This is a genomic window from Glaciimonas sp. GG7 (assembly GCF_052976905.1).
On sequence record NZ_JBRIIQ010000004.1, the window covers coordinates 1 to 57671 of the forward strand.

The window sequence follows — 57671 nt, forward strand, 5'->3', positions numbered from 1 at the left end:
AAATCGATGATGCACATCGTCACCGAAGTTGATCCGCACAGCGGTGCGATCTTTGCCCAGAACGCCTACAACACGGACTTTCCCCAACGCACAGCCTTCTTCGATGTCGATGATCCTAATCGCAACATGACTTGCGACCGTACCGAGTTTCTCGGTCGCAACGGGTCGCTGCAACAACCGCGGGCACTGGAGCGTACCCATTTATCGGGAAAAACCGGAGCGGGGCTGGACCCTTGCGCCGCACTACAAGTACCGATTAGCCTTGCCGATGGCGAAGGAAGACAAATTGTTTTCATGCTCGGCATGTCCAAAAACGGCAGCGCCGAGGCCAGTACTTTAGTACGCACACTACGCGGCACGGCAGCCGCCCAAAGCGCGCTCGACGCGGTGCATCGGTATTGGTTTCAGACTCTGGGCACCGTCCAGATCGATACGCCAGACCCTGCACTCAACGTCCTCACCAACGGCTGGCTGATGTATCAAACGATTGCTTGCCGACTATGGGCACGCAGCGGCTACTACCAATCCGGCGGCGCGTTCGGGTTCCGCGATCAGCTACAAGACGGTATGGCGCTAATCCACACCCAATCGCACTTATTACGCGCCCATTTGTTACTCTGCGCGGCGCATCAATTTATCGAGGGCGACGTGCAGCATTGGTGGCATCCTCCGTCAGAGCGCGGTGTGCGCACCAAATGCTCAGACGATTTTTTATGGCTGCCGCTGGCGACCTGCCGTTATGTCATCGCCACCGGCGACACCAGCGTACTCAATGAAAACGTCCATTTTATCGAAGGCCGTCCGGTCGGTGACGAAGAGGATTCATATTACGATCTGCCCACCCGTTCCACCAATGTAGCGAGTCTGTATCAGCATTGCACGCGCGCGATCACACACGGCTTGCGCTTCGGTAGCCACGGCCTGCCCTTGATCGGTTCATGCGACTGGAATGATGGCATGGACAAAGTCGGTGAGCATGGGCGCGGTGAAAGCATCTGGCTAGGCTGGTTTCTCTACGACGTATTAATAAACTTTGCCGAAATCGCGCTGCACCATAGCGACACTGCATTTGCCGAACTGTGTAAGATCGAAGCCGAAAAACTGCGCATCAATATTGAAGCCCATGGTTGGGATGGCGCATGGTATCGGCGCGCCTATTTCGATGACGGTACGCCGCTCGGGTCGGCTGACAACGCCGAATGTCAGATCGATGCAATCTCACAAAGCTGGGCCGTCATCTCCGGTGCCGGCAATCCCCAACGCGCAAAGACGGCAATGGATGCGGTCGATCAACGCTTGGTCCGGCGCGACGCTGCGCTGATCCAATTACTTGATCCACCATTCGAGAAATCGGCGCTGAACCCCGGCTACATTCGCGGCTACCCTCCCGGCGTGCGCGAAAATGGGGGGCAATACACCCACTCCGCCATCTGGACCATCATGGCCTTTGCCCGCCAGGACGACCAACAACGCGCATGGGAGCTACTAGACCTGATTAACCCCATCCACCACGGCCAGAACGCCGCCACCGTCGCCACTTACAAAGTAGAGCCCTACGTCATTGCCGCCGATGTCTATGGCGTCGCCCCGCATATCGGGCGCGGGGGCTGGACCTGGTACACCGGCTCTGCAGGATGGATGTACCGGCTCATTACCGAGTCGTTGCTCGGCATGGCATTAGAGCGTGAGCAGCTATCGTTCAATCCCTGCCTGCCAGCAAAATGGCCGCGTATTTCAATTCACTACCGCTACCGTAGCAGCGTCTACCACATCGGCGTGACGCAATATAAGGACGGAAAAAATACTGTCACCGTGGACGGCGTGTTGCATGCTGGCGCAGTGCTGACGTTGATTGACGATCAGAAAGAGCATGCAGTGGAGATAAGGATCGTCACTCCCGCCAGCATCCAAACCAATGGGAGCCGGTAATAGACAAAAAGGGTAATGCGTATCGGCATTACCCTTTTTTGGCCTTTTATAACGATGGCAAACATGACAACATGCGGCCCACTTATAAATTAGTTAGTAATCCGCTCAAGAGCTATATCGCTGACTAATGCACCGCACGCTTCCCCTTCTTTACTTGTCGACTGGAATTGAATTTGAGGATGATTCTGGACAAAATCCATACCACCATAAATTGATGTGAATTCAATAATTTCATTTCGCCATTGTTGCGATGCATCAACGGAAAATGATTTTTTTACTAGAATATCTTGATTTGAAGCACCAAGATTAAAACCAATACTCACTTCAAAAGTTTGCTTACCAGGAAATTTCTCACTATCTGCTGCACACCAAAGTTTGGGGTTACTACCCACACGGAAACTTAAGTTCCAGTCGGGTTGAAGAGGCTGAATCTGACTTGGTTCAGGATGAATAGTTTGTTTGATACTGCCAGGGGCATAGCCGGTTTGTGAATTTAATTCTATGGCTTGAGAGTCTGAACCCGTCTGAGCTGATAGTGCTGAATGCAGTATCACGGCCGGGCTAGCATTCCAGCCACCAAAGTTTCCTAAAACAACGATACTTTTCCGCTCCCACGGGAAATTGTTGTAGTCTAAAAATTGCCCGTCGCGTAGTGGTTCTGAGTAAATATAAACGCATTCATCACTATTATTTTCCGTCCAATCTCCTCTAAAACTTTCTGTTTGTGCAGTCAACATAATATGTCGATCAATATTGACGCCCATAGGAACGATGGCGCAAGAAGAAGCACGTTCACCGGTATGTCCATTCACCCACCATTGCACATTTTTATTGGGGGTTCCATCGGCATTTAATGCACGTAAGGTGGCATTGTTATTAGCGTTAATTTTGTAAAGACCTGATGCGCTGAATGTGTCATTTACTAAAACGTGCAGTTGTTCCCCATCAAGACCGGACTTGGTAATGATCATTTCTATTTCATCTTCAGGGACAATGCAATCCGCATCAATTGTACATTTGATGTAGTGAGGATTTTTTTCATAACGAACAAAGGGCATACCGTACGTATCTCCATAATCCGTTTGTATAAAACTGCCATGAATAAACCGTGTTTGAACACCTCCGGCAAAATCGATTTCATCCCATCCTGCTCCTTGTTCTTTACCTACAGAGCGATCTGCATCGATTCCTCCCGGAGCATTAATAACATAAACATATTTACCATAAGCAGGAGCAACTGCGCCATTTCGAGAGGTATAAATAAGCGCTGAGTCATACACTGCGTCTCCGCCAGCGACCAATTTAAGGTGTCCATAGTTTGGATTTGCAGGAACCAATCCGAATGTAAAAACTTCATCAGGCGTACGTGCTAATTCACTACCAGAAAATAGCCAGTTTGGAGTGGTTCCAGCGGCCCAAATAATTTCTTTGAATTGCGAATTTTCAGCGTTATCAGATTGTGCTTTATGTAAATTTGCACAGAAAGTAGTTGTGGTGGATAGCCAATTTCGATACCACATTTGTTCTTTTATTGGATCTTTTGATGAGAGCAACCATTGAGGATCTTTATCATTAGGTACGCATTTTTCTGGTATGGACTGGTAGTTTGTCGGTAAAAATGGTGAGATCAGTATCGGAGAGTTGCTGATAGTGGCGGACGAACTTAACGAGAGCGAGCAAAGCGTTAATGCACTTAATAAATTCCGAAAAAAAACCATAAAATCTTTCTGATGTAGTTTTGTATGACCCTGTAATACAAAAATTGAGAAAATACGTCACTGCTGCATTGGAGGTGTTTCGATAACCTTGCAGTTCAGCAGGGGCGTACTCACAGCGAATATTGCCTCCGACGTTTTACAGAGTTATGAAAGCGATGACTTTCACAATTGAGCTTATTGCCGACTCCTGTCACGCAGCCCTCAAAAGTAGTTATTCTTTAAAAAAATCTAACCAGGGTATTGTGGAAGAATTAACGCCGATACTGAGTTATCTGATGCCGCCGGCGAAAGCGTCATGCCTCTCTTCTGACTGCGAGAATTACGGTGAGCCCATTGAGTCAGCGTCGGTGCGCTACTATCGAAATGGCAATACCGGCAAGGATTCTCCGCGATATAGGTGCCGTGCTTTTGGTAAGACATTCTCCAAGGCCGCGACCAGCACCTCGCGCCAGCGCTTGCCCCACAAGAATAAATTGATATTCAAGCTCCTCATGAACAAAAGTTCGTTTTCGCAGATTTGCGAGGTGGCGAATGTCGATATTAATACGGTCTCCCACCGACTCAGCTTCATCCATACGCAGCGTCTGCGAACCTGAAAACGTCCAGAAAATGCGCGAAATCATCCGGGTTTATTAAAATGACTGTCTTGCCGGAGCCGATAGCCTGATTCCCGCAATGCACCCTGGCTTGGCAGACGCCGTCGTTGACATCGAAGACATCCTTTATTTCCAAAAAAAATAGCCGTTCCTGAAAAGGGTACGGCCATTCGAATTACGTCTATTTCAGCTCAAAAACCATTTGAAAAATTCCACAGATTAATTCAGTAGCTTGGCAGACGCGCATTACCTTTTTTAGTACGCAAAATATCGCGTTAAATTGTGTTGCATTTTTTTGTTGTACAGCTATGGGCTTACCAAAAATTAACTCGGCAACCCCATCGCATGAAGAACCCTGTCTTCATCTTTTGCCATCTGCGTCACGCCGCTTCGATGAGGAAGCCAACCATCGGCGCTGGCGGTCAGCGCTTTGCAGATGCGTGGGAGCGGCTTTTCAATCACTCCCGTCTCCATGAGCCAATTTTCAAATATCACTCTCAGAGTCCGGTCATGGTACGGCTCGGTTATATACGAAGGTGCGATCACCACTAATTCTTCCGGATAGTACAGCTCGATAAAAGCACCTAACAGCTTGCGCTTATCGCTCATCAACTCGGTGCCATGTTTATTGAAAAAATAAACCGGGTTCGAGTTAATCACCAGATTAGTCGTTGTGCTGCCGCGCTCAATCTTAAAAGCCTTCAAGGGCCCAGCACCTTGCACTAACGGTGCAAACTGTAACTTCAGGGGGGTGGCGTGGTGGGTCTCAATCCAGAGTAAATGCATATCGTTAAAGCGCTTGTTTTGCATGAGTGGCTTTCTCACATCCGCGATCAACGCACGTATCTGGTCCGTCTCAGCCGCCGCTGTCATACCGTCTAACTGTGTACGCAACATAGACACTATTGGCCATTGCCCGCGGCCAAGGTTTTGTTCCAACAAGGTATCGAATTTCTGCATTTCCAGTATCGTCACGCGCGGTGTGGCGATACTCCGTAACACGTCAGGATGACCGAATGGTTTGGCTACGTCTTCGAAAATACTACTCAGATAGTTATCCTCAGCATTCATATAGTCCACTAACCTGCCGATGCCGTTGGTCTGTTCTGCCACTGTGTTTACCTGTCCATGCAACTTTCCCAAAAATGCTTTTTCGTAGCAGAGACGTTTGTCTATCAACACTTGAGAGGCCTGACGTTCAATTTCATCGCTGAGTACGACATTGGGACCCCGATGCTGTCGCGCCAGAGACCGGGGAACGTCTTCTAAACTCGTTAATAAATGCATCGGCTCATGCAGATGCATTTGTCGTTGCGAAATCGATTTAGGACCCCGCTCCGTCATATAGTGAATCTTCTTTAACTCTGCTGCGTTGATAAAATAAATGGTATCGCCGTCGGCCCTGGCACGTTCCGCATCGAAAACAACTTTGATGAGTTTTCCTTTATTTTTTTTTATCGAATTTGTTAAAACAGCCCGCATCAATGGCGATCCTTTATAAAACATCTCCATATTTTTTATAAACTCACTCGCCTCTGCATGGGCCGGATTTTCAAACTTGAACGTACTATAAAAAACGCTGAGAAAGTCGGAATCCCAATCGTTGAGACCGCGGGTAGCTTTGATTTTGTTAAGATAATCAACAAGGGGCTTCACGCTGGGACGCTCACTTATTTCACTCGCAGAGAGGCTGGCGCTACCACCGGGTAGCCCTTCGCTGGCCCCCATCCGGTTTGAAACAGTATCCATACGAAAAATCGGCCGTGCGTCGCGTATCGGATTCCCGGAAAAATCGCACGGGATCATACAAAATATGTCGGGTCGTACTACCACTACGCGCCCATCGCCCGACTCTACCAAGGGCAACACCTCTTTGGTTGGCGTAACAAAATTTATATTTTTCTCACCGTTCAGTACACGTGCAGCGCGTTCATTGAACGAACTACTATCCACAAATCGGTGCATTTTAACGTTGTGGGCATCGTCATTAATAATCAATTTGCGTTTGCTAAGCGTAAGGTCACCGGCGAACTCGGGGAAATGGATGCTCGCCTCTTTGAGCATTTCAACTTTGGCAGCATCGACTGACGACATCCGCAGCGCGTTTTTAGAAAAAATTAACTTCCATGGAGCTGCATCGACAACTTTAACTATCCCTTTTCGCACGAGTCCTTCGAACACGCCCAACATTAAAATCCCAATGGCATCTTCACCAAGACTAAGCGCGCCTTTCGTGACCTCGGTGCCGTTTAACGTTGCTATGCCTTCTACAACCTCAATCGTCCCCTCCAAAAATGGCACGAGTTCTACCACTTCTTTTGCCGCTTGTTTCATGCTGAGTCCTTCGATCAGTAAGTGCCTGATTGAGGTACCAACAAAATAGTTTTTTAATGTTGTATACCAGACCCCGACCTGGCTTTCGGGTGGTATACCTATTATTTGCGTTACGCTCAACTCGAGCAGATCATCGACATTTTTTTTAACAAACGTGACACCGCTCATGCGCAAGCTTTCCAGAACTCTGGCCCGCACCGCTGGATTCTTATATAACAATGCCCTGAACTCGGGTTCGATTTCTTTTGCAGCTGACATGACGTCGTTGATACTACGTTGCTTAAACGTGATGCCATGCGGCTCAAGCCGATTTTTTAACTTATATTCTTCCAACGGCGAAATGTAACGCGGCACGTCTCTACGAAAAATACCAGGCAGACCCACTGTCACCCATCGCGGCGTTTTAGTCTCAGCCTCGGTCATTCCTAAACGCCCTTGCAATTGCCGGCGAATTTCGGTATCCCGATTGTATGCAGGTGGTTTTTGATACCCTTTCAGGGCGTCGTTGAACGCCTCTTGAAGCGTCTTTACCAGATCACCCTCGCTGTCATAGTTAATGAATTCCGATGCACTCATACAATCGCTGTAATACTTATTGATGGCAGACATGAATGGCAGTATTTCATCCGGTGCCGATTGATGATAAGGCTGCCCGGCATAGTTCAGGCTTGGTAAAAAATTATGTAGCCAAAGTCGTAAGTCTTCATCTGCGAACAAGGGGACAAAGCGCTGCTCGACCAGTTTTACTGTACGCTGTTCCCGCGTCTCGCCAGTGTCCATGTTCAGTAGTGGTATGCCAAGACAGGTAGCCCGATGTAAAGCAGCTAGAAGCGATGGGGTAAATGCATTTTGTGAATTTTCAAACCACTCGGCATCCAACCTGATCAAATCTCTCACCATCGGTGCCAGATTATTGGTATCACACACACTCATCCGGTGTGACGGCCCCTCGAGCGGATTAATGGTCGCGCTCGAATGGTGGGGGCTGCCAATCGGATATTTCGTATCAATCTTCCAATCAATCATCATTTTTTTGATGATGTCTGTCAGCTCTGGAAGCGTAAGCCAGACATCGTCGATTTGGACGGTATCGGGGCGTCGCGCGTAGCGCTCTGGCAGAGATGGCGACAGGGGATGGGCGAACTGGTTTCTGAGTGCATCCATATCAGTGGCAAACTTATCTGGCAGCACTCCCGGCATCTGTTCGAGCATGCGCATCACTTCTGGATTTTCAGCCCGGTAAGTACTCTCGAACAGCGCCCTGGCAATACCGTCTGCATTGAGACCGATCGCACCGTTGATAGCGCCGGCGCGGCATGTAATTTTGGCATACGCAAGCGGAAATGAAGTGAGCGGTATGAGTTTTTGCCCTATGGTTTTATCTTGCAGATCGTTAAGTAAGCCCTGCACGTACTTGTTCTGAATATCCTGATACGACGACAATGACGGCGGTGGCGGCGTTTGCGATACCGCATCCATTTGCACTTTAATCATTTCAACGGTGTGCGCGATTAGCGCTGCCTGATCAATCAAAATATTGTAGTTATATCCCGACTTACGGTCGAAAAATTGCTGTACATCGACTGGCTCTTTGAGTCCGGCACAGACCGCTTTCCAGATATTAAAATTGACCAAACCTTCCCATCGAATCCGGCGCGGATCTATCGCTGCAAGGTTGCGTCGATCCAGCATTTCCCAATAAATCTGTACACTTTGATCGACGTAGTCGGCAAAATTACGTTCGTGATACTGCGTAATACCCTTCGCAATACCTAAATTGATTGCGCCATCGTGGTCAGCCTCTGTGTAGAGACTCCATGCATCATCGCCTAACCAGTCCATGATGTCGTGCAAGGCCATCGCCATATTCCGATCAAACACAAAGTGCTGAGCCCAAATGGCTTCAATCTCTCCCGCACTGGTGACGTTGCGCCAGCTTGTATACATATCAGTATTGAGTTCTGCGTAGGCTTGTTGCGCTTCTTGTCTGCTAATACCGTGTACTTTTTCAAGGGTGAGCAAAAATACCGCCTCGTAGACAAAGAAATCTGTCAAGGGCCGGACATGAAATAGTTTGCCGGGATTACCGACAGAAACGGGTAAGGACGGCGTTAACGTTTCGGCTTCAGTCGTATCGATAGCGGGCTCTGGATCGCCCGGTAATATCCCGTCACCTGGCTCTGGCATTGAAAAATGCTCCCGCTCGTCGCTCTCTGTTTGGGACGGACGCGGCAAGGTGTCATATCCGCTGCCAATACTGCGCTTCATACGTAACGGCTCTGGATCGGTGGCGTTTGCCGTCAGCAGCGGATACTGATCGAGGTCAAAATCCGAGACTGCATGTTGATCGATGCGAGGATTAGTTTGCTGCGGTTTTACGCGCACCGGCTTCAGGTCGCCCGTTGTCAGCGTGGTCGGTGTCGCGTTGTACGACGAAAATAGTGGCCCATCCGCAAAATGGTGGTCAAGGAATTGCTTAGTAGACTGTTGCCGGAATGACTTGCGCTCCTGTGACTGAGGGTTGCGTAATTTAGCTTCTTTTGTCCTCACGTCAGGAGTATCGGCCACTATTTTTTTCGTCTTGACTGACGGCTCTGCTCGCTTTACGCCGAGATCGGTATTTTTCTTTGGGAGCCTGGTCGATACAGGAGGGGGATTACCTTTGTACACATTATGTGCAGGTGACAATGGCTGTGTCGTCTTGCAGTAAGGCGGCGGATTTTTTCTGGTCGCTTTATTGTCAGAATAATTCCTCAGGTCGGAACACAAATGACGATGTCGATAATAGTCCGCGGTGCGCGTATTGTCAGATTTCTGCGTACTCGCAGTACCCCCTTTTGGCGCGATGATAGAAGAAGTATTGTTCGCATTGTTCACCGTATGCGATCCATTCGCGCTTTGCCGGGTCGCGTTCTGTGTCGATGCGGACGATGCTTCCCGGATCAGCATACTTACCACTCCAGCGGCGCACACTCGGGTAGCAAAACCCACGTTGTTGTTATGCGGTTTCGCAGCCACAGAACGGGGCATGTTGACTCTGCTGGACCTTGCGTTCTGCAGTTGAGCGAACCCGATGCGACTTCTTATCTCCCTCCCGGCGCGACCAGAAATGTCGGATCCGGGGCCGTTTATCTGTGCGGGTTGATGTGGAGAACCTACTTTAGATGGCGGCATGGTTATCACTTTCAAATCTGGATATATGAGCAGTTTTTTACATCGCTCTATTTATATTCAAAACGCATAATATGCGATCAACAAAACAACTCATGCACATTATGATCAGTAAAAAGTAAGCCTTTATCAGCACTCGATCTCGATGCGCTATTTTTTAAAGTCTTTGTCGATTTTCATGTGATATGAGCGGGAGGGGAATCAGTTCGCCAGCGACATCGCGTTCAGAACGCCATCTTCGTCTTTCGCCATTTGCGTTACGCTGCTTTTATTGGGAAGCCATCCATCGACTCTCGCTGTGAGCGCTTCACAGATACGCGGGCGTAGCGGTTCGGCAGTCCTCAACATCAGCGCTTCTTCGATGATCACTCTCAGCCCGCGATCATGGTACGGATTAGCTATATGCGGAGGCTTGATTACAGCTAACTCTTCCGGGTATATCAGTCCGACAAAAGCACTGATGAGCTTACGATCGTCAGTCATCAACTGATTGTCATGCGCGGAAAAATAATAAACTTTCTCAGCGTTAATCACCACGTCAGTCATTTCGCTGCCGCGCACAATTTGGTAAGCCTCCAGGGGACCGCTGCCTTGCACTAGCGGAGCGAATTTTATCCTCAGCGGCGTGGCGTGGTGTGTCTCGATCCAGAGTGAATACATCTGGTTATAGCGTCTGTTTTGCATCAGTGGCTCTATCACATCAACGATCATCGCCCGGATGCGCTCTGTTTCAGCCGCAACGGCCAGGCTGTTTAACCACGTACCCAACATGGATTGCACCGGCCATTGTGTGAGGCCACCTTGCTTAATCAGGGCATCGAATTTTTGTCTTTCCAGAATCGTAATCCGTGGGTTGGCGATGTTAATTAGCGCATCAGGATGACCTGAAGGTTGCGACACTTCTCTGATAAGCGCCCCCACATAGTCGTCTTCGGCATTCATATAGTCGACTGCTTTACCGATACTTTTGGTCTGCTCCGGCGCCATGTTCACAGGTTGTCCGCGCGGCCCGTCAAGGTATGCTCTCTCGTACCAGATACGCTGGCTGACAAATTCCGGGCCTAGCGCAGACTCTCGCTGAACCCAGTCAGATATCACTATATTGGCACCGCGATGCCCCCTCTTCATCAACACAGGCACGTCTTCTAATCCGGTGAGCAAATGCATCGATTCATGCAACCACATTTGGCGATCCGAGATCAGTAAAGGGCCAGTCTCCGACATATAGTGAATCTTCTTTAATTTTTCAGCGTTGACAAAATAAATGGTGTTTCCATCGGCTCTGGCGTTATCGGCATCGAATACAATTTTTATCAATTTTCCTTTATTTTTCTTTAAAGCATTATTTAAAACAGCCCGCATCAGCGGCGATCTTGCTTGCAACAACTCCATGTATCCCTCGAATAAACGCGCCTCTGGATGGGCGGGATTTTCAAATCTGAATACGCTTAAAAAAAGACTCAGAAAATCAGAATTCCAATCATTAAGACCGGAGGTGCCTTTGATTTTATGAAGATAAGCAACGAGGGGCTTGATGCTGGGGCGCTCACTTATTTGATGCAGAGGAATACCTGCGCTACCGCCGGGTAACCCTTCGCTGACTGCCATCCGGTTTGAAGTAGTGTCGACCCGAAAAATAGGTCGTGCGTCCGGGATTACTCTACCGTTCAAATCGCACAGCACTACACAGAATATGCCAGGCCGGACCACACCCACCCGCCCCTGCCCTAAATCCACCATCGGCAATACATCTTTGGTTGGCGTTACGTAGTCTAGTTTCTCTCCTCTTTGCACACGCCACGCGAGTGCCGGGAAAGATTGATCATCTAAAGGCGACATCATTGCTATGCCGTGGGGATCAGATTCAATGATCACTTTGCGTAGCTTGGTCACAATGGCCTCGGCAACGCTTGGCATATGCGTACTGGCTTCTTTGATTACCTCAATAACGACAGCATCGCGTACCGACATGCGCAGGCCGCTTTGGGTAATCTCAGTAACACTCAGCGTCGACATGCTCAGTAAGTCTCTGGCAGCACTGACCGTCGCCTTCCATGCAACAGTTTGGAAAGCTTTGCGGGCCACACTTGCTACAATTTTTTCAGCTATACCGGCAACTAACAGTCCTAATGCGTCCTCGCCAAGTTTTATCGCGCCGTCTTTGGCCTTGGCGCCATCTCCCGTTGCAATGGCTTGTACGATCTCGACCATTCCCTCCAGAAATGGCACCAATTTCATTAAACTCCGGACTTCACCATCGCGCATTCCTTCGAGCACTACGTGCCTCACTGAGTAGCCAATCAGGTATTTATTTAATACCTCATACCAAGCCTCCAGCAGGCTCTCAGGTGGCATACCCATTATTTGCGTCACGCTCAATACAAGCAGATTTTCAATGTCCTGTTCGCTAAAATTGATACCGCTCATGCGCAGGCTTTCCATGACTCTGGCCCGTACCACTTCATTGCGCAACAGGCCTGCCCTGAACGCAGGTGCAATGTTGCTCATGGCGTCCTGGACATCGATGCTTCGTCCATTAAATTCCATACTATGCGGTGCAAACTGATCTTTTATATTGAACTCCTGGATGGGCGAGATCCTCGAAATAATCTCTCGACGCAAACGATCATCCGTATAAACGCTCACCAATTTTGGCTGATGAATCTGGGCATCGGTCATCCCTAAACGTCCTTGCAATATCCTGCCGATCTCGGTATTGAGATTGAATACAGGTGGCCTCCGATACCCTTTCACACTATCGTTGAGCCGCTTGAGCAACAGATTGATCAAATCTTCTTCGCTGTCATAGGTGATTATTTCCGGCGCACTGATGTATTTTCTATAGGATTTATCAATCCCAGACATGAGTGGCAATATGCCATCCGGCCCCGAGTGCAGGTCAGGCTGTCCCGGGTAACTCAGGGTTGGCAAAAAATGATGCAACCAGAGTCGTAAGTCATCATGCGCTAACACGGATGCGAATTGTTGCTCGATGAGGCTAGCTGTACGTTGCGCGCGATTGTCGCCTGCGTGCAGATCAAGCAAGGGTAACTCCAGGCTAGTAGCCTGATGAAGAGCCGTTAGCAGCGCTGGGTTGAACATATTTTGCGGATTGACAGACCACCTCGCATTCGCCTTATTCAGATGTTCAACCAGCAGCGGCAGATCGTTGATATCGCGCAAGTCGAGGCTGTTTAAGTGCCCCACACGCTTAAGGGTAGTGACAATCGAATGATGCGGACTACCACTGGAGAATTTCGTATCAAGCAACCGATCGTTCATTATTTTTTTGACGATGTCGGTTAACTCTCTGAGCGTCAGCGAGGCATCCCCGAATTGATTGGTATCGAGCCGGCGCGGGTAGCGCTCCACACTCCGTCCTGTGAGCCCATCGGTGCATTGACGTCTGAGCGCGTCTAACTCGCTCATAGACATTGCCGGCAGCACACCTGGCATCTTTGCGAGCAATTGCATCACCTCTGGATTTTCCGCCATGTAAGGGTGCTTGAACAGCGCTTTGGCAATACCTTCCGCATTCAGGCCAACTGCACCTATGGTTGCACCACCCCTATATGTTAATGCGGCACGTCCTGGATCGAATGACGTTGCAGGTATCAATATTTCCGCTATTTTTGTATCTTGCAGATCGTCGATTAAGTCCAGAACGTAGTTCTCCTGGATCTCCTGATACGACGGCGGCATAAGCGATGCAGATACAGTGTGAACGTTAATCATTTTGGCGGTATGGTCCACCAGCGCCGCCTGGTCTATTAAAATATCGTAGGTGTGTCCCGGCTTGCGGTGTAAAAACTGCGTTATCTGAACTGGTGCTTTCGGTAATGAGCAGACCGCTTTCAAAATATTCAGATGAACCGACCCTTGCCAGCTAATCCGGCGCGGGTCTATCCACTCAAGGTTGCGCCGTTCCAGCATTTGCCAATACAGCTGTACACCAAGGCCTGCGTAGTCGGCGAAATTACGTTTGTGATACTTTTCAACACCCATCGCAATCCCCAGATTGACTGCGCCATCGTGGTCGCCTTCCTTGTACAAATTCCATGCATCATCCCCAAGCCAGTCCATGATGTGATGCAAGGCAATCCCCATATCCCGATCAAATCCATAGTGATCGACCCAGAGGGTCTCGATCTCGTCGGCGCTGGTGACGTTACGCCAGTTTGCATACATTTCAGTATTGAGTTTTGCGTAGGCTTGTTGCGCCTCTTGCCTGCTGCAACCGTGTACCTTTTCAAGCGTAAGCAACAATACCGCCTCAAAGACAGGTAACTCTGTCAACGGGCGCATAAATGATGCACTGTCGGGAATTGGAAAGGGTGTCGTTATGGTCGTTGTGGTTGTTGTGACATTCGGGATAACTTTGCGGATAAGCGACATCTCGTCGCCATCTTCTTGAGTACGGCGCTCCCTTGCGTCGTTTTCTGTTCCTTGCCAGTACGGTACGCTATCGTATCCGCTATCAACATTGCGCTTTACACGCAGCGGCGCTAGAGCCTGATCTCGAACAACGCTTTCCGATAACATAGGAAAGTGATAAAGATCAAGATCCGGGACCGGACCCTGATTGAGTTGAAATGCCCTTAGGGGGCCGATTTGTTGCTCCGCTTCCTGCGTCGGCAGTGCCTCGTGACACTGTCCTGAGACCGTATCTTGAACCAATGGCGTCCCGTGTACCGGCTTCCGATTGTCGATTATTAATTTGGTCGATCTCGCGTTATGCGGCAAAAATATCAACGCATCTGCATCAAGTTGACGAAGATATTGATCGGTCGATAGTCGCTCAAACTTGCCTCCCCTGGTTAGTGGGTGTCGCAACGTTTTTTCTTTTTCCTTCACGCCCACATCAGACAATATTTTTGTTCTCTTGAGCGATTTTTTTGCTTGATTTTCTGCTTGCCTTAAGTCTGTACAAGGGATTTTATTTAGTGAATTTTGCGGCCTGGCAGCAGGCATTTCTTTGTCCGCTACGGTAGCTGACAACCGCTTATTATTGTGCGCATTATGGCTAAACGAGAATGATCTGACAGGGTTTATATGCGATTGTGAATGAGGTTGTTTAGACGCTTTATTCTTTAAAAATGTATTTACACTGGCATAAAAATCATGGTTTCGCGTGTAATTTGTATTGTCCGAATTATTAGGTTGATGCCTGCCTGTAGCGCTCCCTGTTGGTACGACGACAGAAGAGGGATTACCCAACTTTTTCGATAGATTCGATACATGTGAAGCGTACCTTACACCGTTGTTTAATCGTGCAGCCGACGTCCCTGAAGCCAGCGTACTTAACGCCCCCACCACAATCACTCCAGCAGGTAAGCACATAGATTTACATACAGATTGGGAAGCGGCGGGCGGACGGTACATCGTCTGTGTACTGGACCTGGCACACAGCATCAATTGCGCAATCCCAGCGCCCCTTCTCGTCTCTCGGCCAATCTTGCCGGTGATACGCGACTCTGGACTATCTATCTGCTGCGGATAAAATGGGGAGCCTGCTTTAGGTGCGTAATTGAATACGAGATGAGATTTTGTCGTAACAGATGGCATAGTTGTCTTTGTGCAATCAGGATCTATGCCCTGTTCTTTGAATCGGTGTATTTATCCAAAATACGCATAATGTTTCGCATTTCAAATAACTTCGATGCATTATGATCCGCAAAAGAAAAACTGAATCAATCCACTAATTGAATGAGCGATTTTTGAAAGTAGCCGTGGATTTCAACGTGATAAAAGCGTGACCATTTATTTCATATACAAAATAGAAAGCTTGCCCATGCCGATAAGACCGTTTTTTTTGACCTCTGATGGTATGAATAAATCAAATTTATTGCGCAAAATACGCCAGCCGATTAACGGATGGAAAGTCCCTTCCGGACAATCGAAACCGGCTGGTTTTACGCTCACAGAGGTCATGATAGTGGTCGCCATACTAGGTATATTGATCGCCATTGCACTGCCTGGTTACAACCGATATATCAAGAAAAATGATCGCACCCAGGCGACGACTGTCCTGTTAAAGGCTGGTCACTGGATGGAGCAACAATTCACCGTCAATCATAGTTACCGCAACGAGGGTCGCACGCCTGCGATCCCGGCATGGCTGACCACATCGCCCGAATCAGGGGAAAAAAAATACACGATTGAAGTTGCAAGCGTCAACGACTATGACTACCTTCTGCACGCAAGACCGGTAGATAAAAATGATGATTGCGGTACGTACGCGCTAGATCACTCAGGCAAACGCACTTTGGCTGACACATCCGCATCCACCGTGAAGATAGCGGCATGCTGGGGCGGTAGTTTCTAAAGTGGTGAAGCGCACAATACAGATCATGGAGGACAAGAAAGGCGAAATGCCAGACGCGCAATGCGTCTGCGCGCTCTAATTCACAGGGTGCAGCTTTACAGTATTGAGAACCCTGTTTTCAGCTTTCGCCATACGCGTAGCACTACTTTGATAGGGATGGATGCTGTCAGCTCTGGAGGTGACTTCCCGGCAGATGCGAGAGTCCGGCGGCTTCTCAGCCATCGACATTATCAGGTTTGCCATGAGGACTGGCTGGCCGCGATCGAGGAGCGGGTCGTCCGGATACAGGGGCGTGAGCATCCTTAGTTCGGCTGGCTGGAACAGATTGACATAGGCATCAATGAGCCGTTGTTGCAAAGGCATCAGCCTCGGACCATATGGGCCGTAGTAATAAACCGGATCGGTATTGAGTAATATCGTCGTCGATTCGCTACTCTGGATAATTTGAAAAACCTCCAGAGGGCTATCCACCTTAGTGAGTTGCGCTAATGCGATTTTTATCGGTTTGATATCGTTATGCGCAGAAAAGTATACATACATATCGTTAAACATTTGGCTCTTCATCAAAGGGCGCTGTACATCGGCGGCTATTGCGCGCAGAGTTTCACCGGTCCCTATACTGCCCAGATAGCCTAGATCGTCATCCGACGCACTGGCAATCACCTGATCCATCAACGTACTCAACCTGGCACTTAATGGCAACAATGGGAGATGGCGATTTTGTGCCGACAGGGCATTCATTTTCTGCGCTTGCAACACCGTGATTCTGCGTTCGGCGAGAGTTTTAGACGTATCAATCTGGTCAAGACTAAGCCGGTCTGTTATTGGATGAATGAATTCATCCGCATAGAAATCCTCAGCGATCATCCGATTGCTTGCTTCAACGATATGTTGAACCTGTTCTGGCGCCATGACTTTCTCGCGCCCTTCCGGTGCATCAAAGAACATTTTGTTGTACGAAATTCTGGGTTCCACAAATGCTGTGCCCCGCGCCTGCGCAATTTCATACAAAAAAAGATCATTCAAAAATACAACCGGACCGCGATGTACCTTGCCTGCCTCAACATTATCGACATCCTTCAATTTGGTCAGATCATGGATGATCTCATGCCCCCACCCACGGTCTTCACTGAAGGATTTAGCACCCGAGGATGCCGACATATAGTGGGCATTCCGCAGTTCGTCGGGTTTAGAGAAGCAAATCAGGTTACCGGTCGCGCGTGCTCGCTCTGCATCGAACTCAATCTCCGTAATCGCGTCCCTTGTCACGAGCGCATGATTGATCATGACCCGCATTGTTTTTGAGTATTCATACCCATCGAGAAAAAATTTCTTAAACCGAGCGGCCGTCGGATGATTCGGATTTTTAAACCGATAGAACGAATGAAAAACACTCGTTATCTCTTCATTAAAATCAGTGACCTCTGGGGTGATTGCGACTTCCTCAAAATAGGCAATCAAGGGTTTTAATGTAGGGCCATTCATGACTACTTCTCTTAAGATAGCTTCACTGCCGCCGTGCTCGTCCAGATTCAGCCGCACCGGATCTGAAGAGGTCAAAAAAATCGGCGGGGCATTGCGTACAGGTACGCTTGTCAGCGTGCATTCGACCAGACAACTTATTGCCTTGCGTACCGCTGCAATCTTTTTTTCTTTAGGCAGATACACCAACTGTATTTCTTCTTTAGTCGGGGTTATGTAAGGGACCGGATTTTCACCATCAACCCCATCGAACAGGTTTGCTGCGAGTGCTTTGAAGGATGTTGGATCGGGAGTCGATCTCATATTAATGCGATGAGGATCGAGATCAATCTCCACTTTGCGCGATGCCAATAGTTTTTTTCCTTGAAGACCAGGCAGATACAAAGCCATCTCTGAGAGCGCACCAACAGAAGCCGCCTCACCTCGATACATGCGCAAATTACTGATGGCAAGCTCCTCTAGCGACATCTTGAGAGCGCTGTCGGCAATGCTCAATAAAGTCCCTCCGGCGATCTTTTCGGCGGCCTTCAACAACACCATCCGCATGGCGCTTCCAGCCGCCCCGAACGCCAAACCCAGTAATGCGTCCTCTCCGATGCTGATCATACCGTTCAGAACTTCGGTGCCACTGCCGTCCCCTATACCTTTGATGATGCCTTCGGCTCCCGTCACAAAGGGGAATAGCTCCGCTATTCTGAGTAAGTTGCCGCTTGCGATTCTGTTGTATATGTCGTGCATCATGGCAGCGAGGACGCCCTCCGACTCGGGAAATACACCGAGGATCGTCATTAACTGTGCATCAAACAGCGTATTAAAGTCGGTTTGCGTAAAAGGGACCCCGCCCAGACGCAACATTTGCAGCACTCTGTTACGTACCACAGGATCGGTCGCCAAAAACCTCTTTAACCGATGGTGAATTTTCACTCTGTCCTTGTCGATATTGATGCTCTGACCGTTAAAGCGCATATCGCTCATTTTGGTTGCACTATGGGCCTTAAATTCGGCCAATGGCGTCATCAAATCCGTTATCGATATATGACTATTTGTGCGAAAAGAAACAGGCCTGGCTTGATCAATATCAGCATCGGTCATCCCATAATCATTTTTCAATAACTTGCGTATCTCGGCATCTTCATGTGCGACAGGCAGCGGCAGATACGCTTTCAGGACATTGCTAAATAGCTTGTTTATCTCGCTTAACAATTCACGCTGATTGTTGTAGTTGAGTGTTTCAGAAGCTTCGCAATAGGCTCTATAAGACTTAACAATACTCGACAGTAGCGGTTTGATGACATCGGGAACTATCCCATTGAAATTTTCTGATGCATTGTCCAGACTTGGCAAGAAATCGTGTAACCATTCCTGCGCTGCAGTATCGTGCGCTAACAAAGGTGCGTAGCGCTGCTCAATGAGCATGGAGATGCGTTTTAATCGACTGTTTCCGGCAAGCAGATCGAGCATCACGATCCCGAGGGTGTCGGCAAGATAAAAGGCAACCATCACCGATGGCTTAACCGGAAAGCGCGGCTCCCGACTCCACGAAGCATCCATCTGATGCAATTTAATGAGCAATTGCCCGAGGTCGAGGGAGCTATCGAAAGTGACTCCATGCTGCGCGCCATATCGCAAGAGAAAGGTGGAAATCGCCTGCTGCGGGCTACCCATAGGTTGGGCTGTATTGAGCAACAACTCCTGCATCCTTTTTGTGACAATTTCCTCCAACTCAAAAGAGGTCAGCCAGGCGTCGCCGAATAGAACAGTGTTTTCGCGCTGTGCGTACCGACCGAATTCGGGGATCGACAATACGTCAGTGAACTGCTTTCTGAGCATGTCAAACTGGTCGCCAGTCATCGGAGGCAACGTGCCTCCGGGCATTTCTTCGATCAACTTCAACATGAACCCGCTTTCAGGCGTGAAAGGTGTGTTCAATAGCACATTAGCGATACCTTTTGCATTCAAACCGACCACGTTTCTCAACACGCCGCCACTAGTCCACACTCTGACACGCTCAGGGAAGACGGGCATCAACGGTATAGATTGCCGTCCTATCTGCGCATCCTCCAGATCCTGGATCAGCGCGATCCCGTATCTTGCACGCATAAACGCATACGACGCTGGCGACGACAGTGGCGCAGACTGTGGAAACGCACTTTGTTTAGCCTGGAAGGCGATCAGCGCCGCTTGATCTAGTAGCACATTAAATTGGCGCTCAGGCGTGCTACGTGCGAACTGTGCTATCGGAACCGTTTCATTGTGTCGGGTGCAGACCGCCTTGAGGACATTGAAGTAGCCGTAGCCATCCCATTTAACCCGACTCGGATTTATCGTCGCTAAGATGACGCGCTCCAACATTTGCCAATAAGATTGCACGCCTTTGCCAACATAGTCGTCATACTGTCGATCTTCATAGTCTTTTATACCCAAATTGACCGCGCCCTGATGGTCAATTTCATGGTATTTATGCAGCGCATTTTCACCTAACCAATACTCTGTCGCACTCAATAGCATCGCCATATCTTTACTTAGCGCAGAGAATTGATTTAACCAAATATTTTCGATGTCTTCAGCGCCGCTGGCGTGGCTGAATTTTTCAAACATTTCAGCATTGAGCTCTGCCAGGGCGCGCTCCGCTTCTACTAACTCGCACCCGTTTATTTTCTGAATCGCCAGCACAGCCGCTGCCTGATAGATGGGTAATTCTGCTAAAGGCAGTGTTGGAAATACCATGCTGTTAGCAACCGGAGAAGGATTGACGGTATCGTTGATACTTCGCGCCATACGTCGTATATGCAGGCTCTCCACAGCCTGGTCGCGCGTAGTGTATTGCACCAATGGCGGAAAGTTATAGAGGTCAAAATCCGGCACCGGCTGTTGACCGATTTTGCGGATAATTTTTTGATCTGTTTCCTGCATCGGCAACATCGCATCACCCCGCGCTGAAACAGCAGCTTCGACTGATGGCAATCCGCGCAGCGGCTTCGGTTCGCCTATTGTTAGCTTAGTTGGCATCACATTGCACGGATAAAATGTCAGCGCATCATCCTTCTCAAGATGATCGAGATAGTGGTCGGTAGATTGAGACTGGGATGACTTGCGCACCAGGGACAGTGGATGTCGCGACCGGTTTTCTTTTTCTCGCGCACCCGACATATTGGGTGTAATTTTAATCGTCTTGACTGATTTTTCTGCTTGCCTTACGTCGGTATAAGGAATTTTTCCCGGCGAATCCGGTGATGATGCAATGGGACTTTCTATCGGTATGCCAACCGGTAACACTCTTGCCCGATTATGCGCTAGGGGAAAAGACCGCGTAGTGGTGTTTATGTAGGCCGGTTGTGGCGTTTGTCTGTCCAATTTTTTGCGAACATCCCGCACGAAAGCATAAAAATGCTTCTTTCGAATAGTGTTCATGTTGCGCAAACTGTTGGGTGGATTCAAGTTGGATTGTTTCAACCCCACATTACTTCTCTGTGGCACGATGACAGAAAAAGAAAGACGCGAATTATGTAATCCATTCGCGTTTTTCTTTGTCCCATTTAGTGCCGCCGACGCCCCTCCCGCCAGCATACTTAGCGTCCCCACCACGATTATTTCAGTCGACAAATGCAGAGGTTTAATTGCCCTTTGCGAAGCAGCGGGCGTACGGTTCAGCGTCTCACTGCTGGACCGGGCGCTCACTAACAATGCGGCCAATCCGGCATTCTTTCTGGCATGTCGGCCAACCTTACCAGTGACACAGGACTCGGGGCCCTTAATTTGCTGCGGGCAAAGTGGGGAACCTGCTTTCGGTACAGAATTAAATGTCGAATGAGATGCTGGCGATGGTGTTACGCGCGTCATGGTTATCTCTTTTAATCTAAATCTGTATTCAATTATTTTAAAAAATTATATTAAACACGCATAATGTACATCCTCAAAGATATGTCATCCGCATTATGTTGCTCAAAATTAAATATTATTAATATGTATTTTTATTGAGCTTTTTTTGAAAGTATTTTCTAATAATTTAGTAAAAATTTGAAAAAATGATGTTAACGTCAATTGTTATTCAAAAAAAAAGTGGAAAGGTTGTCCTTTCCACTTTTAAAAACACCTTAAATAGCTAAGAAATCGATAATCCGACCTCTGTCTAAGTAAGGCCGCATCATTGTTTAGACTAGGCGCCCCGACGCAGACTGTAAGACTGTACGGCTAGGCGCAGGCAACGACGTATAAACGATGATGCGGGCTTACTTACCTCTGTAAAAACATATAAAGCTGAAATGAAATCAGGCTCTTTTCAGTCCCAATAACGCATACAAAATAATCGCGCCAAAAGTGGCAACGCCAATACCGCCTAATGCAAACTGTCCCAGCTTTAAGGTGAAATCGCCCGCCCCTAATACCAGCGTTACCGCCGCCACAATCAGATTACGGTTATCGGAAAAATCAACCTTGTTGACGACCCAGATACGCGCGCCGGAAATTGCAATCAATCCAAACACCACAATCGATACGCCGCCCAGCACCGCTGTCGGAATGGTCAGAATCAACGCGCCGAACTTGGGTGAAAATCCCAATATCAACGCAATCACCGCCGCCACCACAAACACCAGCGTGGAATAGATTTTAGTGACCGCCATGACGCCGATGTTTTCTGCGTAAGTCGTCACACCAGTACCGCCCACACTGCCCGAGACGATCGTCGCCAGACCATCGCCGACGAAAGCGCGGCCCATGTATTTATCCAGATTTTGTCCGGTCATGGCGCTGACGGCTTTGATATGGCCGAGATTTTCAGCCACCAGAATGATCGCAATCGGGGCCAGTAAAGCCATCGCGTTGAGATTAAATACCGGTGCCGAAAAATGCGGCACGCCAAACCAGCTGGCATTGGCGACGATGGAAAAATCAATCGGCTTACCTAATCCGGCACCGTTGGTAAGTAGCGCATAAATCACATACGCCAACATCAGCCCGACCAGAATCAGCAAACGCTGCACCATCCCGCGTGCAAACACCGCGACCACCCCGACACACAGCACGGTACCCAGCGCTATCCAGGCATCGAAATTGTTGCCGATGACGCCTTTCACCGCAATCGGGGCCAGATTCAAACCGATGACGGCCACCACCGCGCCAGTCACCACTGGCGGCATGAGTTTTTCGATCCAGCGCGTGCCGATCAGCATGACCAACAAACCGATCAGCGTGTAGACCACACCGCAAGCGATGATCCCGCCAAGGGCGACGCCGAGGTTGGCGTTGTGACCGCTACCGCTATAGCCGCTCACCGCAATGACCAGACCGATGAAAGAAAAGCTCGACCCCAGATAACTCGGCACCCGACCGCCGACCAGCACGAAGAACAACAACGTGCCGATGCCAGACATAAAAATCGCCAGATTCGGATCGAAGCCCATCAATAACGGCGCCAACACCGTTGCACCGAACATCGCTACGACGTGCTGCACACCCATCGCCACCGTCTGCGGCCAAGGCAAGCGCTCATCGGTCGCAATGATCTGCGCCTGTCCGCCAACCTCAGCAGCGCGCAAGCGCCAGCGCGGGAAATAAGAATTCGTCATGCGTTTACTCCCTGGAATTCGGTTGGCTGCGTTCTGCGTTTTTCATGATCAAAAATCGCAACAAACCGTTGATATAGATGAAATTTGCTCCAGAGCATTGTACGAATTACAACAGGAAATAACAATCGACATTCGGCTTTGAACTACAGATAATTCTGCATTCCCAGTTTTGTCCTAAAAAATACGTCTTTTCTTAAAGACTTATCCGACTTGAAATTAATACAACAATCTACACGCACTCATATTTAGAGATAACCGATGAAAAAGATAAAAATGACAACATGGATCCTGATCGCCATGGTGTTAGGAATCGTGGCGGGATACGCCGCCCATACGCTGGCCCCGGACGCCGCAGCCGCAAACGAAATTGCTGGTTATTTTTCGATCGTCACGGATGTGTTTTTGCGGCTGATCAAAATGATCATTGCGCCATTGGTGTTCGGCACACTGGTGTCGGGTATCGCGGGGATGAAAGACAGTAGTTCGGTAGGCCGTATCGGCATTCGGGCGCTGGGCTGGTTTGTGACCGCCTCGCTCATTTCACTGGCGCTGGGGATGCTGTTTGTGAACGTCCTACAGGTCGGCCATTCTCTCAATTTACCGTTGCCGGAACTGGGCACGGCCACCTCACTGAACACCAGTGGCTTTAATCTGAAAGACTTCGTGACGCACGTTTTCCCCAGCAGTTTTGTGGACGCAATGGCCAAAAACGAAATCTTGCAGATTCTGGTCTTTTCGCTATTTTTCGGCTTTGGTCTTGCCTCTATCAAGGGCGAAAGCGCAAAAGTATTGACCACCGCCATCGACGGCCTGGTGCACGTCATGCTGAAGGTCACCGACTATGTGATGAAGTTTGCACCGATAGGCGTATTTGCCGCCATCGCAGCGGTCATTACCGTGCAAGGCTTTGGCGTGCTGGCAACCTACGCGAAATTTTTGGGCGGATTTTATGCCGGGCTTGCCACACTGTGGGCGGTGCTGATTGGCGTTGGCTATATCTTTCTGCGTGGGTCAGTGTTCACTCTGCTTAAACTGCTCAAAGAGCCGATCATGCTGGCGTTTTCAACCGCCAGCAGTGAAGCCGCCTATCCCAAGACGATGGAGCAACTGGAAAAATTCGGCGTCAACAACAAAATCACCGGCTTCGTCCTGCCGCTGGGCTACTCCTTCAATCTCGACGGCTCGATGATGTATCAGGCATTCGCCGCCCTGTTTGTGGCGCAGGCCTACAACATCGAAATGTCGTTTGCGCAACAAATCACGATGCTGCTGGTGTTGATGGTGAGTAGTAAAGGGATGGCTGGCGTGCCGCGTGGCTCGTTAGTCGTAGTCGCGGCGATTCTGCCGATGTTTCACCTGCCTGAAGCGGGCATTTTGCTCATCATCGGGATTGATCAGTTTCTCGATATGGGACGTACTGCTACTAATGTGATTGGTAACGGGATTGCGACTTCTGTGATTGCGAAGTGGGAGGGGGAGTTGGAAACAGTCGAAGGAACGATAACAACGTAGCGACTTTTATCTTTCTCGACATACAAAAAAGCCCCGAAAGGATATCCAGTCGGGGCTTTTTTGTTTTTTCAGTATCAGGGAAATACCGGAATATGCGACTCCACTCCGCCGAATTTCGCTTCAGGATGCCGTTGTTCGATGAGCTCTTCGATTGCATGGACCTTTTTGAAAGGAACATCGACCATCAATAAGACTTTGCCTTTGTCAATATCACTGAGAAAACTTTCCAGCCGTGAATTCGGTAGCGCTGCGGCCGCCATGCCCGACATCCAACCGCCGAGCACAATACCGATAACGGTAGAAACAACGATCGCCAGCATATTCAGGTGAATCCAATCCGGCGGGAAATACACCAGCCAGATACCGCCCAAAAAGCCCATTACGCCGCCGACCATCATCCCGCTTTGTGCGCCGTGGGTCAGGTCTGTTTTTTGCAAGATATTCGCATCCGGCATATCGTCCGGCAAGGTGCCGTCGGCCGCCCAAAAATGCATATGCCCGATCTCAATGCGTGCCAGTAACAGCTCATCAAGCATGCCGCGCGCACTGGGAACGTCGGGCAACATGAAATAGAGTCTTTGTCGGCCTAACATAGCAATCTCCTTAACTGGCTTATCGGTGATATTTACAGGATAGGCAATTGAAGGCAAATAAACAAAGTTTATGTGTTGCGTCAGGTTATTGGTCATTGGGTAATACTTGATTCTTAACCGTTTTTATCCGCCTCGGCCACTAGCGTTGCCATAGAAGCGTCTTGAATATCGCCACGCGCATTAAGAGCGTCAATCACGCTAATACGATTCTCTACGGGCTGATTCTGACTGACTTTCCACTTCCCGATCAGGCGCGTGATCGTGATTTCGATACCAACAATGGCAGTCATCATTTTTTCAATGTAATCGGTTGGCGCATCGGTGAGCGCCCAAGGTGCTGGCATATTTGCCTCGGTATGCCCGACTAGCTCGCCTAAATGGTTACGCAGCCATACTACGTCATCGATAACGCGCAAAGTGCCATAGGCGTGCGTGACGGCATAGTTCCAGGTCGGGACAACTTTGCCGTGCTGTTTTTTGGTCGCATACCAGCTGGGAGAAATATAGGTATTCGGACCGCTAAACACCGCCAGCACTTCGCTGTCTTTCTGAACATCTCGCCAGATCGGATTAGCACGAGCGACGTGACCGACTAACTTGCCTAAAGGCGTGGGTTGGTCCGACAACAGCAACGGAATGTGGTTGGCTTCGATACCGGCATCAGTCATCGTGATTAATGTCGCCAGCGGATAGGCGCGCATCAGATCGTGCATGACGTCTATCTGTGGTTCCTCGAAGTGTTTGGGTAAGTACATGGATGACTTTGACAAAAAGATGAAGGAAATTTCATTGTGTAACTTACATCGCCAGTTATCCCTGACTATAGCTGACGGTACACCTCTCCCCGATTCCCAATCTGCACCACCAAAATACATAAATTACCATCCTGTACTTCACAAATAACGCGATAGTCACCAACGCGATATCGCCAGAAACCGCCAAGGGGGCCTGTTAATGCTTTACCTGTGCTACGAGGATTTTCTAATGCAGCAATACGCTCATCCATGTAGTCCAGAATACGCCGTGCCATTTGTTTATCGAGTTTGCGAAGTTGCCCCTTGGCCGTATCGGTGTACTCAATCGTCCAAGCCAAGATCGCTCCGTATGTCAGATGCAGAATGGACTTGTTCTTGTCCCTTACGTACTCGCTCTAAGACATCAGCAGCAAAATAATAGTCTTCCATGTCCTCTATGCCTTTTTCAATGATTTGACGTAGGTAATATGCCTTTGTCCTGCCAGTATGGGATGCAAGAAAATCAAGCCGTTGTTCTGTTTCGGGGGCAAGGCGTATCGAAGTAGCCATATTTTATTTCTCCATTAAATTCGAATACATGTATTCAATGTATCACGCTATCAAATGACGAGTAAAGAATGTCGAAAAATGCGTTTGAAAGGCAGACATTCGGTCTAACCATTGTAAATCTTGCAAAAATGCGACAATCGCATGCTTACCCACCTTCAACAAACGGAACCAATATGATCCTCGAACTCGCCGACATCCGTATTCAGCCCGGCACGCAAGCCGAATTTGAAGTAGCGATTCAACGCGGCATTACAGAAGCAATCAGTACAGCTAAAGGCTTTTCTGGTTTTAAGTTACAAAAAGGGATTGATTCACCGGAGCGGTATTTGCTGATGATTTACTGGCAGACACTGGAAAACCATACCGTCGATTTTCGTGAGTCCGCAGCTTTTGCCGATTGGCGTGGAATAGTGGGGCCGTTTTTTGCCGCCGCGCCAACAGTCGAGCATTTCTCGCTGTTGGCAAAGTCAAACTAAGGTCTGACTGAAATACATCGCACATTGATGGCGATGGCAATCTGCAAAAGCGTGCCCTGATGGAATGCATCCAATGTGATGCATGGGTACGCGCTGTTGATCGACTTTTTAAAACTTGTTGCGATTACTTTTTCTTACTATCAGACAATCTGACAGGGCTAAATCAGAAACCCTTCATCCATGCTGCTGTCTGGACTGTTTCGCGATCGAGTTGGCGAATGCGGTATTCCAGATCGTACAAATCAGCGGCTTCAGCCAGATATGCTTCTTTACGTGCCGCTTCCGATGCTTCGTATGCATTCCCGATGCGTTTGAAGAAGGATGAAACAGTGCTGAATAAACCAGCAGATTGTGCATTAGGGGCAGTACGGACAGTGCTGTTAAGAGTCATTGTAGACATGATATTTTCCTATTAAATGAATACCGCATTCGAACAATTATTGCGGCGCACCATCACAATAGCGTTTCCACGAAATACTACCAATTTCGAGTTTTCATAGCAGTTATCAGTTTGATGAATTCCGAGGGCTAATTCCACCATTCTGGCCTTTTTAGGCACAGTGCTCAATGACAACAAAAATCGGATATGGGCTTCAGGACTAATGCAATTGTCCCTGAGATACTGATTTCGCCCATTCAACCTCGTCATCGTTCTGTACTGAAAACGCTTGCCGGTTTTATCCGGCCCGACATAGCCGGGCAGCAAGAAGTTTCAGCCGCCGTTCCAATGTCGGGGTAGCCTTGTGTGGATAGATTTGAGAAGCGAGATCACTCATCGTCAGTGTTAAAGTAGCGCAAATAAAATATTTGATTGTCCGTTCTCCAGACACAGCCCCTCAACCCTCCATACCCACGCTATCGATGTCCAATCACACCTTTCTCTGGCACGACTACGAAACTTTTGGCGCGCAGCCGCGCCGTGACCGCCCTGCCCAATTTGCGGCTATCCGCACCGACGCTGAACTCAACGAAATCGGCGCGCCTATCATGCTGTATTGCCAACCTGCGCCCGATTTTTTGCCTGATCCGCAGTCTTGTCTGATTACACACATTACGCCGCAGCAATGCCTGGAGCGTGGCGTGCCGGAATATCAGTTTGCCGCCGCCATTGAACGCGCCTTTTCTGAGGACGGCACCATCGGCGTGGGTTACAACACGATTCGTTTTGATGACGAAATCACGCGCTTCATGTTTTGGCGCAATCTGATCGATCCGTATGCACGTGAATGGCAAAACGGTTGCGGCCGCTGGGATATTCTCGATGTGGTGCGGACCGCCTACGCGCTGCGTCCTGAAGGTATCGAATGGCCGATCAATGATGAGGGCCGCCCGAGTTTTCGGCTGGAACATTTGACAGCAGCCAACGGCATCAGTCACACGGCGGCGCATGATGCGCTCTCCGACGTGCGCGCCACGATTGCCTTGGCGCGTCTGATCCGCCAGCGGCAACCTAAATTGTTCGACTTTTGCCTGGCATTGCACAAAAAAGACCGCGTGGCCGTGGAAATTGACTTGCCGATCAAAAAGCCATTTCTACACATCTCCGGCATGTTTCCTGCCGAGCAAGGCTGTATCGCGCTGATGTGGCCGCTGGGTGTGCATCCGACCAATAAAAACGAAATACTGGCCTGGAATCTGGCCTTTGATCCCAGCGAGCTATTCGATCTCAGCCCGGAGATCGTGCGCACGCGGTTGTTTAGCAAAACCGCCGATCTGCCGGAGGGGATGACGCGCTTGCCGTTGAAATCGATCCATATGAATAAATCGCCGATGGTCATTAATAATCTAAAAACCTTATCGCCAGAGATGGCGGCTAAGTGGGGCATGGACCGAGCATTGGCACTGAAACACGCTGACATTGCGGCGCAAGCACCGGATTTGACCGTGCTGTGGCGACAAGTATTCCAACGCCCAGCGGAAGGCCCGACCGATGTCGATGAGGATTTGTACGGCGGCTTTGTCGGTAATAACGACCGTCGCACACTCAATGATTTGCGAGCGATGTCGCCGCAACAGTTGGTCAACGCCGATGCTCATTTCGACGATCCGCGTTTAGCAGAATTACTATTTCGCTATCGCGCCCGGAATTTTCCGCAAACGCTGTCTGAGCAAGAAAGTCAGCGCTGGGAAGAGCATCGTGCAGCGCGTCTGTTTGACGGTAAAGGCGGCGCGCGCAATGTGGATGATTTTTTCGCAGCCATCGATGCATTGTCAGAAAACGCCGATGAGCGTGGCGAGGAAATTTTAGGGGAGTTGTACGAATACGTAGAAATGATCGCACCGCCACGCGATTAAGCACAATTGTTCTTTCAGCTTGCGAACGTAAAAACAGCGGCAGATGCCGCTGTTTTTACGTTCAGGATAGAGGGATCAGCGTAGACGGCTGGCCAGATATTCCTTTTGAAACATGCACATACGGATGGCATCACGATATTCACCATTGACGAAAAATTCGCTGCGTAATTCGCTCTCGAGCTCGAACCCGCATTTTTTGTAGACATGGATCGCTTTGTGATTTTCTTTATCGACGTAGAGATAAAGCTTGTACATATTGAGCACACAAAACGCGTATTCAATGGCCAGCCGGGTAGCGCGTTCGGCATAGCCTTTGCCCTGCGCACCGGGGGCGACGATGATCATAAATTCTACGCGGCGGTGGATGTAGTTGATTTCAACTAACTCGACCAAGCCCACCATTTCACCGGCATCGCTCTCTAAAATAAAGCGTCGCTCGCCCAAATCGTGAACGTGTTGATCGTAGAGTTGTACCAGTTCGACATAGGCTTCATACGGCTCTTCAAACCAGTAGCGCATGATGTGGCTGTTGTTGTCGAGTTTATGGACGAAATGTAAATCATCGCGTTCCAATGGGCGCAATTTAACGCCCGGCTGTGTCAGTGTAGTCATAGTGATTCTTCTATTTAATATCCTTAGGATGGGTTGCTGTTGTGCTACGTGAAGTACTTCTTATTACCTCAATAACGCCAAATGTAATTTGGTTGCTACCCGGCATTACTGATGATATTGCTTGAGTTGATCCATTTGGTGCTTTTTTTGTAGTGCCGCCTGTCGATTTAAATCCTGCGGAAAATCATCAACCTGCACGCTTATATCGCCAAAGTGGGCGAAGTCGCTCAAAAGATGATTTTCTTCGATGGAAATCAATTCAGCCGCCGTTGCTACCGCGATCCACTGCTGCATATCGATCAAACTTTGCGGTATTGGCGCTAATTTTCCTTCTTTAATGATCGGTTTGAGCCGCGCCTCAATCGCATTCACCTGCGGAATTAACTTAAACGCCATTTCACCGTAGACGGTCGGCGCTTGCGTCTCTGCCGGTAGATAGATATCGGCAATCAGGCGATCCCGACTCGCCCCGTCAGTCTGCATGGCGCGCGCCAGCGTACTATCGAGCGCGTCCGAGGGTGGATGAAAAGAACGCCCGAACGGAAATGCCAGCAACCGTAAAATCCAGGCCACAGGCCGATTGGGATAGTTCGCCAACACTGCCAGATAAGCCTCCTGCGCCTGATGCAACGCGTCTTGCACGGCCCAATGGACATACGGCAAATCCTCCTGCTTGCGCCCATCATCGTCATAGCGCTTAAACACGCTTGAGATCAGATACAACTGCGACAGCACATCGCCTAGCCGTGCCGATATCCGCTCGCGGAATTTGAGCGAGCCGCCCAGCACCAACATCGACGCATCGCTGAGCAATGCAAACGCCGCTGACAAGCGATTCACAGCGCGGTAGAAATGGCGCAACTCAACCGGAGCCGCCTTCGGTGCCGCCAGCAGCATTCCTGCCGAAATACCGCCCAAAAAAGTACGGGCAAGATTAGCGTAGACAAAACTGACATGACCAAACAACGCCTGATCGAAATCGTGCAAACTCTTGGCTGCATCTTCTTCCGCCGCGGCAGTCATCTCTTTGAGAACATACGGATGACAGCGGATCGCACCTTGGCCGAAAATAATCAGGCAGCGCGTGAGTATATTAGCCCCCTCGACCGTGATCGCAATCGGTACTTGCTGATAGGTCCGTGCGAGAAAATTATTCGGCCCCATGCAAATTCCTTTGCCGCCGAGGATATCCATGCCAGCGTTGACAATCACGCGTCCGCGCTCGGTGACGTGATATTTAGAGATGGCGGAGACGACCGATGGCTTCTCGCCGCTATCGACCGCCATTGCCGACAATCTGCGCGTCGCATCGATCAGATACAGATTGCCGCCCATACGCGCGAGCATTTCGTGGATGCCCTCAAATTGCCCGATCGGAATCTTGAATTGATGGCGCATGGCGGCGTAAGCGCTGGTCCCACGCACGGCCATCTTGGAAAAGCCAACCGTTGAAGATGGCAGCGAAATTGCACGGCCAGCAGCCAGACATTCCATCAACATGCGCCAGCCCTTGCCAATCTGCGCCTGGCCGCCGATGACCCAATCGAGCGGAATAAACACATCTTTGCCAGAAGTCGGTCCATTCTGAAAAACAGCATCTAGCGGCCAATGACGCCGACCGGTGACCACGCCCGGGTGGTTGACGGGAATTAACGCGCAGGTGATCCCAAGATCGCCTTCACCCTGCACATCGAACGTGCCTTCGGAAGACAGCAAACCCTCCGGATCATGCACCCGAAACGCCAGCCCTAGTACGGTCGCAATCGGCCCCAGCGTGATGTAGCGCTTATCCCAGGTAAGGCGAATACCTAACATTTCCTGACCCTGATACACGTCTCGGCACACCAGCCCGATATCCGGAATCGCCGCCGCATCGGAACCCGCATACGGGCTGGTCAACGCAAAACAAGGAATATCCTGACCTGCTGCCAGACGCGGCAAGTAATGATTTTTTTGGGCGTCAGTACCGTACTCCAGCAACAACTCGGCAGGCCCCAATGAATTGGGCACCATCACCGAAATCGCCGCCGCCGAGCAGTGAGACGACAGCTTCATGATGACTTGCGAATGCATATACGCCGAAAACCCTTTGCCGCCATAGCGGGTCGGAATAATCATGCCGAGAAAACCCTTTTCCTTGATGAACTGCCATGCATCAGGCGGCAAATCTTGCCAGACTTCGGTGGTTTCCCAATCGGTCATCAACCCGCATAATTGCTCGACTTCATTATCAAAAAAAGCCTGCTCCTCGACGCTTAAGGCAGGTGCGGTTAACGTCAGTAATTTATTCCAGTCAGGCTTGCCTGAAAACAATTCGGCATCCCACCAGATGGTTCCTGCTTCGATAGCATCGCGCTCGGTGCGTGACATGCGCGGGAGAATACGTTTAAAAGTGGCGAGCATCGGTCCGCTCAACCAACGCATCCGTAAGGGTTTGATCGCCACAATCAATGTCGGGGGAATAAGCAGCAAAGTCAGCAAAATGGTCGCTAACGCGCCTATTGCTGCAAATTGAAACCCCGCCGCAATCCAAAGCACCATCGCGATCAGCCATATCCAGACGTTCACGCGCAAAGTCATCAGTGCGAGCTTGCCGACGATCAACGCTGCGATCCAATAAAACATATTTTCTCCTGGTAAGTGTCCCGAGAACGCCGAGAATCCATTGTGCGCCCTTGTACAAGAGCCGAATGTCATCAGTATTGGTCACTTGCTAACAGGCAAAGGTTCAACAAAAATAAACTATGTTTCGAATGCATCTGGCTCAGGCAGCTATCAGCCATACTTTTTAAGGTCCAAATGCTGTAACCTCCCGCAACCAGACGGTCATTATCATTAGACCGATATTGGCGACAACTTTCTACTTAACACGCTTATTTTTTATTGGAGCATGCATGACCATCGCATACTGGTGTGTACTCATTGCAGGATTAATGGCCCCCTTTACGGTGGCCGTCGCCAAATGGGGACGGCGCGACTATGACAATAGCGAGCCGCGCGCCTGGCTCGATAAGCAATCCGGATTACGGCGGCGTGCGGATTATGCGCATCGCAATCACTTTGAGGCGTTTCCTTTTTTTGCCGCTGGCATCATCATCGCGCAGCAGGTCCATGCGACGCAAAATACCTTGAATACGCTGGCCCTGGTGTTCATCGCGGCGCGGCTGATCTATACAGTGTGTTATCTGACGGACAAATCATCGCTGCGCTCGCTCGCATGGATCATCGGCTATCTGGCCGTGATTGCGCTGTTTGTGCTGGCAGCCATTACGCCTTAGTTGCGTAATTAACTTTTATCGGAATCCACCATGCAACAACTTGAATTTACTATCGACGGCGAATACGTCGAACTCAACCAGCTACTCAAACTCACCGGCGTCTGTGACAGCGGTGGCGCAGGCAAAGCCATCGTTGCCAGCGGCGCGGTGAAAGTCGATGGAAAAGTAGAACTACGCAAAACCTGCAAAATCCGCGCCGATCAGGTTGTGACCTTGGGTGATGTGAGAATCTGTGTTTTGGTTCCGGGTACAGCAGATTGAGCAGATTCAGCAGCCTGAATTAGCGCTGTACGCATGAAAAAAAACCGGCACTCTGTGCCGGTTTAAACATACATAAAGGAACTACCAGATTTCTTTCCATTCGCTGCAAGTCGCATTCCGGCCATTAAACTTTGCCTCAGCAGCAGCTTTGCTAGTTGCCATAACTTTGTACATTCCAACTACTCCAGGACTCACGTCGGCGTAGCATAGATATGGCTGTTCCTGTGATTGTAAATTCCATAGCACCCCTTTTGCCGCTTCCATCACCGGGTTCATTGCTTGTGCCGGACCCGCGCAAACTCCACCAAGCAAAGCGAATACCAGAGTAGCTTGTTTCAGTACGTTGAGTTTCATTTTTAAGTTCTCTCTATCGATAACGCTCAAAATTAAGCGCGATCGGATATTAATGAAAATAAATATTTTTCCATAGAAAGCTTTCTTAAAAATGCTGTAATTTCGAGTCGAAAGGTCGAATTTTACAAGTTCAGCTTTCAGTCGTGCAGTGCACGCAAGGCGCTCAACGCACTGCCCGCAACAACCGCAAGCCATTAAACACCACCAATAAACTCGCCCCCATATCGGCAAAAACAGCCATCCACAAGGTAGCCTCGCCCGTCAACGCCAGCACTAAAAATATTGCTTTAATGCCCAGTGCCAGCGTGATGTTTTGCATCAGCACAGTGTGCGTTTTTTTGCTGAGCCGGATAAAGTCGGCAATCTTGCCCAAGTCGTCATCCATCAACGCCACGTCCGCCGTTTCCAACGCGGTGTCGGTCCCCGCTGCACCCATAGCGAAACCGATATTCGCCTGCGCCAAAGCCGGTGCGTCGTTAATACCGTCGCCCACCATCCCGACATAACCGTAACGCGCAATTAATGCATTGATGGCAGTTAATTTGTCGTCCGGCAGCAAGTTGCCGCGCACTTCCGTAATCCCGACTTTATCGGCGATCGCCTGCGCCGTGTGTGGATTATCGCCGCTCAGAATCACCGTTGCGATACCCAACGCCTGCAATTGCGCAATGGCAGCCACGCTTGATCCACGCACCGTATCGGCCACCGCCATGATCAATAGCGGCGCAGTTGCCGAGCAGAGCACTATCGTGGTTTTTCCCTGCACTTCCAACGCTTCCAGAAGCGCTTCCAACATCGGGCTACAGATGCCCATATCGTGGACCATGCGATGATTGCCCAGATAAAAAAGCTGACCATCGATACGGCCCTGCACGCCAAGACCGGTCAAGGCCTCAAATGCGCTGACCTCAAACAAAGCCGCGGCGTTGTCCGTCGATTGTTTAGCTTCCCAATCCGCGGTCACCGCTGTCGATACAGGATGATCCGAGCGATGCGCAAGACTGGCGGCTTTACGCTGAAAATCGCGCAAATCACCGTCTGTTTGTACCAATTGCCTATCCGTGAGCACCGGTTTGCCTAGTGTCAACGTCCCGGTTTTATCCAGTGCCAATGCCCGGATCTTGCGCCCCATTTCAAGATACACACCGCCCTTGATCAGCAAGCCATGCTTAGCAGCGGCGGCAAGTCCGCTCACCACCGTCACCGGCGTCGAGATCACCAACGCGCACGGGCAAGCAATCACCAGTAATACCAAGGCCTTATACAGCCACGGATAAAATGCCTCCCCCAATACCAACGGCGGCAACACCCCAACCAACAGCGCCATCAGAACCACCGCCGGAATGTAATAGCGGGCGAATTCGTCGACGAAACGTTGCGTCGGCGCACGTTGACCCTGCGCTTGCTGCACACTTTTAATGATCCGCGATAAGGTCGAATTGGCTTGCAGCGCCGTGACCTTATAGTCAAACGCACTGCGTTCATTGATGGTCCCTGCAAAAACCTGATCCCCGGGCTGCTTAGCGACCGGCATGCTCTCGCCTGTAATCGGGGCCTGATTGATCGTGGTATGGCCGCTGGTGACGATGCCGTCGAGTGGCACGCGCTCACCCGGCTTCACCCGCACCAGCACCGCCAGCGCCACTTGCGCCGCCGGGATCTCGCGCCATCCGCCTGTGGCATCTTGCACTGTCGCCGTATCCGGGGCCATTGCCATCAAACCCCTGATTGCATTGCGCGCCCGATCGAGCGACAAGGCCTCAATCATTTCGGCCAGCGCGAAGAGAAAAATCACCACCGCTGCTTCCGGCCATTGACCAATAATCGCCGCGCCGATCACCGCCAGCGACATCAAAAAATTCATATTCAGCGAAAAATTACGCAGCGCAATCCAGCCTTTTTTAAGCGTATCGCGCCCGCCCGTCACAATTGCCAACAATGCCAAAACGATCACCAGCGCCGAGGTTTCATTGCCACTGGTCCACGCAACCACTTCCGAACTGATGGCAGCTATACCGGACACACCGATCAACAGCCATTTTTTGCGGGGGATTTTGTAAGCGTCGTCGCCGAGTTCAGCATCCGAGCCGACCACACCGGTGAGTGTGTCGGACTTCAAGGCCGGATCAAGGTCTAGCGCCTTGAGGGAGGCCAGCATGGTTGCCACCGAGTCCAGACGATGCTGCACAGTCAATTCACGCTGGATCAGATTGAACTGCATGCCGACAATGCCGGGCATGTTTTTGAAGCGGTCGCGGATTAACTTCTCTTCCGTCGGGCAATCCATTTTTTGAATCAGAAATACCGCTTCGGCGTCACCGTCGGCACGGGGTACAGGCAAAAATGGCGCGCTGGACATGGCGACCGGGTCGGCGATATTTGCATGGCTGTGATCGTGAGAATGCCCGTGGTCGTGCGTATGGGCGTGTTCCGGCGCATCCACGGTTGCATGATCGTGCTTGTGGCCATTCTTATGATCGTGCTGACAACTTCCCATTCGATTCTCCCTCATTGAACATTGACATACTTTGCATCTTGCACATTTAAAACCCTGTAGCTACTATAGAGTCAAGCAGAAGCTTTAAAAATCGTTGCAATGCATCCCATTTCAGGAAGAACCATGACCACGACCACACTCAAAATCGGCGAACTATCCAGCCATGCTGGTTGCCCCATCGAAACCATCCGTTATTACGAACGGGAAGGTTTGTTGCCGGTCGCCGCACGATCACAAGGCAATTACCGACTCTACGGCCCAACGCATGTCGAGCGCCTGCAATTTATCCGTCATTGCCGCTCGCTCGATATGACTCTCGATGAGGTGCGCAGTTTGTTGCAGTTTCGGGATATGCCAGAAGAAAATTGTGAACAAATCAATAGCTTGCTCGATCACCACATCGACCACGTTGCCAATCGCATTAATGAATTAAAGGCGCTGCAATTGCAACTCAAACAACTACGCAAGCAATGTCACAGCGTGCAGGCGGCTAAGGATTGTGGGATTTTGCAGGGACTTGCGAGTATGGAAGATGACGCGCCAGCTAATCTGGGGAGTCATGGGGGTGGGTGTCATTGAGTTGCGTCGGTGCAGCCAATGCAGCCTCGTTCTATCAAATCATTTTGGATAAGTCGTCAAAATGATCGATCAGTTTATGCACCTGCGTGCTGGGATTGAACTGGGTATCGTGTGTGGAAAAATAAGCTGAGAAGGGGTGACGTATTTGAGATGTTTTTGAATCAGATTAGCAACAATTTGAGGATGCAAACTGCTGTCTAACTCATCAACCGCCAATTTAACTGAAGATTTTCTGCAGTTCATTCCTTATATTTAAACTACCAGACGCATACCAGCGGTCTTCGCGGCATTCTTATCAAACGTAAAAACACATTCACAACCAGCCTTATTCGCTGATAGTGCAATGAGGCAATCTGAAAAATCAGCCTTTGACGCAAGAAACATATCTAATGCCTTAAACGCAATATCAGTATTTTCAATGATCAATTCACTGGTACGAAGCAACGTTTGAAGAATAGCTACGACTTCAGGTTTGGTCGAGCCATAACAGCCTTGCATCACCCACACCAACTCAACTAACGCAATCAGAGGAATAAATCCCGGATCATCATTCGTCAGTGAGTTGATGAGAGATGTCGCATGCGGCGATTGCTTTGCATCGTCTTGGGCGAGATAACGCACTAACACGTTGGTATCAAGGCCTATCATCGTGCTTTGGCTCCCTGTGCAGCAATGACATCGTTCATGTTTTCAACCGAAACAGGCTTAGACGGAGCGCGCAACATGCCTTTCAAGGAGCTGATAGGGCTGGTTGCCGGAATAATGACATATTTACCTTTTTCAACCTCTACAAACTCAATCCGGCTTCCTGCAGCAAGTCCAAGCGCGACACGCACCACCACAGGAATGGTTATTTGGCCCTTCGAAGTTAGGGTAGCTGTTGACATAATACGCCTTTCATTAAAAATGTAACCTTACTTTATGGTAAGGAATATCGTTTGTCAAGGACGCACTAAACCGGCGTCAACACCGCCACCCCAGAAAAGTGCCGCCCCGCATTCTCCAAAAACAATCGCACAGTCGCATCCACTGACTCCGGCGACCAACCCGCAACATGCGGTGTCAAAACCACATTGGGCAAATGCATCAACTGTTGCGGCGGTGCAGGCTCGCTCTCATACACATCCAGACCAGCGGCCGCAATGCGATGTTGACGCAAAGCTTGCGCCAACGCATCGGTATCGACCACGCTACCGCGCGCAATATTAACCAATACGCCAGTTGGCCCGAGCGCATCCAGTACGGCGCGATTGATCAGATGCCGCGTCGCCGGGCCGCCCGGGGTGGCGATCACCAGAAAATCAGCCCACCGGGCCAGATCTAATAAGGAGGGAAAATAGGTGAAGGCACAATTGCTACGCTCGGAGCGGCTGTGATAGGCGATTTCCATATCGAAGCCCAGCGCGCGTTTGGCAATTTGCAAACCGATGGTGCCGAGGCCGACGATTCCAAGCCGCTTGAGAGAGACGCTCGCCGGCAGCGGCAATGCGGTGCGCCAGATGCCCTGATGCAGCGCTACGCCTAATTGTGGGATGCCACGCACTGCCGCCAGCAGCAAGCCCATTGCGTGATCGGCCACACAGGCGTCGTTGGTGCCTGCGCCATTGCAGACGACGATGCCGCGTCTATGGGCGGCGGCTACATCAATGTTTTCATAGCCTGCACCCAGTGCGCAAATCAGGCTCAACTTTGGCATGACGCCCATTTCTGCCGCCGTCAAACCTACACTGCCGATGGTCAAGACTGCATTGATGTGTGCACCGTTGGTGGTGATTGCTTGCGTGCGCTGGGCCGTGGTTGGTGCATAAAGAACGTCAAAAACCTGTCGTATCTGTTCCAAATGTGGTTCGGAAAAATGCGACAGGATGAGCAGAATGGATTTCATGGCGGGTAGTCTGGCGTGGTTGACGAGAGCGGCTATGTTACCGGTCTATCGTCTTATCTGCCGGGCATGCGTTGGCGCTTAATTTTGCTTGAGTCGATCCATGATTTGCGCCACATTAAACCGCATCATGCGCAGATACGTCGGCGCGTCACCATCAGCCTGCGATAACGCATCGGCATATAACTTACCGCCCGGCTTCACACCAACTTCATCGCTGATTTGTTGCAGCAGTTTTGGATTGCTCATGTTTTCAAAAAAGATCGCTTTGCTGTTCTCTTTACGGATTTGCCGGATCAGCATTGCCACGTCTTTCGCACTCGGCTCGCTTTCGGTTGTCATCCCTTGCGGTGCCAGAAACCGTACCTTGAAATGCGCGCCAAAATAGCCGAACGCATCGTGCGAGGTAATGACAGTACGCCGCGCTTCGGGTATCTGCGCGAACTGCGCTTCTGCCCAACTATCGAGGGCGATCAATGATTGCGTGTATGCCTCGCCATTTTTTTGATAGAGCGCCGCTCCGGCAGGATCAGCACGACTTAGCGCCGCGACAATATTGCGGGTATACACCATCACATTGGTCGGGTCTTGCCATGCGTGCGGATCGGGATGCGGCGTGGCACTGTTGTGCTCATGGTCGCCGTGATCGTGGCCATGCGCACCCTCCTCGCGCTCCCGGGCCGCAATACCATTGCTGGCCACCACCAACGCCCCTTTGTAATTGGCAGCATCGGCAAGCCGTGTCATCCAGCCCTCAAAGCCCAGTCCATTGATGACGACGACTTTCGCTTGCGCTAACGTGCGGACATCTTTTGGTGTCGGCGCAAAGATATGCGCATCCTGATCAGGGCCGACTAAGGTTGAAACGGTCACCCGATCGCCGCCAATATTGCTGACAATATCGCTGAGAATGCTGAAACTAGCGACAACCGGCATTTTGTCAGCCGCCGTAGCAATGCCACTAACAAGCATCAAACCGATCAAAAAAATATGTTTATAACGGATCATTCGAACTCCCTATGGATGTCAAACGTATCAACCTAGCTTATGCGGCCGCTTCATTAATTTCGGCAACCAGCCGCGCGGCGCAATCATTAACGAGATCAAATACAGTCCGCCGGCGCAGACAATGATGGTCGGGCCCGACGGCGTGGAGGTGTAATACGACAATAACAAACCGATATACCCGGCAGCGGCAGCTTGCAATGCGCTATTAAGTAATTGGGCGGGCAAAGTGTCATGCCACAGCCGGGCCGAGACCGCTGGCAGCATCATCAAACCCACTGCCATGAGCGTGCCCAGCGTCTGAAATGACGCCACCAAATTGAGCACCACCAACATCAAAAACAGTTGCTGAAACAATGCGCCACGCGCCCCTTTAGCACCGCATGCTGCCAGAAATGAGGCGTCAAAACTCTCCAGCACCAGCCCGCGATACATCATCGCCCCGACCATCAGACTGACCGTTGTGACCCCTGCGACCAAAAACAAACCTTCGCGATCCACGCCCAACACGTTGCCAAACAAAATGTGCAACAAATCCAGCTTGGAGCCATTCACCGATATCAACATCACGCCCAATGCCAGCGCCACTAAATAGACTGAAGCCAGACTCGCGTCTTCCTTTAAATCCGTATGCCGACTAATGAGCGCGGCAATCGCCACGACAATCACGCCAGCCAAAAAGCCGCCGATACTGAGCGCCGGCAGCGATAAGCCGAATAACATAAACCCAACCGCTACGCCCGGTAACACTGCGTGACTGAGCGCATCGCCAAACAAACTCATCCTGCGCAAAGTGAGCAATACCCCCAGCGGCGCACTGCTCAGCGCCAGCGCCAGAATCCCGATCAAGGCGCGCCGCATAAAGGCGAACTCCTGAAACGGTGCTAATGCAAATTGATAAAAAGTGGTGAACCAGTGGGCGAATAAACTCATACCACCATCCCCGGCTGGCAGATCGGCGCGTTCGGGTCCTGCGCTTCTGGCATGTTCTTAGCCAACCGCAAATGTTCTTCGGTGATCACGGTCGCCGTATCGCCCCACGCCACCAAGCGCCGTGCCAACATCACCGCTTGCGGAAAATAACGACGCACTTGTTCGTTGTCATGCAACACCGCAATCACGGTGCGCTGCTGCGCGTGCCACGACTGCACAATTGCCAATAAATCCTCGGTCGTTTTGGCGTCCACTGCATTAAACGGCTCGTCGAGCAAAATCAATTCAGCGTCCTGCAACAGAATCCGGGCAAACAGCACACGCTGAAACTGCCCGGCAGACAAACTGCCTATGGCGCGATCGGCGAACCCTTCCAGACCCACCGCATGTAAAGCAGCGTCCGCCTTTTCCGCCATAGCTTTGGTAATCCCGCCGAATAATCCGGCCCGTTGCCAATATCCCAGCAACACGCAATCCATCACCGAAATCGGGAAACCGCGATCAATCTCCGCCTGTTGCGGCAAATACGCAATCCGCTTACGTGGCACGCTGATGTCAACCTGACCGCTATCAATGCGCACCAAACCCAGCAAGCTCTTGAGCAGCGTACTTTTACCCGCACCATTGGGACCGATGATTGCCGTCAGTGAACCGCACGCAAAGCTGCCGCTGATGTGATGCAGAGCCGGATGCTGACGATAGGCAACCGTCAGATTGTGTACTGTCACAGCGGCCGTCATCCTGTCGCTCCCAGCGCCCACCAGACGCCAAGCCAGAATAAAAGGCACACAGGCAATACCAGCATCAGGCGAAATAATGCCGAGCGCGCCAGCATGCTGGGACGAGTTTTTTGATTACTAGCGGTAATGGAGGGCGAATTGTGAGGCATTTTTTTACATTTACAAGGCGGGAATTGAAGCCAGGGGCGTCTATCAGTAGCTGATAAAGATCGACCGAAACATCAACGAATTGCAACTAAGTTGCAGCTTGCAGAATTATAGTGCAACTAAGTTGCATTTGGGAGTTATTTACCATTCACTTCTCGCGGATAACATTAAGTAAGGCCATATTTTCATCCGAGAGCACGCGCGACATAGCACTCACTGAAGGGAACCCCACATTTGGCTCTTCAGGGTCACCCTCACGCGTACCGGCGGCAATCGCCAGAGAACGTATCCGCTGCTCAGCGACTGAGGCAACACCAAATTTCATTTTCTTCATGACAACAGTTCCTTGAAAACGCGGTCAACAATCCCTTGTCCACTCAAGACAGCGTCAACCAATGACTAAAAGACTTGCCCTACATCACCCCTGACCTCCACTCTCAGCGCAAATACGGAACACTTTTCCAACTAAGGTGTTCCAAAAATCAACAATCGCTTGTATTGCGACAGCAAACCAGCAGCACTCTCGCCACCACCTCATTTTAGTCAGACCCAATCCCCACGGGGCGCTAAGCAATTTCTGGCACGTCAATCCAGTCGAATGAATGCCACAAACGCGCATTGGCACGCGCCTTGCAATTACCTGAGCGTGCCTGTTGCACCCGGCTCACAGCCAACTTGATAATTAACTAAAACCCCCTTCGGAGGACGACATGAATCTGGTAGATATCAGTAAACTAGGCATTAAAAACCCCTTCAAACAACGTTACGATAATTTTATCGGCGGCAAATTTGTACCACCGACCAAGGGCGAGTATTTTGAAAATATCAGCCCGGTCCTGGGTAAAGCTTTCTGCGAAGTAGCCCGTTCCAGTGCGGAAGACGTTGATCTCGCGCTAGACGCGGCACACGCTGCCAAACGCGCCTGGGGCCGTACTTCACCGACCGAACGTGCCAATATCCTGCTTAAAATCGCCGACCGGATGGAAGCCAATCTTGACCTGTTGGCGCTGGCCGAGACCATCGATAACGGCAAACCATTGCGCGAAACCACACTGGCCGATATTCCTCTGGCGATCGATCATTTCCGTTATTTCGCCGGTTGCATCCGCGCGCAAGAAGGTAGTGTTTCGACAATTGATGCCGAGACTTATGCCTATCACTTCCACGAGCCTTTGGGCGTCGTCGGTCAGATCATTCCGTGGAATTTCCCGATTCTGATGGCGGTCTGGAAAATGGCACCAGCGTTGGCTGCCGGTAACTGTATCGTGCTCAAACCTGCCGAACAAACGCCTGCATCGATCATGGTCTGGGTAGAGCTGATCGCTGATTTGTTGCCACCGGGCGTGCTCAATATCGTGCAAGGTTTTGGTTTAGAAGCAGGCAAACCGCTGGCATCAAGCAAGCGTATCGCCAAGATCGCCTTCACCGGCGAAACCACGACTGGCCGTCTGATCATGCAATACGCATCGCAGAACATCATTCCGGTCACGCTGGAACTGGGCGGCAAATCACCGAACATCTTCTTTGCCGATGTCATGGATCAAGACGATGCATTCTTTGACAAATGCCTGGAAGGCTTTGCCATGTTTGCGCTCAATCAAGGCGAAGTCTGCACCTGCCCGTCACGCGCATTGATTCAAGAATCGATTTATGACGCCTTTATGGAACGAGCATTAAAACGCGTGAAAGCCATTAAACAAGGCAACCCGCTGGAAATGAGCACCATGATCGGCGCGCAAGCATCGCTGGAGCAACTGGAAAAAATCCTGTCGTACATCGACATCGGCAAACAGGAAGGCGCAAAACTGCTCACCGGCGGCACGCGCACACAACACGAAGGCGATCTTGGCACCGGTTATTACATGGAACCAACCGTGTTTTCCGGCCATAACAAAATGCGTATTTTCCAGGAAGAAATCTTTGGCCCGGTATTGTCGGTGACGACGTTCAAGGATGAAGAAGAAGCGCTGGAAATTGCCAACGATACCTTGTACGGTTTGGGCGCAGGCGTGTGGACGCGCGACGGTGCACGTGCTTTCCGCATGGGCCGTGGAATTCAGGCTGGCCGGGTCTGGACCAACTGTTACCACCTCTACCCGGCGCATGCTGCTTTCGGCGGGTACAAGCAATCCGGTATCGGTCGCGAAAATCACAAAATGATGCTTGATCATTATCAGCAAACCAAAAACTTGCTGGTCAGCTATAGCCCGAACGCGATGGGTTTTTTCTAAGTCATTTTTGTTATACGCGGCTCCTGTAACCGGAGCCGCGTTTTTTCTTTCACTGAAGGCCAACAATGTCCACGATTCCCGCCCGCGTTACCGCCACGGAAGCCACACTGGAATTGCTCCAGACGCTGCGCAAAAAGCATGGTGCGCTGATGTTCTTTCAATCCGGCGGCTGCTGCGATGGCAGTGCACCGATGTGCTACGCCCGCGATGATTTTCAGGTGGGCGATGCCGACATCTATCTAGGCGATCTCGACGGCGAACCGTTTTATATCGGTGCCGAGCAGTTCGAATACTGGAAACACACACAATTAATCATCGACGTCGTCAACGGTAACGGCGGCATGTTTTCTCTCGATAATGGCTCCGGTCGTCGCTTTCTGACACGCTCACGCTTGTTTAGCGACGATGAGTACGATCAGTTGGCGAAGCTGCCGTTGCAGTGCGGCAAACAGACGGCTACTTAAGCCACTGCATTACTTTCTGTCTAAAACCCATGCTCTTAAAGATGGCCGACATACCGTTAAGCTTTGCTGTATTCGGTACGCATGCATCATCACGCCTCTTGAACTGACCTCTTTCAACCTCCTGCACAGCAACGAAGACCAGTAGAATTGCTATTCTCAATTCACGCACGGTCTGCAGGCCCTAGATGCCATCCGCAAAAAACGCTAACGCAAGCCCGTCTTTACCGCATGCAAAGTCACACCGAACCTTGCAAGCGATTGCCGCCTTTGAAGGTATCAAGGGGGTCGCCGGGCTGGCCGCCACGCTTGGCCTGCTCAGTCTGCTGCATCACGATATCCGTTATCTGGCCACAGAGTTGATCGGTCATTTCGGCATGGACCCGGCTGCGTACTACCCCTCCATTTTTCTGCACTACGCGGATGTTCTGGGTGATCAAAATCGTCGCACGATTATGTTGATCGGCATCTGCTATGTCTCACTACGTTGCGTCGAAAGCTTCGGCCTTTGGCGTAACCGACCGTGGGCAACCTGGCTGGGCGCGGTCTCCGGCGGGATCTATATCCCCATCGAAATTCACCATCTGCTGTTTCATCCATCCTTTGTGAATGGTGCGGTACTGACTGGTAATGTGTTCGTTGTTGCGTATCTGGTGTTGCAAATCTGGCGCAAGCGCATGACCGTAACATTCTCGGTCTGAGCTTAACGGTGTCTGAACGGACAATGAAAGCGCCATACATTCCCTCCCCCTTTAAAGGAAAATCATGACCGCCAACTATCAACGCTATGGCAGCGTCGCCCTCATCACAATCAATAATCCTCCGGTTAATGGCATGGGATTGGTGACGCGCACCGCGATGGTGGCGGCCATTCACACCGCACTGGACGATCACGCTGTCAGCGCGATTGTCATCACTGGGGCTGGGAATGCGTTTTCCGGCGGAGCCGATATCAAGGAATTCAACTCGCCAAAAGCACTTGCCGAACCATCGCTACATACCCTCATTGACATTGTTGAAAGCGCCAGAAAACCAGTGATCGCGGCCATCCATAGCGTGTGTATAGGTGGTGGTCTGGAGTTGGCGCTAGCTTGCCATTACCGCATCTCCACACCAACAGCGCAGATTGGATTACCCGAAGTCAAACTCGGCTTATTACCCGGCGCAGGCGGTACTCAACGCTTACCGCGCGTGGTCGGTCTGGCGTTAGCCGTTGAGATGATTGTCTCCGGCAATCTGGTGGTGGCCGAAAAATTATCGAAAACCGCACTGTTTGATGCTGTGATTGATACATCAAATAACGGTGCGCCCGATGACTGGATCTCGCAAGTCCTGGCTTTTGCCAACAAAATAGCCGCGCTGCGGCCATTGCCAAAAGTACGCAATTCCACAATTGACTATCCTGATGCCGAGGCGTTTTTGCAAGCCGCCCGCGCCAGAGTCAGCGCCACGGCGCAACAATTTCCTGCACCCTTAACATGTATCGATGCGATAGCCGCCGCCATCACCAAACCGTTTGACGATGGCTTGCAATACGAGCGGTCATTGTTTATGAAGCTGTTACAAACGACCGCATCCAAGGCGCTACGCCACGCATTTTTCGGCGAGCGCGCTGCTGGCAAAATTGCGGACGTTCCTGCCGATACACCACGCCGTCGCATTCATACCGCAGCCATCATTGGCGCCGGGACGATGGGCGGTGGTATTGCGATGACATTTGCCAACGCTGGCATTCCTGTGACGCTGTTGGAAACCAATGCTGTGGCATTGGAAAAAGGTCTTGCCGCGATTCGTAAAAATTACGACAGCACGCTCAAAAAGGGCAAGCTCACGCAAAAAAAATATGACCTGCGCATCTCCTTGATCAGTGGCACCCTAAACACTGCCCAGATCAGTGGGGCAGACATCGTGATCGAGGCCGCATTTGAAGATATAGCAGTCAAACAGGCGGTCTTTACAATGCTCGATGCAGTCATGAAACCGGGCGCTATTTTGGCCTCAAATACATCCACGCTCGACCTCAACGCCATCGCAGCAGTCACACAACGACCGCAAGACGTGATCGGCATGCATTTCTTCAGTCCCGCCAATGTCATGAAATTGCTCGAAATCGTGCGCGGTGAAAAAACCGCTAAAGACGTATTGGCAACTGTAATGGCGCTGGCCAAAACACTACGCAAAACCGGTGTCGTCGCAGGTGTTTGCGACGGGTTTATCGGCAATCGGATGATCGAGCAAACTATTCGTCAGGCGGGGTTTTTATTAGATGAAGGATGCCTGCCGGAGCAAGTCGATCGTGCTATGGAACAATTTGGCTATGCGATGGGGCCTTTCCGTATGAGTGATTTGGCTGGCAATGATATCGGCTGGGCAATACGCAAGCGCCGGGCCATAGACACACCTGAGACAACGTACTCCAAAACCGCCGACCTGCTATGCGAGATGGGCCGCTTCGGTCAAAAAACCGAAGCCGGATGGTACGACTATAAAGTCGGAGATCGTAGCGCCTGTCCATCGCATACCGTCAACCAAATGATTGTGCAATCTTCTGCCGATAGCGGCGTTGTGCGACGCCAGATCAGCGACACCGAAATCGTCGAACGATTGGTGTACGCGCTGGTCAACGAGGCCGCCTTCATCCTCGAAGAAGGTATCGCGCAACGGGCCTCCGATATCGATATGGTGTATCTGACTGGATACGGCTTCCCGTTATTTCGCGGCGGACCGCTGTTTTATGCCGACACGGTGGGCTTACCCAAGGTGATTATTGCCATTGAAAAATATGCGCAAGGCATACATGGAGAAGCATGGAAAATCGCGCCTTTTCTGATCAAGCTGGCGACACATCATAAGACTTTTAATGCGATGTAATCCCCTCAAAACTATCCGAAAGCGGACCGCTGTGATCTTGGTCAGTTTTCTTTATGGTAAATGTGATAATTTTAGAATTTACCCACAACGCCTCTGGCGCTGAAAGGACATACCATGCAACATGGAATTCTTGCCTGGCTCGTTATCGGAGCCATTGCTGGCTGGCTTGCTGGCGTATTGGTGAAAGGCGGCGGCTTTGGCATCGTGGTCGATATCATCGTCGGTATTGTTGGCGCATTTATCGGCGGTTGGCTGGCCGGACTTCTCGGTATCGGTGTTGGTAACGGCATACTCGTGTCTATCGTCACAGCGACCTTAGGTGCAGTAGTACTGCTGTTTATCTTACGCTTGATCAAGCGAGGATAAAACTGCTGCTCTAGCATTTTTTATATAAACGACTCAAATGCGCCATGCGTTTGGGTCGTTTTTATTTTTTTGTCGTAATTTTTGCGATGCTTGAATCTGGAAACGGCAGTTGACGGCTTCAAGACATCTATAAGTGCTTGAATAAATTAACTATTTCTACAATAAATACTGTCACCTGTTGGGTGAGCACGATGGCACATTTTTCCGGCTCTCTGGCGTCGTTTGCAGTCTGCCGCGTCGTCCCGCCTGGCCAGAAAATCGGAAAAACGCATACTCGTGTCGGTCCAACTGCCGTTTCCTGGTTGAACAAAAGAAAACAACTCCGATTCTGGCAGTTTTGGACAAACATGGTCGCCATGTCTGGCGTAAAAAAATCCTGATCCCGTACTTTTCCATATCGTCGTAACTCATTGAAATTGTCGAAGCACATCTCTGTGTACTCAGGTAATTCTGTTAGCACCATATTCCTGGTGCCGCATGGAAAGCCATCCAAAACCGCCATCCATGCTGTCCGAAATTGACAAAGTTTTGTCGTAAACACTATAGGCGACAGTCCTATGATCAAGACATCGCAACGCACATATTTCTTGTCACAGGTTAATGGATAGTGCTGACCGGTGATGTAAGAGAGGCGATATTTATTCTTCAGAAAATGTCGTAAACCTTGCTGGGAATCTGCTGTAAAGCATGTCGGTGATCTGTGTTTTATCGGACTCTGGTATGAGTCTGCCGACTAACTTTGTAGCTTTAATTTCATCTTTATTTTTAGCGAAATCTTGTCTGTTAATAGGGGCGTATATAGACGAGACCATCAGGAAATTGACGCCCTACACTCTCAGGAGAAACAAAAATGAAAAAGCAACTTCTTGCCGCAGCCATCGCTTCATTGTTTGTTGTCGGGGCATACGCTGGCGGTGGTGGTGGTAGTGGCGGTCATGGATCAAAACCTTCCGACCCTGCGTCAACCGTATCTAACGCTGCGATTGCAACGGCAACTGCCGGGGCTGGCGGAGCTGGTGGGGGCGCTACTAGCGGTGCCGCTGTTGGTGGCGCTTCAACTGGTGCGGCTGTGGGTGGTGACGCTTATCAAGTCAATGCCAGCGGCCTCGCTAATACTGGCGGCAACTATACCGGTGCCGGTGGCGCCACATCGTCAGGAGGCAATACCACCGCTGGCGGCACTACAGGCGCTGCTGCTACTGGTGGTGGTGCTGTTGGCGGTGGCGCTAATGCTACCGGTGGTGGTGGGGGCGGCGCAACTGGCACTACTAATGCTGCGGCTAATTCAACAGCAAATGGTGCTGCGTCCGGTTCTGGTAGTGGCGGTGGCGGCTGGGGGAAAATGGGTCCTCCTAGCGGCGGCAGCGGTGGATCAACTACCTCGACTGCAGTAACTCTGGCAGGCACTGAGGCTTCTGGCGGTAACGGCGGCGGCGCACTTGCTGGCGGCGGCGATGCCAATGGCGGTGGTGCTGGCACTAATACTTCCGGCAACACCCAATTCGCAAATGGTAATTCATTTGCGATTGGCGGCTATTCCAGTTCTAGCACCGGAAACGCCAACAGTTCTGTCTACGGCAACCATAACACCGCTGGTTCGGCAGTGTCGGTTGTCGAAGGTGGCAACACTCACAGCGGTCCAGCAACCGGTGGTAATGGCGGTAATGGCGGCGATGCTGCTGCAGTAGCAGGCTCAGGCAACAGCTTCTAGTACTGCAGCTTGTGATCTAAAGGGAAGGGGATGAGGGAGAGGAAACTTTCCCTCACCTTTACAACATAAAGAAAATAACGGAGAAGCTATGAAACACAAACTTCTAGGTGTCCTGGTAGCCTCGATATTCTCAGTACCAGTGGTCGCAACGGCACACTCACCATCGGCACCCTCAGCACCGATTGTGCCTACCTCTTCATCAACATCGACTGCCACAGGGGGAGCAGGCGGGAGCGGGGGATCATCGACCGGCGGTGCTGCCACTGGCGGATCGGCGACTAACTCAGTTTCAGGCACCAGCGCCAACGGCAATACTTCGACCGTCAGCGTTTCAGTATCGCTCCCTGCTGAATCATCTGGCTCAGGGACAACTGCTGCGACAGATCCGGCTGCTACTTCTGCACAAGCTGGGGACCCTGGCAGCAGCGCCTTCAACACCAAGGCAACTGTGGAATATGGCGGCACTTATACTGTAAAAAGCGCACCCGCGATTACAGCCCCATCGCTGACTACAACGTTGTCCGACACTTGCATGGGTTCAGTATCGTTTGGCTTATCGCTCACTGGCTTTGGCGCAACTGCCGCCTCAACAATGGTAGATCAAGCGTGCGTGCGGCGACTTGACTCGCGCGAGTTTCGGGCGATGGGTCTCAATGACGTGGCGCTGGCACTCCTTTGTCAAAGCGATGCCAATCGCAAAGCGGTCGAGGCCACAGGACACGATTGCCCCGGGATGACAAGACCAGCAGTGGCAGCAGCCAATACAGCGGCAGTAGCAGTCGCTACACCAATGGCGGTAAAACCTGCCATCGTCCACGTTGAAAATATTCGCGTTGATACGCCTGCACCTGCTGCGGTTGCTGTCGCTGTTGATCCAACTCCTGTCGCGGACGCAGCTCCCATCGCCGCTGTAGCTGTCAGTACCCCTGAGACTGAGTATCGCGATCCTTTCATCCGTCAGCGTCTTGGTCTGGCGCCATTGCAAAATGAATCCGATGCGAAATGATCACAGTCTAATCACAGCTGTGCATACCTATATCGAAGGTCAAGGACATGCCATGAAGCGGACGCCACCTTCTCGCGATCGAATTGCAGCAGCTCTTAAGCAGGAGGAGCTTGGCATGCCGGTAGCTGACGTAATTCGACAAGCAGGGATTACCGAACGTACTTTTCAGAACTGGAAAAAACAATACGGTGGCCTGCAAGAGTATCCAGAGCGTTTGAAATGTTTACAAGACGAGAACCTCAAGCTCAAGCAGATTGTTGCCGAATTGACGCTTGAAAATTCACGCCTCGAAGACGCGCTGGAGGACAAACATCTTAGCCATTAATGACGCTATGAAAGGATAGCGGGATAAGGCTACAACTGAAGCACATAGTCGACAGCCCACCGCGCTTGAACTTAATAGGACTTACGCAAAATTGTTCCAGCAAGGCAGACTGAACAAAGACAGCGGCCAGGAAGGATAACGTCGCTGGGGCGATTTTGCGTAAGTCCTACCTAAAAAGAAACGGAGGGAGCAGCATATGCACACCATCATCAGTTCACCGAGAAGTGACACACAATTGTTCCGGCAACGGACTTGCTAAAGCGATTTTCTTCCATCCTGCTGATAAAGGCAGTACGCATGATCGATGGAAAAGCGTAACGCTGTCGGGACAATTTTGCGTATTTATTCTCTTTAAAAAACTGTCATTTCCTCCCGCTATTTTGTATCGTTGTTTGTTGCGAACATGATTCTAAGCAGTAAAAAAATGCTGCATCAGCCTACAAAACAGGACAAATTTCAGGCCTTCTTACCTTTTTTTGATGTGGATCAATTCGTGAGGGTTAATTCGTAGCACCATAAAGATGCTTATTTGATAACTAAAAAATGCCATCCGGCAAACGTCAATAACATCCTCAGGACTGTCGAAAGGTGTTCCGATAAGACGTCATGCGAAGCACAACGTCGCCGGGGCGATTTTCGCAAGTCCTGATACGCATATTAGGGGAGCCTTCATGGATATTGGGAGCCTAACCAAACTTGATACGACGGATCAACATTGCGCCATCAAGCATATTGGCATCATGGTGTTTGAGGGCGTGATACTGGCTGATGTAGTTGGTGCAGCGGATGTATTTGGCATCGGCGACAAACTCATTTCAACGGTATTTCCCGGCACGACACGCTATCAGGTATCGATCATGTCGATTTCTGGCGGGATGGTGATGTCGTCGGCTGCGGTGCAAATTTTGACAGAACCTCTGACGCAATTTGATCACCGCGAATTTGATACGCTGATCATTGCCAGCGGTACAGGCAACTTTGATGCCTATCGCGACCCGGTGTTGATCGCATGGTTGCAAAAAAAACGCCATCAGGTTCGCCGTATTGCCGCCATCTGTACCGGCGTATTCGTGATCGGTGCGGCAGGTTTTCTCAATCATCGGCGCGCCACTACGCATTGGGCGCTAGCGGACAAAATGTCGCGCGAATTTCCAGAAATCAATATTAATAGAGAAGCACAAATTGTCGAGGACGACGATATTTTTACGTCGTGCGATGTCGGTATGGCGACCGATATGGCTTTGCGTTTTTTGGAAAATGATCTGGGTCCTGCGGTGGCACAACGTATCGGGCAAAATCTGGTGGTTTGCCAGCGTCGTCGCGACACCTCGCCCGCCAACACGCCAACACGCCCAGTCGAGTCCATTATCAACAGCAAAATACATAAGGCCTCGCTCTGGTTCGTGGAACATCTTAGCGAACCTATTTCGGTTATGGATGCGGCCAATTTCGTGTTTATGAGTGAGCGCAATTTCGTGCGGCAATTCAAGCGTGAAACCGGACAAACGCCACACGATTTTTTGATTAACCTGCGACTCGAAGCTGTGCGCCAGCAACTCTCGGAAACCGATTTACCGGTCGATAAAATTGCCCGACGTTGCGGCCTTTTCAGTGGCGCCAATGTAGCTAAACTATTCCGCAAACAGATGTGGCCATCGCCTACTGAATATAGAAAAGGCAATCGGCTATCGCAAAGCAAATCTGTATAAATATAAGAAGGTTCGTACTGCACAAAAAAGCCGCATCGCTGCGGCATTTTTATAACGGTCATCTATCCTGCCGATTAAAATCGCCAGGTAACACCAACACCAACCTGACTATCCACTTCGGCGCTATTCAAACCCCATTTAAGACCTGCATCCAGATCGACATTCTTCCCCGGCGAGTAAATAACCCCAACCAACATATATGCCGGATTAATCGTGCTGCTGATATCTGCATTGCGAGCTATGCCAATGTCAGCAGCCATGCGCCATTGCTCATCGATGTTGTAGGTCACAGCGGTCGATGCCCGCCACAACATTGCGCGATTTTCATCGCGATCCTGAGCTAATGCGTAACGATTAACGGCGACCTCAAGATTGCCGTGAAAGGTCCATGGCGCACTATCGATACTACCAATCAAGGTCAACGCCGCACTACTACGCCCGGTACCCAATCCCCTGTTTTGATTGCCGCTCGGCAGCATCAACACCGGCTTGATGGCAAAACTGACCGGACCACGTTCATAGAAGCGCCATTTCACGCCTAGCGACGCATCATTGACGCCGTTCGGCGATGAGAGTGTGCTCGGAAGATCGCTGAAAACATCGACATTCGACAGCACGCCATAGGTATAGGTGAAATCAGCAACGTGACTGGAAACGCTATTTTTTCGAAACCAGTCAGTGTTTGCTTCAAGCTGCTGATTTCCTGCATCTTGTGTGCCAGTGTCATCGGTCACTAGCGGATGGGCTGCAAAAGCCGACTGGAAAATCATGAACAACGCCAGGCCGCCTGGCATGTGGATTTTTTTAAATGACATCTTTACTCTTTACAAATGGCACCACGCATGGTCAGCGGCTGGGTTTACATTATTTTTCCGTTAGTCAATATAGACATCAAACATTTCATGAAGATGACTTCCGCAAATAAAGCGATGTGCGGAAGCCCTGAAAACATTACGCCTGATGATAGGCAGTAATACGCTCGACTTCCGTTTTCGATCCCAGGAACACCGGCACGCGCTGATGCAATTTATGCGGCGCAATATCCAGAATCGCCTGCTTACCATCGGTGGCGGCACCACCCGCTTGCTCCACAATCATCGCCATCGGATTGGCTTCATACATCAAACGCAATTTGCCCGGCATGCTGGTGTCGCGGCTATCGGCTGGATACATAAAAATACCGCCACGGGTAAGAATACGGTGCACATCGGCCACCATCGAGGCGATCCAGCGCATGTTGAAATCTTTCTTCAGCGGCCCCGTCGTGCCTGCCAGCATCTCATTGACATAGCGCGTGACCGGCGGATACCAGTGGCGGGTATTGGAGGCGTTGATGGCGAACTCTTTGGTCTCAGTCGGAATCTGGATATCACGCTGGGTTAATACCCAGGCACCCATCTCACGATCTAGCGTGAAACAGTGGACGCCGTTGCCAGTGGTGAGCACCAACATAGTTTGCGGACCGTACACCGCATAACCGGCAGCAACTTGCTGGCGACCGGATTGCATGAAATCTTGCTCGGATGGTGTCGTCATGCCTTCTGGCGCTTTGAGTACCGAGAAAATAGTGCCGATGGAGACATTGACGTCGATGTTGCTGGAACCGTCGAGCGGATCGAACAACAGCAGGTATTCGCCTTGCGGATAGCGATTCGGAATCGGGTGGATCGTTTCCATTTCTTCGGACGCCATCGCAGCTAAGTGACCGCCCCACTCGTTGGCTTCGAGCAGGATTTCATTGGAAATAATATCGAGTTTTTTTTGTACTTCGCCTTGGACGTTTTCAATGCCGGCGCTACCCAATACTTCGCCCAGCGCACCTTTGCCGACGGCGTGGCTAATAGTCTTGCAGGCCCGACCGACGACTTCGATGAGCAGGCGCAGTTCGGACGGAATGCTGTTGTGCAGACGTTGTTGTTCGATCAGATGTTGCGTGAGGCTGACACGTTTCATATTTCTTCCTTAAACATTAATTGGCGAGTGCTTTGGAAACAACTTCCAGCACATCTTTAGACAAATTAGGTGCGGCTGCGACACGCTGCAACGCACTGCGCATTTTTTCCTGGAATGCCGGGGCATATTTACGCCAGCGATCCAGCGTGCGTGCCAACCGGGCGGAGACTTGCGGATTGACGTTATTGAGGGCAATCACCTGATCGGCCCAGAACGCATAACCGCTGCCGTCTGTGGCGTGGAAATTGGCCGGATTGCTGTTGCAAAAACTGAAAATTAAACTGCGTGCGCGGTTGGGATTGTTAATGGTAAAGGCAGGATGCTCGAGCAAAGCACGCACTGCATGGACATCGCTGGTATGCGCCATGGCTTGCAGCGCAAACCATTTATCGATGACCAACGCTTCCTGTGCAAAGTCGGTATAAAACTTCGCCAGCGCAGCGGTTTTTCCCGGCGCACTGCTATTGGTCAGGGCAACCAAAGCGGCAAAACGATCGGTCATGTTATCGGCGTCGTCATACTGTTTTTGCGCCAACGCGTGTGCGACAGCATCGTCGACTTCCATCAAATACGACAGCGCGACATTTTTCAGCGCACGCTTACCCGCCGACAGTGCGTCGGCGCTATACGTACCCGGTGTTTGATTGGCGTGATACGCAGCTACTAATGCGGCATTGAGAGAGACCGCCAAACTGCCGCGCAAGAATTGACGGGCACCATGAATCGCCTGCGGATCGATGATCTCGGTTTGTTCGGCCAGCACAGTTTCCGACGGCAGAGTAATGGCGAGCTCACGGAAAGCGGCATCGAGCGTCGTGTCACTCAAGATAATCGCGAAGGCGTCGCCCAGTGCACCGCTGTGGGACTCGGTATCACGCAATAGCGATTTAATCGCATCCTGCGTAGGAAACTCGCCGCTTTCATTAGCGATGATGACGCCAGCCGTTAATGACAGCAAGCTACGGGTAGCAAGGCGTTGACCGGCCTCCCATCGATTGAATGGATCACTGTCATGCGCCAGCAAGAATGCCAGATCGGCATCGCTGTAATCAATATTCACGACAACGGGCGCTGAAAAATTGCGCAGTATGGAGGGAGTCGGGGCAACGGCGACGTCAATGAAACGGAAGGTTTGCTGTGCCTTGGTCAGCTCTAGTACGCGAGTGGTTTCTGTTGACTGATCGTCTTTATTATCGGTCTTCAATCGCAATGGCAAATCGTGACCATTGCTGTCGAGCAAACCAACGGCCACCGGAATATGAAACGGCAATTTTTTCTTCTGGCCCGGCGTTGGCAAGCACGATTGCGTGAGCGTGATGTCGTAGGTTTTTTTCACCGCATCGTAATGCGTTTTAATATCAATCCGTGGCGTGCCAGCCTGACTGTACCAACGCTCAAACTGGGTCAAATCGCGGCCATTGGCGTCCACCATCGCTGCGCGGAAATCATCACAGGCAACGGCTTGTCCGTCGTGACGTTTGAAGTACAGATCCATCCCTTTGCGAAAGCCATCGCGACCTAGCAGGGTCTGATACATACGGACAACTTCGGCACCTTTTTCATAAATGGTGACGGTGTAAAAATTATTGATTTCGACGTAGGCGTCAGGGCGCACAGAATGCGCCATCGGACCGGCATCTTCAGGAAACTGGGCCTGGCGCAGCACGCGTACATCATCAATGCGCTTGACCGCACGGCCGCTGTCGGTGCCGACCATGTCGGCTGAGAATTCCTGATCGCGGAAAACAGTTAAGCCTTCTTTGAGCGACAACTGAAACCAGTCGCGGCAGGTGACGCGGTTGCCGGTCCAGTTATGGAAATATTCATGACCGACTACCGCTTCGATATTGGCGTAATCCACGTCGGTTGCCAGATGAGGATTGGCCAGCACATATTTGGTGTTGAAGATGTTGAGGCCTTTGTTTTCCATCGCGCCCATGTTGAAGTCGCCGACGGCGACGATCATGAAACGGTCCAGATCGAGTTCCAGACCGAAGCGCTCTTCATCCCAACGGATACTGTTTTTAAGCGAGTCCATCGCGTGTTGGGTTTTATCGAGATTGCCTTTTTCGACCCAGACTTGCAGCAGCACTTTGCGTCCGGATTGCAGCGTATATTTTTCTTGCTGGCAGACCAGCTTACCGGCAACCAGTGCGAATAAGTACGATGGCTTCTTGAACGGGTCTTCCCATTTTGCATAATGACGGCCATCGCCCAGATCGCCCTTTTCAATCAGATTGCCGTTGGAAAGCAGGACCGGATATTTCTTCTTGTCGGCACGCAGCATGACGGTGAACTTCGCCATCACATCCGGACGATCAGGGAAATACGTGATCTTGCGGAAACCTTCGGCTTCGCATTGGGTGAAAAAATTGCCGTTGGACACATACAAGCCCATGAGCGAAGTATTTTTCTCCGGCTGGGTCAGGGTTTCGATTTCTAGGATGACTTTGGCCGGCGCAACGGGAATACGCAATATGCCAGCCTCTAGCTGGTACTGGCTCGGCTTTAATTGTTTGCCGTTTAAGCGTAACTGGACTAATTCGAGCTCTTCACCGAATAACACAATCGCTTTATCAGCGCTAGCCGGATTGCGCCGCATGACAATACGGGTGGCCACGCGCGTGGCTGCCGGATCAAGGTCGAAACCCATATCGACTGTATCGACCCAATACGAAGGGGCGGTGTAATTTTTACGGTAAATCGTGGATGGCCGTGCAGCCGTATCGTTGCGCATAGGGGTCGTGGGGATGAAAGTCGTGGAAAGCACGATTCTACCAAGCAACGGCTGAATCTCCATGCGATTTGGACGAGATATCTGTTACTACAAACGTGTTGTAATAGTTAACGATCAGCAATGAACTATGGAGCAACATTATGCTCAAAAGTAGTGATAACAGATGTCATTCATACCAAAGCAAAATTATCTTCATGTTTGTCACACCGAGGAATCACCATGAATCGTTATTTCACTCTCTGCATTGCAATGCTGTGTTTGTTGCTCACTGGTTGTGCATCCGTCATCCGTAGCGACGTCACGGCATTTAACGAATGGCCCACCGATCTGCCCGACAAATCATTCGTCTTCACGCATACCGACAGGCAAAATAATGATCTGGAATATCGCAATTATGAAAATCTGGTGCGCAATGCGCTGCAACAGTTGGGCTTTACATATGCCCAACCGGAAAATAGTGCGCACGCGCAGCTTAAGGTTGCATTGGATTATGGGATGATGTCACGCGAGGTGCGCGTCGTTGAACCGGTGATGATGAACCCCGGTTACTATGCCGCCCCGCCCTTCTATGGACCGGGTTGGGGCTATCGCTACGGTCCGTTCTATGACCCATTTTGGTATGACAGCCCGGTCGTGGCACAGCGAGAGTCGAATTTCCTGCTATATACCCGCCACTTAAACGTGACCATTGCGCGTGCTGGCGATGCAAAA

General features: G+C 50.6%; 44 protein-coding genes (1 of these 44 running past the window's edge). 19 read left to right on the forward strand and 25 right to left on the reverse strand.

The window, feature by feature from the left end; all coding sequences use genetic code 11:
* A partial coding sequence (locus tag ACVBEF_RS02210) for a GH36-type glycosyl hydrolase domain-containing protein (RefSeq protein ID WP_447122308.1) occupies positions 1 to 1929 on the forward strand: 1929 nt, incomplete at its 5' end.
* A gap of 89 nt (positions 1930 to 2018) precedes the next feature.
* On the opposite strand, the gene ACVBEF_RS02215 is transcribed toward ACVBEF_RS02210, so the two are convergent.
* Positions 2019 to 3647: a scabin-related ADP-ribosyltransferase gene (locus ACVBEF_RS02215; RefSeq protein ID WP_447122309.1), complete on the reverse strand. Its 1629-nt coding sequence runs from the start codon at positions 3645 to 3647 to the stop codon at positions 2019 to 2021.
* Positions 3648 to 3793: 146 nt separating this feature from the next.
* On the opposite strand from ACVBEF_RS02215, the gene ACVBEF_RS02220 reads away from it, so the two are divergent.
* Complete coding sequence (locus ACVBEF_RS02220) at positions 3794 to 4243, forward strand: transposase (protein ID WP_447122310.1); 450 nt, start codon at positions 3794 to 3796, stop codon at positions 4241 to 4243.
* Between the two features lie 324 nt (positions 4244 to 4567).
* On the opposite strand, the gene ACVBEF_RS02225 is transcribed toward ACVBEF_RS02220, so the two are convergent.
* Both ACVBEF_RS02225 and ACVBEF_RS02230 read right to left on the reverse strand, forming a co-directional pair.
* Positions 4568 to 9526 (reverse strand): hypothetical protein, encoded by a 4959-nt coding sequence (locus tag ACVBEF_RS02225; RefSeq protein ID WP_447122311.1) that lies wholly within the window; start codon positions 9524 to 9526, stop codon positions 4568 to 4570.
* Between the two features lie 423 nt (positions 9527 to 9949).
* Positions 9950 to 15313 (reverse strand): hypothetical protein, encoded by a 5364-nt coding sequence (locus ACVBEF_RS02230; RefSeq protein ID WP_447122312.1) that lies wholly within the window; start codon positions 15311 to 15313, stop codon positions 9950 to 9952.
* A gap of 262 nt (positions 15314 to 15575) precedes the next feature.
* Between ACVBEF_RS02230 and ACVBEF_RS02235 the strand changes: the two genes are divergently transcribed.
* Complete coding sequence (locus tag ACVBEF_RS02235; protein WP_447122313.1) at positions 15576 to 16073, forward strand: type IV pilin protein; 498 nt, start codon at positions 15576 to 15578, stop codon at positions 16071 to 16073.
* 75 nt (positions 16074 to 16148) lie between these two features.
* Here ACVBEF_RS02235 and ACVBEF_RS02240 read toward each other — a convergent pair whose 3' ends face one another.
* Positions 16149 to 20966 (reverse strand): hypothetical protein, encoded by a 4818-nt coding sequence (locus ACVBEF_RS02240; protein ID WP_447122314.1) that lies wholly within the window; start codon positions 20964 to 20966, stop codon positions 16149 to 16151.
* Between the two features lie 857 nt (positions 20967 to 21823).
* Positions 21824 to 23122: a solute carrier family 23 protein gene (locus tag ACVBEF_RS02245; RefSeq protein WP_447122315.1), complete on the reverse strand. Its 1299-nt coding sequence runs from the start codon at positions 23120 to 23122 to the stop codon at positions 21824 to 21826.
* 258 nt (positions 23123 to 23380) lie between these two features.
* Here ACVBEF_RS02245 and ACVBEF_RS02250 point away from each other — a divergent pair, with 258 nt between their 5' ends.
* A complete protein-coding gene (locus ACVBEF_RS02250; protein ID WP_447122316.1) occupies positions 23381 to 24634 on the forward strand; it encodes a dicarboxylate/amino acid:cation symporter in 1254 nt (417 codons plus the stop codon).
* A gap of 74 nt (positions 24635 to 24708) precedes the next feature.
* Here the strand turns inward: ACVBEF_RS02250 and ACVBEF_RS02255 are convergent, their stop codons facing one another.
* The 4 genes from ACVBEF_RS02255 to relB all read right to left on the reverse strand — a co-directional run bounded on the left by ACVBEF_RS02255 (position 24709) and on the right by relB (position 26531).
* A complete protein-coding gene (locus tag ACVBEF_RS02255; protein WP_447122317.1) occupies positions 24709 to 25227 on the reverse strand; it encodes a DUF1269 domain-containing protein in 519 nt (172 codons plus the stop codon).
* Positions 25228 to 25340: 113 nt separating this feature from the next.
* Positions 25341 to 25982: an FMN-binding negative transcriptional regulator gene (locus ACVBEF_RS02260; protein ID WP_447122318.1), complete on the reverse strand. Its 642-nt coding sequence runs from the start codon at positions 25980 to 25982 to the stop codon at positions 25341 to 25343.
* Between the two features lie 65 nt (positions 25983 to 26047).
* Positions 26048 to 26320, reverse strand: coding sequence for a type II toxin-antitoxin system RelE family toxin (locus ACVBEF_RS02265; protein WP_447122319.1), 273 nt, complete (start codon positions 26318 to 26320; stop codon positions 26048 to 26050).
* Positions 26304 to 26531, reverse strand: a complete 228-nt coding sequence (gene relB / locus ACVBEF_RS02270; RefSeq protein WP_447122320.1) for a type II toxin-antitoxin system RelB family antitoxin — start codon at positions 26529 to 26531, stop codon at positions 26304 to 26306. The genes ACVBEF_RS02265 and relB overlap by 17 nt, the downstream gene beginning before the upstream one ends.
* 173 nt (positions 26532 to 26704) lie before the next feature.
* Here relB and ACVBEF_RS02275 point away from each other — a divergent pair, with 173 nt between their 5' ends.
* Positions 26705 to 27007, forward strand: a complete 303-nt coding sequence (locus ACVBEF_RS02275; RefSeq protein ID WP_447122321.1) for an antibiotic biosynthesis monooxygenase family protein — start codon at positions 26705 to 26707, stop codon at positions 27005 to 27007.
* 163 nt (positions 27008 to 27170) lie between these two features.
* Here ACVBEF_RS02275 and ACVBEF_RS02280 read toward each other — a convergent pair whose 3' ends face one another.
* A complete protein-coding gene (locus ACVBEF_RS02280; protein WP_447122322.1) occupies positions 27171 to 27407 on the reverse strand; it encodes a DUF3563 family protein in 237 nt (78 codons plus the stop codon).
* A gap of 461 nt (positions 27408 to 27868) precedes the next feature.
* On the opposite strand from ACVBEF_RS02280, the gene sbcB reads away from it, so the two are divergent.
* On the forward strand, positions 27869 to 29302 hold the full coding sequence (sbcB, locus tag ACVBEF_RS02285; RefSeq protein ID WP_447122323.1) for an exodeoxyribonuclease I: 1434 nt from the start codon (positions 27869 to 27871) through the stop codon (positions 29300 to 29302).
* Positions 29303 to 29377: 75 nt separating this feature from the next.
* On the opposite strand, the gene speG is transcribed toward sbcB, so the two are convergent.
* Positions 29378 to 29914 carry a spermidine N1-acetyltransferase gene (gene speG, locus ACVBEF_RS02290; protein WP_447122324.1) on the reverse strand — a complete coding sequence of 179 codons (537 nt, stop codon included), beginning with the start codon at positions 29912 to 29914 and terminating at the stop codon, positions 29378 to 29380.
* A 105-nt stretch (positions 29915 to 30019) separates the two neighbouring features.
* A complete protein-coding gene (locus ACVBEF_RS02295; RefSeq protein ID WP_447122325.1) occupies positions 30020 to 32539 on the reverse strand; it encodes an acyl-CoA dehydrogenase in 2520 nt (839 codons plus the stop codon).
* Positions 32540 to 32808: 269 nt separating this feature from the next.
* On the opposite strand from ACVBEF_RS02295, the gene ACVBEF_RS02300 reads away from it, so the two are divergent.
* Together ACVBEF_RS02300 and ACVBEF_RS02305 are read left to right on the forward strand one after the other, a co-directional pair.
* Positions 32809 to 33192 carry an MAPEG family protein gene (locus ACVBEF_RS02300; protein ID WP_447122326.1) on the forward strand — a complete coding sequence of 128 codons (384 nt, stop codon included), beginning with the start codon at positions 32809 to 32811 and terminating at the stop codon, positions 33190 to 33192.
* A 30-nt stretch (positions 33193 to 33222) separates the two neighbouring features.
* A complete protein-coding gene (locus tag ACVBEF_RS02305; RefSeq protein WP_447122327.1) occupies positions 33223 to 33453 on the forward strand; it encodes an RNA-binding S4 domain-containing protein in 231 nt (76 codons plus the stop codon).
* Positions 33454 to 33534: 81 nt separating this feature from the next.
* Here ACVBEF_RS02305 and ACVBEF_RS02310 read toward each other — a convergent pair whose 3' ends face one another.
* Entirely contained in the window at positions 33535 to 33807 is a 273-nt protein-coding gene (locus tag ACVBEF_RS02310; RefSeq protein ID WP_447122328.1) for a hypothetical protein, read from the reverse strand.
* 163 nt (positions 33808 to 33970) lie between these two features.
* Entirely contained in the window at positions 33971 to 36304 is a 2334-nt protein-coding gene (locus ACVBEF_RS02315) for a heavy metal translocating P-type ATPase (protein ID WP_447122329.1), read from the reverse strand.
* Positions 36305 to 36427: 123 nt separating this feature from the next.
* Between ACVBEF_RS02315 and cadR the strand changes: the two genes are divergently transcribed.
* Positions 36428 to 36883 (forward strand): Cd(II)/Pb(II)-responsive transcriptional regulator, encoded by a 456-nt coding sequence (gene cadR, locus ACVBEF_RS02320; RefSeq protein WP_447122330.1) that lies wholly within the window; start codon positions 36428 to 36430, stop codon positions 36881 to 36883.
* 252 nt (positions 36884 to 37135) lie between these two features.
* Here the strand turns inward: cadR and ACVBEF_RS02325 are convergent, their stop codons facing one another.
* The 8 genes from ACVBEF_RS02325 to ACVBEF_RS02360 all read right to left on the reverse strand — a co-directional run bounded on the left by ACVBEF_RS02325 (position 37136) and on the right by ACVBEF_RS02360 (position 41924).
* Positions 37136 to 37531, reverse strand: coding sequence for a PIN domain-containing protein (locus tag ACVBEF_RS02325; protein ID WP_447122331.1), 396 nt, complete (start codon positions 37529 to 37531; stop codon positions 37136 to 37138).
* Positions 37528 to 37770, reverse strand: a complete 243-nt coding sequence (locus ACVBEF_RS02330; RefSeq protein WP_447122332.1) for an AbrB/MazE/SpoVT family DNA-binding domain-containing protein — start codon at positions 37768 to 37770, stop codon at positions 37528 to 37530. Before ACVBEF_RS02330 ends, ACVBEF_RS02325 begins: the two co-directional genes overlap by 4 nt.
* 65 nt (positions 37771 to 37835) lie before the next feature.
* Positions 37836 to 38768 (reverse strand): 2-hydroxyacid dehydrogenase, encoded by a 933-nt coding sequence (locus tag ACVBEF_RS02335; RefSeq protein WP_447122333.1) that lies wholly within the window; start codon positions 38766 to 38768, stop codon positions 37836 to 37838.
* A gap of 78 nt (positions 38769 to 38846) precedes the next feature.
* The gene (locus ACVBEF_RS02340) at positions 38847 to 39773 is read right to left on the reverse strand and encodes a metal ABC transporter substrate-binding protein (protein WP_447122334.1); all 927 of its coding nucleotides are present in this window, start codon (positions 39771 to 39773) and stop codon (positions 38847 to 38849) included.
* Between the two features lie 27 nt (positions 39774 to 39800).
* Positions 39801 to 40703: a metal ABC transporter permease gene (locus ACVBEF_RS02345; RefSeq protein ID WP_447122335.1), complete on the reverse strand. Its 903-nt coding sequence runs from the start codon at positions 40701 to 40703 to the stop codon at positions 39801 to 39803.
* Positions 40700 to 41443, reverse strand: a complete 744-nt coding sequence (locus ACVBEF_RS02350; RefSeq protein ID WP_447122336.1) for a metal ABC transporter ATP-binding protein — start codon at positions 41441 to 41443, stop codon at positions 40700 to 40702. The genes ACVBEF_RS02345 and ACVBEF_RS02350 overlap by 4 nt, the downstream gene beginning before the upstream one ends.
* Positions 41440 to 41592 (reverse strand): hypothetical protein, encoded by a 153-nt coding sequence (locus ACVBEF_RS02355; RefSeq protein WP_447122337.1) that lies wholly within the window; start codon positions 41590 to 41592, stop codon positions 41440 to 41442. Before ACVBEF_RS02355 ends, ACVBEF_RS02350 begins: the two co-directional genes overlap by 4 nt.
* Positions 41593 to 41738: 146 nt before the next feature.
* Positions 41739 to 41924: a hypothetical protein gene (locus ACVBEF_RS02360; protein ID WP_447122338.1), complete on the reverse strand. Its 186-nt coding sequence runs from the start codon at positions 41922 to 41924 to the stop codon at positions 41739 to 41741.
* A gap of 376 nt (positions 41925 to 42300) precedes the next feature.
* On the opposite strand from ACVBEF_RS02360, the gene adh reads away from it, so the two are divergent.
* From adh to ACVBEF_RS02405, 9 genes are all read left to right on the forward strand, one after another.
* Positions 42301 to 43821, forward strand: a complete 1521-nt coding sequence (gene adh / locus ACVBEF_RS02365) for an aldehyde dehydrogenase (RefSeq protein ID WP_447122339.1) — start codon at positions 42301 to 42303, stop codon at positions 43819 to 43821.
* A 65-nt stretch (positions 43822 to 43886) separates the two neighbouring features.
* The gene (locus ACVBEF_RS02370) at positions 43887 to 44285 is read left to right on the forward strand and encodes a DUF779 domain-containing protein (protein WP_447122340.1); all 399 of its coding nucleotides are present in this window, start codon (positions 43887 to 43889) and stop codon (positions 44283 to 44285) included.
* A 185-nt stretch (positions 44286 to 44470) separates the two neighbouring features.
* A complete protein-coding gene (locus tag ACVBEF_RS02375) occupies positions 44471 to 44983 on the forward strand; it encodes a DUF2127 domain-containing protein (protein ID WP_447122341.1) in 513 nt (170 codons plus the stop codon).
* Between the two features lie 64 nt (positions 44984 to 45047).
* Positions 45048 to 47153, forward strand: a complete 2106-nt coding sequence (locus ACVBEF_RS02380) for a 3-hydroxyacyl-CoA dehydrogenase NAD-binding domain-containing protein (protein WP_447122342.1) — start codon at positions 45048 to 45050, stop codon at positions 47151 to 47153.
* 114 nt (positions 47154 to 47267) lie between these two features.
* A complete protein-coding gene (locus tag ACVBEF_RS02385) occupies positions 47268 to 47519 on the forward strand; it encodes a GlsB/YeaQ/YmgE family stress response membrane protein (protein WP_447122343.1) in 252 nt (83 codons plus the stop codon).
* A gap of 850 nt (positions 47520 to 48369) precedes the next feature.
* Positions 48370 to 49230 (forward strand): hypothetical protein, encoded by an 861-nt coding sequence (locus ACVBEF_RS02390; protein WP_447122344.1) that lies wholly within the window; start codon positions 48370 to 48372, stop codon positions 49228 to 49230.
* Positions 49231 to 49318: 88 nt separating this feature from the next.
* Positions 49319 to 50236, forward strand: a complete 918-nt coding sequence (locus ACVBEF_RS02395) for a histidine kinase (protein WP_447122345.1) — start codon at positions 49319 to 49321, stop codon at positions 50234 to 50236.
* 52 nt (positions 50237 to 50288) lie between these two features.
* The gene (locus tag ACVBEF_RS02400; RefSeq protein ID WP_447122346.1) at positions 50289 to 50561 is read left to right on the forward strand and encodes a transposase; all 273 of its coding nucleotides are present in this window, start codon (positions 50289 to 50291) and stop codon (positions 50559 to 50561) included.
* A 671-nt stretch (positions 50562 to 51232) separates the two neighbouring features.
* Positions 51233 to 52270, forward strand: coding sequence for a GlxA family transcriptional regulator (locus tag ACVBEF_RS02405; protein WP_447122347.1), 1038 nt, complete (start codon positions 51233 to 51235; stop codon positions 52268 to 52270).
* Between the two features lie 74 nt (positions 52271 to 52344).
* Here the strand turns inward: ACVBEF_RS02405 and ACVBEF_RS02410 are convergent, their stop codons facing one another.
* From ACVBEF_RS02410 to pepN, 3 genes are all read right to left on the reverse strand, one after another.
* Positions 52345 to 53085, reverse strand: a complete 741-nt coding sequence (locus ACVBEF_RS02410; RefSeq protein ID WP_447122348.1) for a transporter — start codon at positions 53083 to 53085, stop codon at positions 52345 to 52347.
* 136 nt (positions 53086 to 53221) lie between these two features.
* Positions 53222 to 54223, reverse strand: a complete 1002-nt coding sequence (locus ACVBEF_RS02415) for a class 1 fructose-bisphosphatase (RefSeq protein WP_447122349.1) — start codon at positions 54221 to 54223, stop codon at positions 53222 to 53224.
* A gap of 16 nt (positions 54224 to 54239) precedes the next feature.
* Positions 54240 to 56960, reverse strand: coding sequence for an aminopeptidase N (gene pepN / locus ACVBEF_RS02420; protein ID WP_447122350.1), 2721 nt, complete (start codon positions 56958 to 56960; stop codon positions 54240 to 54242).
* A 219-nt stretch (positions 56961 to 57179) separates the two neighbouring features.
* On the opposite strand from pepN, the gene ACVBEF_RS02425 reads away from it, so the two are divergent.
* A protein-coding gene (locus ACVBEF_RS02425) for a DUF4136 domain-containing protein (RefSeq protein ID WP_447122351.1) crosses the window boundary here: on the forward strand, positions 57180 to 57671 show its 5' portion. It continues 150 nt past the right edge of the window; only the first 492 of its 642 coding nucleotides appear in the window; its start codon is at positions 57180 to 57182; its stop codon lies off the right edge, out of view.

Excerpts from the sequence above, each read along its gene's own strand:
- ACVBEF_RS02215 (WP_447122309.1), bottom strand. The coding sequence starts at position 3,647 with ATGGTTTTTTTTCGGAATTTATTAAGTGCATTAACGCTTTGCTCGCTC.
- ACVBEF_RS02220 (WP_447122310.1), top strand. The coding sequence starts at position 3,794 with ATGAAAGCGATGACTTTCACAATTGAGCTTATTGCCGACTCCTGTCAC.
- ACVBEF_RS02225 (WP_447122311.1), bottom strand. The coding sequence starts at position 9,526 with ATGCTGATCCGGGAAGCATCGTCCGCATCGACACAGAACGCGACCCGG.
- ACVBEF_RS02230 (WP_447122312.1), bottom strand. The coding sequence starts at position 15,313 with ATGCCATCTGTTACGACAAAATCTCATCTCGTATTCAATTACGCACCT.
- ACVBEF_RS02235 (WP_447122313.1), top strand. The coding sequence starts at position 15,576 with ATGAATAAATCAAATTTATTGCGCAAAATACGCCAGCCGATTAACGGA.
- ACVBEF_RS02240 (WP_447122314.1), bottom strand. The coding sequence starts at position 20,966 with ATGAACACTATTCGAAAGAAGCATTTTTATGCTTTCGTGCGGGATGTT.
- ACVBEF_RS02245 (WP_447122315.1), bottom strand. The coding sequence starts at position 23,122 with ATGACGAATTCTTATTTCCCGCGCTGGCGCTTGCGCGCTGCTGAGGTT.
- ACVBEF_RS02250 (WP_447122316.1), top strand. The coding sequence starts at position 23,381 with ATGAAAAAGATAAAAATGACAACATGGATCCTGATCGCCATGGTGTTA.
- ACVBEF_RS02255 (WP_447122317.1), bottom strand. The coding sequence starts at position 25,227 with ATGTTAGGCCGACAAAGACTCTATTTCATGTTGCCCGACGTTCCCAGT.
- ACVBEF_RS02260 (WP_447122318.1), bottom strand. The coding sequence starts at position 25,982 with ATGTACTTACCCAAACACTTCGAGGAACCACAGATAGACGTCATGCAC.
- relB (WP_447122320.1), bottom strand. The coding sequence starts at position 26,531 with ATGGCTACTTCGATACGCCTTGCCCCCGAAACAGAACAACGGCTTGAT.
- ACVBEF_RS02275 (WP_447122321.1), top strand. The coding sequence starts at position 26,705 with ATGATCCTCGAACTCGCCGACATCCGTATTCAGCCCGGCACGCAAGCC.
- ACVBEF_RS02280 (WP_447122322.1), bottom strand. The coding sequence starts at position 27,407 with ATGTCTACAATGACTCTTAACAGCACTGTCCGTACTGCCCCTAATGCA.
- sbcB (WP_447122323.1), top strand. The coding sequence starts at position 27,869 with ATGTCCAATCACACCTTTCTCTGGCACGACTACGAAACTTTTGGCGCG.
- speG (WP_447122324.1), bottom strand. The coding sequence starts at position 29,914 with ATGACTACACTGACACAGCCGGGCGTTAAATTGCGCCCATTGGAACGC.
- ACVBEF_RS02295 (WP_447122325.1), bottom strand. The coding sequence starts at position 32,539 with ATGTTTTATTGGATCGCAGCGTTGATCGTCGGCAAGCTCGCACTGATG.
- ACVBEF_RS02300 (WP_447122326.1), top strand. The coding sequence starts at position 32,809 with ATGACCATCGCATACTGGTGTGTACTCATTGCAGGATTAATGGCCCCC.
- ACVBEF_RS02305 (WP_447122327.1), top strand. The coding sequence starts at position 33,223 with ATGCAACAACTTGAATTTACTATCGACGGCGAATACGTCGAACTCAAC.
- ACVBEF_RS02310 (WP_447122328.1), bottom strand. The coding sequence starts at position 33,807 with ATGAAACTCAACGTACTGAAACAAGCTACTCTGGTATTCGCTTTGCTT.
- ACVBEF_RS02315 (WP_447122329.1), bottom strand. The coding sequence starts at position 36,304 with ATGGGAAGTTGTCAGCACGATCATAAGAATGGCCACAAGCACGATCAT.
- cadR (WP_447122330.1), top strand. The coding sequence starts at position 36,428 with ATGACCACGACCACACTCAAAATCGGCGAACTATCCAGCCATGCTGGT.
- ACVBEF_RS02325 (WP_447122331.1), bottom strand. The coding sequence starts at position 37,531 with ATGATAGGCCTTGATACCAACGTGTTAGTGCGTTATCTCGCCCAAGAC.
- ACVBEF_RS02330 (WP_447122332.1), bottom strand. The coding sequence starts at position 37,770 with ATGTCAACAGCTACCCTAACTTCGAAGGGCCAAATAACCATTCCTGTG.
- ACVBEF_RS02335 (WP_447122333.1), bottom strand. The coding sequence starts at position 38,768 with ATGAAATCCATTCTGCTCATCCTGTCGCATTTTTCCGAACCACATTTG.
- ACVBEF_RS02340 (WP_447122334.1), bottom strand. The coding sequence starts at position 39,773 with ATGATCCGTTATAAACATATTTTTTTGATCGGTTTGATGCTTGTTAGT.
- ACVBEF_RS02345 (WP_447122335.1), bottom strand. The coding sequence starts at position 40,703 with ATGAGTTTATTCGCCCACTGGTTCACCACTTTTTATCAATTTGCATTA.
- ACVBEF_RS02350 (WP_447122336.1), bottom strand. The coding sequence starts at position 41,443 with ATGACGGCCGCTGTGACAGTACACAATCTGACGGTTGCCTATCGTCAG.
- ACVBEF_RS02355 (WP_447122337.1), bottom strand. The coding sequence starts at position 41,592 with ATGCCTCACAATTCGCCCTCCATTACCGCTAGTAATCAAAAAACTCGT.
- ACVBEF_RS02360 (WP_447122338.1), bottom strand. The coding sequence starts at position 41,924 with ATGAAGAAAATGAAATTTGGTGTTGCCTCAGTCGCTGAGCAGCGGATA.
- adh (WP_447122339.1), top strand. The coding sequence starts at position 42,301 with ATGAATCTGGTAGATATCAGTAAACTAGGCATTAAAAACCCCTTCAAA.
- ACVBEF_RS02370 (WP_447122340.1), top strand. The coding sequence starts at position 43,887 with ATGTCCACGATTCCCGCCCGCGTTACCGCCACGGAAGCCACACTGGAA.
- ACVBEF_RS02375 (WP_447122341.1), top strand. The coding sequence starts at position 44,471 with ATGCCATCCGCAAAAAACGCTAACGCAAGCCCGTCTTTACCGCATGCA.
- ACVBEF_RS02380 (WP_447122342.1), top strand. The coding sequence starts at position 45,048 with ATGACCGCCAACTATCAACGCTATGGCAGCGTCGCCCTCATCACAATC.
- ACVBEF_RS02385 (WP_447122343.1), top strand. The coding sequence starts at position 47,268 with ATGCAACATGGAATTCTTGCCTGGCTCGTTATCGGAGCCATTGCTGGC.
- ACVBEF_RS02390 (WP_447122344.1), top strand. The coding sequence starts at position 48,370 with ATGAAAAAGCAACTTCTTGCCGCAGCCATCGCTTCATTGTTTGTTGTC.
- ACVBEF_RS02395 (WP_447122345.1), top strand. The coding sequence starts at position 49,319 with ATGAAACACAAACTTCTAGGTGTCCTGGTAGCCTCGATATTCTCAGTA.
- ACVBEF_RS02400 (WP_447122346.1), top strand. The coding sequence starts at position 50,289 with ATGAAGCGGACGCCACCTTCTCGCGATCGAATTGCAGCAGCTCTTAAG.
- ACVBEF_RS02405 (WP_447122347.1), top strand. The coding sequence starts at position 51,233 with ATGGATATTGGGAGCCTAACCAAACTTGATACGACGGATCAACATTGC.
- ACVBEF_RS02410 (WP_447122348.1), bottom strand. The coding sequence starts at position 53,085 with ATGTCATTTAAAAAAATCCACATGCCAGGCGGCCTGGCGTTGTTCATG.
- ACVBEF_RS02415 (WP_447122349.1), bottom strand. The coding sequence starts at position 54,223 with ATGAAACGTGTCAGCCTCACGCAACATCTGATCGAACAACAACGTCTG.
- pepN (WP_447122350.1), bottom strand. The coding sequence starts at position 56,960 with ATGCGCAACGATACGGCTGCACGGCCATCCACGATTTACCGTAAAAAT.